Here is a 57,671-nt window from a genome sequence, read left to right on the forward strand (position 1 = left end):
AACGCTAAGCGGTTTGGGTTTCAGAGGAAGCTATGTTATTTATTTTTCGACTAATTTTTGTTGTCATTTATTGCATCGTCGTGTGCATATTTGGCAGTCTTTACTGCTTGTTCAGCCCGCGCAACCCTAAGCACGTCGCGACGTTTGGTCATCTGTTTGGCCGCCTGTCCCCGGTATTTGGCCTGAAAGTCGAACTGCGTAAGCCTGCGGACGCGGAAAGCTACGGCAATGCGATCTACATCGCTAACCACCAGAACAACTATGATATGGTGACAGCATCGAACATCGTGCAGCCGCCGACGGTTACCGTGGGTAAAAAAAGCCTGTTATGGATACCGTTCTTTGGCCAGCTTTACTGGCTGACGGGCAACCTGCTGATTGACCGCAATAACCGAACCAAAGCGCACGGCACTATTGCCGAAGTGGTGAATGCGTTTAAAAAGCGTAAAATTTCGTTCTGGATGTTCCCGGAAGGGACCCGCAGCCGCGGCCGCGGTCTGCTGCCCTTTAAAACCGGCGCGTTCCACGCGGCCATCGCCGCTGGCGTACCGATTATTCCAGTATGCGTGTCGAATACATCGAACAAAATTAAACTCAATCGCTGGAACAATGGTCTGGTGATTGTCGAGATGCTGCCGCCGGTCGATACCAGTCAGTTTGGTAAAGATAACGTGCGCGCGCTGGCGACACACTGCCGCGAGATGATGTCCGCTAAAATCGCCGAGCTGGATAAAGAAGTGGCCGAGCGCGAAGCGGCTGGAAAGAAATAATACAGGAAACGCCGCGAACGCGAGCGTATTGCTGGCGGGAAACGAATTCCCTTTTTGCATTGTCAGTATTTCATGGAGTTAATATGTCACTCAGTCGGCGTCAGTTTATTAAGGCTTCAGGTGTAGCGCTGTGCGCGGGCGCCGCGCCGCTGAAGGCTCATGCCGCCGGCCAGCAGCCGGTGCTCCCCATTCCGCCTCTGCTGGAATCCCGTCGCGGTCAACCGCTGTTTATGACCCTGCAACGTTCTCACTGGTCATTCACCCAGGGAACGCGCGCGCCGGTATGGGGCATCAATGGCCGCTACCTGGGGCCGACCATCCGCGTCTGGAATGGTGATGACGTCAAACTTATCTACAGTAACCGCCTGACCGAAAATGTTGCCATGACGATTCGCGGCCTGCAGGTGCCGGGGCCGCTGATTGGCGGCGCGGCGCGCATGATGTCGCCGAATGCGGATTGGGCACCGGTATTGCCGATTCGCCAGAGTGCGGCCACTTTGTGGTATCAGGCGAATACCCCGAACCGGATGGCGAAACAGGTTTACAACGGCCTGGCGGGAATGTGGCTGGTAGAAGACGAGGTCAGCAAAAACCTGCCGATCCCGAACCACTACGGCGTTGATGACTTCCCGGTGATTATTCAGGATAAGCGGCTGGATAACTTCGGCACTCCGGAATATAGCGAACCGGGCAGCGGTGGTTTCGTTGGTGATACCCTGTTGGTCAACGGCGCGCAGGGGCCCTATGTCGAAGTCTCTCGCGGCTGGGTACGACTGCGTCTGCTGAACGCATCTAACTCGCGCCGCTATCAGTTGCAGATGAGCGATGGTCGTCTGCTGCACGTTATCTCAGGCGATCAGGGCTTCCTGCCGGCGCCGGTCTCACTTAAGCAATTGTCGCTGGCCCCCGGCGAGCGGCGTGAAATTCTGGTCGATATGACCAACGGCGATGAAGTGTCGATTACCTGCGGTGAAGCGGCGAGCATTGTCGACCGTATCCGCGGTTTCTTCGAGCCGTCGAGCATTTTGATCTCCACGCTGGTGCTGACGCTGCGTCCGACCGGGCTGCTGCCGCTGGTTACCGATAGCCTGCCGGTACGCCTGCTGCCGACCGAGCTGCTCTCCGGTACGCCGCTGCGCAGCCGTGATATTACTCTTGGCGACGACCCAGGCATCAATGGCCAACTGTGGGATCCGCAGCGCATTGATATCACCGCTCAGCAGGGAACGTGGGAGCGCTGGACCGTGCGCGCCGACCGCCCGCAGTCGTTCCATATTGAAGGCGTGATGTTCCAGATCCGTAACGTTAATGGAACGATGCCGTTCCCGGAAGACCGAGGCTGGAAAGATACCGTATGGATCGACGGGCAGGTAGAACTGCTGGTGTATTATAACCAGCCTTCCTGGCCGCACTTCCCGTTCCAGTACCTGAGCCAGACGCTGGAGCTCGCCGACCGCGGCTCGATTGGCCAGATCCTGGTGAATCCGGCGCCGTAATATCCGCAACCCTGGCCGCAACCCGGTCAGGGTTTGAGAAAATCCTCCTTCATTTCCACTATCATTCCGGCTTATAATCCACGCCCTTTTGGTTATTTTTTTATCATTTTCCCCGGAAGCAATATGAGCGCAATATCCCTGATCCAACCGGATCGTGACCTATTTTCCTGGCCGCAATACTGGGCTGCCTGTTTTGGCCCTGCGCCATTTTTACCGATGTCGCGTGAAGAGATGGATCAACTTGGCTGGGATAGCTGCGACATTATTCTGGTGACCGGCGACGCCTACGTCGACCATCCAAGTTTCGGCATGGCTATCTGCGGCCGTATGCTGGAAGCGCAGGGATTCCGCGTAGGGATCATCTCCCAGCCGGACTGGAACAGCAAAGAAGACTTCATGCGCCTGGGTAAGCCGAATCTGTTCTTCGGCGTCACTGCGGGCAATATGGACTCAATGATCAACCGTTATACCGCCGACCGTAAGCTGCGTCATGACGACGCCTATACTGCCGGCAACGTCGCGGGTAAGCGCCCGGACCGCGCGACGCTGGTTTATACCCAGCGCTGTAAAGAGGCGTGGAAAGACGTGCCGGTGATCCTCGGCGGTATTGAAGCCAGCCTGCGCCGTACCGCGCACTACGATTATTGGTCCGATACCGTACGCCGCTCGGTGCTGGTGGATTCGAAAGCCGATATGCTGATGTTCGGCAATGGCGAGCGCCCGCTGGTAGAAGTGGCGCATCGTCTGGCGATGGGCGAGGCCATCGGTGATATTCGCGATGTGCGTAATACCGCGATCATGGTAAAAGAAGCGCTGCCGGGCTGGAGCGGCGTTGATTCCACGCGTCTGGATACGCCGGGCAAAATCGACCCGATTCCGCATCCGTACGGTGAAGACCTACCGTGCGCCGATAACAAACCCGTGCCCCCGAAAAAAGCCGAGGCCAAAGCCGTTGTCGTGCAACCGCCGCGGCCAAAACCGTGGGAAAAAACCTACGTGTTGCTGCCATCCTTCGAGAAGGTCAAAGGCGACAAAGTGCTCTATGCCCACGCGTCGCGCATTCTGCACCATGAAACCAACCCCGGCTGCGCCCGCGCGCTGATGCAAAAGCACGGCGAGCGTTATATCTGGGTTAACCCGCCGGCGATCCCGCTGTCGACTGAAGAGATGGACAGCGTCTTTGCGTTACCGTACAAGCGTGTGCCGCATCCTTCTTATGGCGATGCGCGTATTCCGGCCTACGAGATGATTCGCTTCTCCATTAACATTATGCGCGGCTGTTTCGGCGGCTGTTCTTTCTGCTCGATCACCGAACACGAAGGGCGCATCATCCAGAGCCGCTCCGAAGATTCGATCATTAATGAAATCGAAGCGATTCGCGACACGGTCCCCGGCTTTACCGGCATTATTTCCGATCTTGGCGGCCCAACCGCCAATATGTATATGCTGCGCTGCAAATCCCCGCGCGCCGAGCAGACCTGCCGTCGTCTCTCCTGCGTCTACCCGGATATCTGCCCGCACATGGACACCAACCATGAGCCGACGATTAATCTGTACCGCCGCGCTCGTGACCTGAAAGGCATTAAGAAAATCCTTATCGCATCGGGTGTGCGTTACGACATCGCCGTAGAGGATCCACGCTATATCAAAGAACTGGCGACCCACCACGTCGGTGGCTATCTGAAGATCGCTCCGGAGCATACCGAAGAGGGGCCGCTGTCGAAGATGATGAAGCCGGGCATGGGCAGCTATGACCGCTTTAAAGAATTGTTTGATACCTATTCGAAGCAGGCGGGTAAAGAACAGTACCTGATCCCGTACTTTATTTCCGCCCACCCAGGGACGCGCGATGAAGATATGGTGAACCTGGCGCTGTGGCTGAAGCGTCATCGCTTCCGTCTCGACCAGGTACAGAACTTCTATCCGTCGCCGCTGGCGAACTCAACCACCATGTATTACACCGGCAAGAACCCGCTGGGTAAAATCGGCTATAAGAGCGAAGACGTGGTGGTGCCGAAGGGCGACAAACAGCGCCGTCTGCATAAAGCGCTGCTGCGCTATCACGATCCGGCAAACTGGCCGCTGATCCGTCAGGCGCTGGAAGCGATGGGTAAGAAGCATCTGATTGGTTCACGCCGTGACTGCCTGGTACCGGCGCCGACGCTGGACGAGATGCGCGAAGCGCGTCGCCAGAATCGCCATACCCGCCCGGCGCTGACGAAGCATACGCCAGTTGCGCATCAGCGCCAGACGCCAGCCGCCTCGGGGGCGAAAAAGCGTATCAAGCCGAAGACGGCGTCCCGCTAAGCCGCTTCCCCGGCGGTTCCGATCGCCGGGGGAAAGCCTGTCACATAAGGAGAGAGAACGATAATGACGCCGGTAATCCTGTCACGACAGCAGCTGGATAGGTTGTGGGAGATAGACCGCAGCGAAATTATCGACACCCTTTATAAGCTCGATAATGGCCAACTCCAGGCGTACCCGCAGTATTATGATGTGCGAGGTTGGGATCCTCACGATCGCCAGGTTTATACGCCTATTCACGAGGCCTGCTACGATCGCGGCGGTATATTTTTCGCCTTTTCCGAGCAGAATAAAATTATTGCCGCGGCGGCGATGGATACTTTGCCAAGGGGTGAAAAGGGCGATCTGCGCCAACTGTTATTCTTTTATGTGGGCGCGGCGCAGCGCGGCCAGGGATGGGGGCGACGTCTGTTTGACTATGCGCTGCAGCAGCTTCCTGCTCTGGGCGCATCAGGCCTGTATATTTCGTCCATCCCCAACAAAAGCACCGTTGATTTTTATCTCTCACAGGGCTGTCGTTTAATTGATGAGCCCGACCCGGAGCTGTTTGCTCTGGAGCCTGAGGATATTCATTTGATCTATCTGAGCGCTCCGTAGAAAGAATGTCTGGCGGTTGTGCTTTTGGCATAAGGGAGGAAAGGATGCAAAAGCCGTATTTACTCACATTACTGATCTCGCTTTGCTTATTACAAGGCTGCGTGACCCGCTATCAGTCTCAACCTGAAGTTAACGGGCAACTGCTGGATAACGCCGGCAAACCGATCGCCGGGGCGAAAATTACGCTAACCGGCAGCGGCGACAGCGCGGATACGTTGTCTGATAGCGATGGGCGATTCAGTTTTAATAAAGCGCATAAATGGGCGTTCTATCTGCCGATTGGCCCTATCGACTGGATGCATCGCGCGGAATTGCATTTTACAACCCCGCATGGGGAATATGCCTATCTGCTCACCTCGCGAATGGGTAATGCCCACGAGTTAGACGGCGCGCAATATCATGTGCGATGCAAAATTCCGGCCGCAGCAATGACGCCGCCGCCGGAAATATGTTATCGGGTGGGAGATTAACCGCCGAACTGATCCGGGTCGGGGCCGAGACGTTTGCCCTGGTCCAGCTTAGCGATTTCACTGAGTTCGTCTTTGTCGAGACGGAAGTCCCAGACGTCAAAGTTTTCCGCAATACGCGATGGCGTGACGGATTTCGGGATCACCACCAGTCCGCTGTCGAGATGCCAGCGAATGACGATTTGCGCTGGCGTTTTGCCGTATTTATCCGCCAGATGGTGAATAATTTTCTGATCGAAGACCCCTTTGCCGCCCTGCGCTAATGGGCTCCAGGATTCGGTCTGGATTTTGTGGGTGGCGTTCCATGCATGCAGTTGACGCTGCTGCATTAACGGGTGCAGCTCAATCTGGTTAATCACCGGAGCGACGCCGGTTTCATCAATCAGCTTTTGCAGATGTGGCACCTGGAAATTACATACCCCAATGCTTTTTGCCAGCCCTTGCTGCTGCAATTCGATCAGCGCCTGCCAGGCTTCGACGTAATGGCCTATCGCTGGCACCGGCCAGTGAATTAAATAGAGATCCACATAGTCCAGTTTCAGCTTGCTCAGGCTCTCTTTTAGCGCTTCATGCGGCCGTTTTTGATCGTCGTTCCACAGTTTGGTAGTGATGAAGAGCTCATCGCGATTGACGCCCGCGCTGCTTAACGCGTTGCCGACGCCAGCCTCATTTTGGTACGCGGCGGCGGTGTCAAAAGAACGATAACCGACTTCCAGCGCCTTATGAATGGCGGAGACGACTTCCTCGTTGCCTGCTTTCCACACGCCGAGACCCAACTGCGGCATCAGGTTGCCGTCGTGTAGTTTTATAACGGTTGGATGTGTCATGCCTTCCTCCTGTTAATGAACTCAGCGTGAAAAATCCGCCGAGGGGTAGCATTAAGTCTGGACGAAATAGCTAAAAACGGTAGTAAAAACACCTCTCCCCGGCGTTTGTTTAACGTAAGGAGAGGTGAATCAGGTGGGGAGAACTTAGCGGGCAGCCTCGTAAATACGGCGGCTGACGTCCAGAGTGATATCCTGATTTTCGCCAAGCTTAGTCATGCCGTGCTCTTCCAGTTTCGCCAGCAGCGCCGGGATGGAGCTACCGTCGAGACCGTAATCGGAAAGGCGTGTCGGCACGCCCATCTGCTCGAAGAAACTCCGGGTTGCGGCGATAGCTGCATCGATACGTTGCTCTTCGGAACCTTCGGTAATATTCCACACGCGCTCGGCGTACTGCAGCAGCTTAGCGCGCTTGGTATCGCGTTTTTCATTCCACAGCGCCGGCAGCACGATAGCCAGCGTCTGAGCGTGATCCAGGCCGTGCATCGCCGTCAGTTCGTGGCCGAGCATATGCGTCGCCCAGTCCTGAGGGACGCCTGCGCCAATGAGGCCGTTCAATGCCTGCGTCGCCGCCCACATAATGTTGGCGCGCACGTTGTAGTTCTCCGGCTCCTGCAGCGCTTTCGGGCCATCTTCCACCAGCGTTAGCAGAATGCCCTCGGCGAAACGGTCCTGAATTTTACCATCAACCGGGTAGGTCACGTACTGCTCAACGGTATGGACGAAAGCGTCAACGACGCCGTTAGCGACCTGGCGTGGCGGCAGGGTGTAGGTATAAACAGGATCGAGGATCGCAAAGACCGGCTGAACGTGTTCGGACATAAACGCGCGTTTATCGCCGGTGGTTTTACGCGAGATAACCGCGCCTTTATTTGATTCGGAACCGGTCGCCGGCAGGGTCAATACTGAGCCCATCGGAATAGCGCGGGTAATCTTGCTGCCGTAGGTTTCCAGAATTTCCCACGGATCGATATTCGCGTCATAGTGCGCGGCCGCGGCGATAAATTTGGTGCCATCGAGCACCGAACCGCCGCCAACCGCCAGCAGGAAGGTCACGTTCTCTTCGCGGGCGAGTTTTACCGCGTTCATCAGCGTTTCGTAAGACGGGTTTGGCTCAATCCCGCCGAATTCCAGCACGTCAAAGCCAGCCAGCGCGCTCAGTACCTGGTCCAGTACGCCGGTTTTCTTCACGCTACCGCCGCCGTAAGTCACCAGCACGCGAGCGCCGGCTGGGATTTGTTCGCGCAGCTCGGCGATGGCGCCTTTGCCGAACAGAATGCGGGTTGGGGTATGTAAATTGAAGTTATTCATGGCTGGTGCCCTCATAAAGATGAAACTCCCGGCAGAAAGGACGACTCTCTACCCGATGGCGGCTATTGTGTTCCTGCGACCGTTTCCTCTCAATGCACATTCCTGCCATTGTCTTGCCCATTTCTCCATTGGGCTGGAGAAAAAGAAGGAAACTACGCACAATAAGCTTGTAGAAAAGTCGTCGGAGAAGCAGCGAAAATGAACCGTGCCGAGATATGCCAGCTATTAACAGATAAAGTTAACAATCTGAAAGATAAGCAAGAAATGCTAAGTGAACTGCTGCCGGATATCCGTCTGCTGTACGGGACGCAGCCGGGCACCCGTACGCCGGTGATGTACCAGCCGGGGATCGTTTTTCTCTTTTCCGGCCATAAAATTGGCTATATCAATGAACGAACCTTCCGTTATGACACCAACGAATACTTACTGTTAACCGTCCCGCTACCGTTCGAATGCGAAACCTTCGCGACTCCGGAAGTGCCGCTGGCGGGAATGCGGCTGAATGTCGATATTTTGCAGTTGCAGGAGCTGCTGATGGATATCGGCGAAGATGAGCTTTTTCAGCCGTCGGTCGCCTCCAGCGGGATCAACTCGGCGGTGTTATCGGAAGAGATCCTCTGCGCGGCGGAACGCCTGTTAGACGTGATGGAGCGACCGCTGGACGCGCGCATTCTCGGCAAACAGATTATCCGCGAGATCCTTTATCACGTCCTGATTGGCCCCTGCGGCGGCGCGCTGCTGGCGCTGGTCAGCCGACAGACGCACTTTAGCCTGATTAGCCGCGTTTTAAAGCGTATTGAAAGCCAGTACACCGAAAACCTCAGCGTCGACCAGCTGGCGGCGGAAGCGAATATGAGCGTCTCGGCGTTTCACCATAACTTTAAATCGGTCACCAGCACCTCGCCGCTGCAGTATTTGAAGACCTATCGTCTGCATAAGGCCAGAATGCTGATGATCCATGACGGCATGAAAGCCAGTGCGGCGGCGATGCGCGTCGGCTACGAAAGCGCCTCGCAGTTTAGCCGCGAGTTTAAACGCTATTTCGGTATTACGCCGGGTGAAGATGCCGCGCGTATTCGCACGATGCAGGGGATTTGATAAGGATGCGGCGCCTGTAGCCCCGGTAAACGGTAGCGCTACCGGGGATTTTGAGGCCATCCGGGGCGAGTGAATCAGGCGCTGCAGTATTTCTTCTTGATAACGACGATAACCGTACCAACGAGGCCAGTCACCAGCAGGGCGATCGGCAGCACCATCAGGCAGGTCATGACCTGGTCTTCGTGGTTTTTCACGAACGGGATCATGCTCAGCGCATAGCCAAGACCGGTGACGACGCCAACCCACAGCAGGCCGCTTAGCCAGTTAAAGAACTGGAAACGACGATTCGGCAGGCCGGAAATGCCCGCCATGGTTGGCAGCAGAGTGCGGACAAACGCCAAAAAGCGCCCGGCCAGCAGCGCCAGCAGGCCGTGTTTATCAAACATGTTGGTGGCGCGCTGGTGATATTTGTGCGGCAGATGCGACAGCCAGCCTTTCACCATATTGGTATTACCCAGCCAGCGCCCCTGTAAATAGCTCAGCCAGCAGCCGAGGCTGGCGGCGGCGGTTAGGATGGCGAGAGTGGGGACAAAATCCATGACGCCTTTAGCGATTAGCGCGCCGGCGAGCAGCAACAGGCTATCGCCCGGTAAAAACGAAGCCGGCAGCAGCCCGTTTTCCAGAAACAGGGTCGCGAACATGACCAGATATACAAAACCCACAACGTGAGGGTTTGCCAATGCGGCAAAATCATGTTGCCACAGCGCGGCGACAATCTCTTGAATGACAACCATGGACTTTCCTAAGTGGTACCGTTTTTCGACTAGTGTACTCCTGAAGCGGCCCGAGCACCTTGATCTCGGGCGCAACAAAAGCGGCCGCTTTTCTGAAAGCGTCCGCTTTTGTTGCCACTTCCTGTCACTTTACACGATACGCGCGAAGCCTGCCGCTAAATCCGCCAGCAGATCGTCAACATTTTCTAAACCTATGTGCAGTCGAATAAGGGTACCGCTGAAATCCACTTCCGCCTCGGGGCGGATGGCCGCGATATGTTCCGGCTGGTTGGCGAGGATCAGCGATTCGAACCCCCCCCATGAGTAGGCCATGCTGAACAGACTGAAGTTGTCCAGATAGGCTGCCAGCTCGGCGTCGGTGAGGCGCTTATTGAGAACGAAAGAGAACAGACCGCTGCTGCCGCTGAAGTCGCGCTTCCAGAATTCGTGGCCCTTACTGCCCGGCAGCGCCGGATGATTGACCCGCGCCACCTGTGGGTGCTGCGCCAGCCATTCGGCGACGCGCAGACTGCTTTCGTGATGTTGGCGCAGGCGGACGCCAAGCGTGCGTAAACCGCGGCTGGTCATATAGGCGGTGTCGGCATCGACCATCTGGCCCATTAGATAGGCGTTTTCACACAGTTGCTCCCAACAGCGGGCGTTGGCCACTGCGGTGCCGATCATTCCGTCGGAGTGGCCAATTAAATATTTCGTTGCCGCCTGGATAGAGATATCGATACCAAAATCGAGCGCTTTAAACAGCACCCCTGCCGCCCAGGTGTTATCGATCATGATAATAGCTTCCGGCGCGACGCGGCGCACGGCGGCGACGATGGCCGGCACATCATGCACTTCCATGGTGATCGAGCCGGGGGATTCGAGGAACACCACTTTGGTATTGGGTTGAATCAGATTGGCGATATCCGCGCCGATGAGCGGATCGAACCAGCCGGTGGTCACCCCGAGCTTTGCGAGGATCTTAGTGCAGAAGTCCTGGCTGGGTTCATAGGCGGTGTTGGTCATTAACACGTGGTCGCCCTGTTCGACGAAGGCCAGAATCGTGTTGGCGACCGCGGCCGCGCCGCAGGGGAAGAGGGCGCAGCCGGCGCCGCCTTCCAGTTCGCACATGGCTTCCTGCAGCGAAAAGTGGGTCAGCGTGCCGCGGCGGCCATAAAACAGCTCGCCTTTGGCGCGGTTACGGGTGGCGTGTTTTTTAGCCTCGACGGTATCGAACACCAGCGATGAGGCGCGCTGGATGACGCTATTCACCGAACCCTGAGTATATTTTTTGCGGCGCCCGGCGTTGACCAGCGCGGTATCAAGATGTTTATCAGCCATGTTCTGCAAACCTGTTTTTATACGTCTGGACGTCTAAACTACCATGAATCCCGGTTTGTGTACCGGGTCGTAAACGATACAGGCAAAAATTTTCCCGAAACCGGCGTCAGCCGCTTTTTTACTGCGTAAGCGCAAAGAAAATAAACGTGATTTGCTGCACAGTGTAAATACTAATGAGAACCACTATCAATTCGATGCCGTTTTGATATTATTATGCTCAGTTTTTGTGATTGATGTCCTGGAGAAACAGTGTGGGTAATAATTTGATGCAGGCGGATCTCTCCGTTTGGGGTATGTATCATCACGCCGATATTGTCGTTAAGGTTGTGATGATTGGCTTGATTCTGGCTTCGGTAGTCACCTGGGCTATCTTCTTCGGCAAGGGCGCCGAAATGTTGTCCAGCAAGCGTCGCCTCAAGCGTGAGCAGCAGCAGCTCAGCGAAGCGCGTTCTCTCGATCAGGCTAACACTATCGCGAATGGATTCCATGCTAAAAGCCTGACCACTCAGTTGATTAACGAAGCCAATAATGAGCTGGAACTGTCGGCAGGCGTGGATGATAACGAAGGTATTAAAGAACGTACCGGTTTCCGCCTTGAGCGTCGTGTGGCGCAGGTTGGCCGCTATATGGGCCGCGGTAACGGTTATCTGGCGACTATCGGCGCTATTTCCCCGTTCGTCGGTCTGTTCGGTACCGTCTGGGGCATCATGAACAGCTTTATCGGTATCGCGCAAACGCAGACGACTAACCTCGCGGTTGTCGCGCCGGGTATCGCAGAAGCGCTGCTGGCAACGGCGATTGGCCTGTTTGCCGCGATTCCGGCGGTGGTTATCTATAACGTCTTCGCCCGCATGATTGCCAGTTACAAAGCGTCTCTTGGCGACGTGGCCGCGCAGATTATGCTGCTGCAAAGTCGCGATCTCGACCTGAACGCCAGTGGTTCTCAGCCGCTGCGTCCGGCGCAGAAATTACGGGTAGGTTGATCCGCTATGGCGATGCATTTTAACGAAAACCTCGATGATAACGGCGAAATGCACGACATTAACGTGACGCCATTTATCGACGTCATGTTGGTGCTGTTGATTATCTTCATGGTGGCGGCGCCGCTGGCCACCGTGGACGTCAAAGTCAATCTGCCTGCTTCATCCAGCCAGCCGCAGCCGCGTCCGGAAAAACCGATTTATCTGTCGGTGAAAGCCGACAAATCGATGTTCCTCGGCAACGATCCGGTGACTGAAGAGAGCGTGATTGCCTCGCTGGATGCGCTGACTCAGGGCAAGAAAGACACCACCGTCTTCTTCCGCGCTGACAAAACCGTCGACTACGAGACGATGATGAAAGTGATGGATACGCTGCATCAGGCCGGATATCTGAAGATTGGTCTGGTGGGCGAAGAGACCGTCAAAGCGAAGTAATTTTTCCCAGGATATCTCCCGAAAGGCCAACACTGCGTTGGCCTTTTTTATTTCCCCGCCGCCTGCGCATCGTTTTGATATGGGCCAGCTGCGATATAATGGCGGCCATTTTTACAAACTGACAGGACCTTATGGAACGCTTTCTGGAAAACGCTATTTATGCTTCGCGCTGGCTGCTGGCGCCGGTTTATTTCGGCCTCTCGCTGGGGCTTATCGCGCTATCGATAAAATTTTTTCAGGAGATATTCCACATCCTGCCGCATATCTTCAGCGTCAGCGAGTCGGATCTGATTCTGACGCTGCTTTCGCTGGTCGATATGACGCTGGTGGGCGGGCTGCTGGTGATGGTGATGTTTTCCGGTTATGAAAACTTCGTTTCGACGCTGGATATTAACGAAGGCAAAGAGAAGCTCAACTGGCTTGGCAAAATGGATGCGACATCGCTGAAAAACAAGGTGGCGGCGTCGATTGTGGCTATCTCTTCCATTCACCTGCTGCGGGTGTTTATGGATGCGAAGAACGTGCCGGATAATAAGCTGATGTGGTACGTCATTATCCATCTCACCTTTGTGCTTTCAGCCTTTGTGATGGGCTATCTCGATCGCCTGACCAAGGTAAAGCACTGATGTGACAACTTACCCGGCAGCTTTGCGCCGCCGGGTAAAGGCATTACGCCTGACGTTTGTCTTCGGTCTGCGTGTCGAAATCGCGGGCGTCATGGCGCTCGTGCAACTGCTCGTCGAGCGGGCCATTGGTGCGGTTAACCATCCGTCCGCGCTTCACCGCCGGGCGATTGCCCACGTCCTGCGCCCAGCGCAGCACGTTAACGTAGCTGCCGGCATCGAGGAATTCCGCGGCGTTATAGACGTTGCCCAGCACCACGTTGCCGTACCACGGCCAGATCGCCATATCGGCGATAGTGTACTCTTCCCCCGCCACAAAGCGGCCACGCGCCAGCTGCTTATCCAGCACGTCGAGCTGACGTTTCGCTTCCATGGTAAAGCGGTCGATGGCGTACTCGATTTTTACCGGCGCATAGTTATAGAAGTGGCCAAAGCCGCCGCCGAGGAACGGCGCTGCGCCCTGTAGCCAGAACAACCAGTTTAGCGTTTCGGTGCGTCCGGCTGGGTCTTTCGGCAGGAAGAAACCAAATTTTTCCGCCAGATAGAGCAGGATGCTGCCGGATTCAAATACCCGGGTCGGCGGAGTAGTGGAGTGGTCGCTCAGCGCCGGGATCTTCGAGTTCGGGTTAACTTCCACAAAGCCGCTGGAAAACTGATCGCCTTCGCCGATACGAATCAGCCAGGCGTCATACTCAGCGCCTGCGACGCCCAGCGCCAGCAGCTCTTCCAGCATGATCGTCACTTTCTGCCCGTTCGGCGTGCCCAGCGAATAGAGCTGCAGCGGATGATTGCCAACGGGCAGCACTTTCTCGTGCGTCGCGCCGGAAACCGGACGGTTGATATTGGCGAATGCGCCGCCGTTATTCTGTTTCCATTCCCATACTTTCGGTGGTTGGTAGTGATTGTCGGACATACTGACCTGCCTCTTTGGTAAGGTGTACAAAAAGTCTAGCAGCTAATCTCAGGCCATAATCCGCGCGGCCCACACGCTGACGTCATCGCCGCTGCCGAGATCGGGCTGCACCAGGCCATTGACCATAAACGTCGGCGACACATGAATGCCGTTCTGGCGGGCGTATTTACTGTGCCATTTGATCTCGTTTTGCAGCTCCGGACGGGCAAACGCCGCCGCCAGCGACACGTGGCTGTAGCGTTCAAGGCGTTCGATAATTTGCTGCGGGGTGGTATTCATGTTCGGCCCGCTGCAGTGGTCGGTGAATTCAAACTCTTCACGATGATCGGCGACCGCCTGCAGGACTTTGTGCGCCTGCTCTCTGCCGTGCGGCAGGGTGGAGGCGGCCAGCACGCAGCGCACTATCACCCCGGAAAACAGATGCCACGGCTGGGACTGCAGGCGAATCTTAATCGTGACGTTCTCGGCGCCCACTTCATCCAGCAATTCATCGAGTTTATTGAAGGCGCGAACGGAAAACGGACAGGTTGGTTCGAGGAATACTTCAAAAGTCCGCGGTCCGTGTCCCCAGACCAGCGGCTGGGCATTGAGATGCGAAGGTGAGCTCATTGTCGACTCCTGATGTAGTGATGTTTTTTTGTTATGTGTTGGCTAACAATATCACTTCTGCCAATGGACGCCGGGTTATTTTCTATAAGGGCACGTTTAGCGAATCGAATGAGTGGTATCATCATTTCACCTCTGTCTGGTAAGTGCCTGCGGCAGGATAAGAAGAGGGAGTTTTGTTCCGCCAACTGCCCGGGCTGCATTAATTTGAGGTCAGGCTAAATGAGTAAAGGATCGACCAGTATTGACGCCCCTTTCGGCACGCTTTTAGGCTACGCGCCGGGCGGCGTGGCAATTTATTCTTCGAATTACAGTAGCTTAAATCCACAAGATTATCCGGATGACGCCGCTTTCCGCAGCTATATCGGCAACGAGTATATGGGGCATAAATGGCAGTGCGTAGAGTTCGCGCGACGCTTTTTATTCCTCACCTACGGCTTTGTTTTTACCGATGTCGGTATGGCTTATGAAATCTTCTCGCTGCGCTTTCTGCGCGAAGTGGTGAATGACAACATTCTTTCCCTGCAGGCCTTCGCCAACGGCTCGCGTCGTCCGCCGATCGCCGGTTCGCTGCTAATCTGGCAGAAGGGCGGCGAGTTTAAACATACCGGCCACGTGGCGGTGATTACGCAACTGGTGGGGAATAAGGTCCGTATCGCCGAGCAGAACGTCATCCACGCGCCGCTGCCGCAGGGCCAGCAGTGGACCCGCGAGCTGACGCTGGAAGTGAAAGACGGCGTCTACACCATCAAAGATACCTTTGCCGATACCGAAATTTTAGGCTGGATGATCCAGACCGCCGATACCGAGCACAGCCTGCCGCAGCCGGTGCTGCCCGGCGAGGAGATGAAAATCAGCGGCGCGCGGCTGCCGAATAAAGGCCAGTTCCGTGGTAACTGGCTCAATGAGAAAGACGCGCTGCAAAAGGCCTATGTTGAAGCCAACGGTCATTTCATCAATCAGGATCCTTACCAGTACTTCACCATCAGCGAGAGCGCCGAACAGGAGCTGATTAAAGCGACCAACGAACTGCACCTGATGTATCTGCACGCCACTGATAAGGTGATGAAGGATGACAACCTGCTGGCGCTGTTCGATATTCCGAAAATTCTCTGGCCTCGTCTGCGCCTCTCGTGGCAACGCCGCCGTCATCATATGATTACCGGGCGCATGGATTTCTGCATGGATGAGCGCGGGCTGAAGGTGTACGAATACAACGCCGACTCTGCCTCTTGCCATACGGAAGGCGGATTGATCCTCGAACAGTGGCTGAAACAGGGCTATCGCGGTACCGGCCATAATCCGGCGGAAAATCTGCTTGAGGAGCTGGCGGGGGCGTGGAAGCACAGCCGCGCGCGGCCGTTCGTGCACATCATGCAGGATAAGGATCTTGAAGAGAACTACCATGCCCAGTTTATTCAGCGTTCGCTAACCGAGGCGGGCTTTGAGAGCAAAATTCTCTTTGGCCTTGATGAGCTGCGCTGGGATGCCGCCGGACAGCTTATCGATGGCGATGGCCGCCTGGTTAACTGCGTGTGGAAGACCTGGGCGTGGGAAACCGCCATCGAGCAGGTGCGGGAAGTCAGCGCCGATGAGTATGCGGCGGTGCCGATTCGTACCGGTCATCCGCAAAATGAGGTGCGCCTGATTGACGTCCTGCTGCGCCCTGAAGTATTGGTATTCGAACCGCTGTGGACGGTTATCCCCGGCAACAAGGCGATTCTGCCGGTGCTGTGGTCGCTGTTCCCGCATCATCGCTATCTGCTGGATACCGATTTTGTGGTCAATGACGAGCTGGCGAAAACCGGTTATGCGGTCAAACCGATCTCCGGGCGCTGCGGTAATAACATCGATCTGATAAGCCCGCACGATGAGGTATTGGATCAGACCAGCGGGCAATTTGTCGATCGCAAAAATATTTACCAGCAGTTGTGGTGTCTGCCGAAGGTTGACGGCAAGTACATCCAGGTGTGCACTTTTACGGTGGGCGGTAACTATGGCGGAACCTGCCTGCGCGGCGATGATTCGCTGGTGGTGAAGAAAGAGAGCGATATTGAGCCGTTAGTCGTGCTAAAAGACGACGAGTAGCGGCCGCAAACCGGGCAGCGGCTAGCATCGCAGCCCGGCACCTGCAAAGCTTCAACGTACAACTAACACAACAACAAGACAGAAAAGGAAAAGCATATGCACGATCGGCGCCTCGCCGCCCGCGCGGGTGAACTTAAGCCCTCCGCCGTCCGCGAACTTCTCAAACACAGTAAACTGCCCGGCGTTATTTCGCTTGGCGGTGGTATTCCGGCTCCGGAACTGTTTGATACCGAAGGTCTCAACCTCGCGGTGCAAAAGGTGATGAGCGAACGTTTTAATGATGCGTTCCAGTACGGCCTTACCGAAGGTTATCCGCCGCTGCGTCAGGCGGTGAGCGAAATCTGCCAGTCGCGCGGCGTGGCCTGCTCGGCAAGCCAGGTGTACATCACCTCCGGCTCGCAGCAATCGCTGGATATTGTCGCCCGCACGCTGCTCGATCCGGGCGATGCGGTCGTCGTTGAACGCCCGACCTACCTTGCCGCGCTGCAGGTATTCCAGCTGGCGCAGGCGAACATCCTGAGCGTCGATACCGACGATAACGGCATGCTGGTTGAACAACTGGCCGATCTGCTGGAGACCACTAAGGTTAAAGCGGTCTATCTGGTGCCGACGTTTGGTAACCCTGGCGGTAAAACCCTCAGCGACGATCGTCGCCAGCGGCTGGTAGCCTTAGCGAAGCAACATGATTTTGTGATCATCGAAGACGATCCCTACGGCGAAATCAGCTTCACCGATAAAGTGCGTCGTCCGCTGTATCAACATGCGATCGAACAAGGCTGTGAAGATCGGGTGGTGTACACCTCCACGTTCTCCAAGATCCTCGCGCCGGGAATGCGTATTGGCTGGATCGTGATGCCGGAATGGCTGGCGCACCAGGCGGTGATCGTGAAGCAGGCGGCGGATCTGCATACCAATATGCTCTCTCAGGTTATCACCGCTGAGTATCTGGGAATGAATCGCCTGAACGATCAGATCGCCCTGATCCGCGAAGACTACCGTAAGAAGTGCGTGGCGCTGGCTGATGCGCTGGAAAGCCGTCTTGGCGAGCATCTTGAGTTTAGCCGCCCGGAAGGGGGAATGTTCCTGTGGGCCCGTTTCCGCTATCCGTTCGATACCATGGCGTGGCTGAAAAAGACGCTGGAAAACGGCGTGGTTTACGTACCTGGTGAAGCGTTCTACAACGATAATCCGGATACCCGCACCCTGCGTCTTTCCTATTCGACCGTTTCTGAAGCCGGTCTGCTGACCGCCGTCGAACGTCTGGCGAAATCGCTGTAATCTTTTGTCTCCGCACCGATGACCGGTGCGGAGAGCTTTTAATCGGGGGAGGGGTTACTCCTACTCGGCGATGCGATCGTCAAGCCAGATAAGCATCAGGGAAGAGAGAAAAGCGACAGCAATAGTGCCAATAAACAACAACATAAAAATTTCCTCAGGGGTTTTATTATTTTTCTAATGTAACCGGTGAGTGGCTATTTTTGTTTGCAATGGTGATTTTAGTGTCACGCTGAGCCGTTGCAAGGGTAAAAAAATCATCAGCGTCAACATCGAAATTCAGGACGATTTCCCGGTATTTTCTGGCGTTAACGAGTTCTTTAGCTTCTTTCATACTACTGGCGATAATAGTAGGCATCAGTTTCATCTCAGTTTGAAAACTAGCAGGCAAAATAAAAGCTTGTTCGTATCAGATCAACATTTTTTTGCTACTTTACACATCACCAGAAAGTCTGTCTTCGCGCAATCGTAACCAGAGTGGGAGCGTATGCAGAAGCGGAGGCCAGATGACCCCGCTCACCGTCTTAAATCTGATACTGCCAGGAGAACAGGAAGCGCTTTTCGGCTTCATCGAGATAGGTGTTGTTATCCTGCACGTAGGTCATAAATTTCACCGAGTTATGCTCGGTCAGGTTATATCCCACGCCGACCCCGGCGAAATAACCTTTATAGTTATCGCCATCGTCGTTTTTCGAGCCATACGATCCACCGGCGAAACCTAACAGGCGTAGATCGGCGCTCAAAGGTTTCAGAACAAAGGCGCCGAGATAACCGCTGCTGCCGGAGATATTCGTCGATTCAAAACCGTTTTCCGGCGACGGCATGCCGTTAAAACCCGACTGCGAACAGGCGCTAAGTTGATCCTTATTACAGGCCATATGGTCGCCGGTATTATAGGTATAACCGGCCATCGGGAATATTTGGAAGCCTGCTGGTTCAAAGCCAAAATAACTCAGCGGCAGGAACGTACCGATAGAATAGTTGGTTTGTGAGGAGTCATCGGGATAAACATTTTTCCCAAAGTTAAAGTTAAAAATACCAATGGGAAATAGCCATGAACCGCCGACGCGCCATTCCGTGGCGTCGCTATTAATACGCACATTGAGTTTCCGCGCTTCGTCAAAGGCCAGCGAGCCGGAAAATGCGAGATTGCTGTCGTCCAGATCGTAGTTATCTGACCACGTCACGCCGACTTTGGTGGTCACTTTAGTCGGGTCATCCGCCGATTTCTCGGCGTTGGTTTTAACTTCCCCCGTCTGGGCAAAGAGCGCGCCTGGCAGCAGACCGATACACAGCGCACATACCGGGAGATATTTAATAAGCATAAAAAATTCACAATTAAAAAATAAAATACAACCAACTACTGTACACGACGATATTCATCGCTAATATCACCGATATATTTAATTTTGCATTTGCCTGTAAGGCGTTTTAATTATTTACGCTATACCCGTCATACTTCAAGTTGCATGTGCGTTGGCAATAACTCGGCCCATCCTTGGGCCTCGCCCTTACGGGCGCTGTAAACAGCGTTCAAATTCGTTCCTGACGAATTTGTCCTCGCGCACCCCAGTCACTTACTGGAGTAAGCTCCTGGGGATTCCCTGCGTCGCCGCCTTCCTGCAACTCGAATTATTTAGGGTATATAAAAAATTAACCCGCGCGCGGCGGGTTAATAATGTAAACGATATTAAATAGTATTTATAGCAGGCCAATCTCTTTCGCGGTGCGGTCCACGGCGCGTTTGGTTTTTTCAACCAGTTCATCGAGTTCGCTATGTCCAGCTATCAGCGCCGGCGCCATGATCATGCGCCCCAGCGTCGAGCGGATAATCACGCCTTCCTCAAAGCCGATGGTGCGACAGCGCCAGGCCAGTTCGTTCTCGTTGGCAAAGCGTTTGCGAGTGGCTTTATCTTCAGCAAACTGCAGGGCGGCCACCAGCCCGGCTCCCTGCACCTCGCCAATAAGCGGATGATTTTCAAACACTTCACGCAGCGTTTTTTGCAGATAGGGGCCGCTATCGGTGCGAACTCGGGTGACGTGGTTTTCATCGCGCAAGGCTTTCAGGTTGGCAATCGCCACCGCGGCCGCCACCGGGTGGCCGGAATAGGTCAGGCCGTGTGGGAAAACGCCGCCTTTTTCCACCAGCACGTCGGCCATGCGCTTGCTCAGCACCAGGCCGCCCATCGGTACGTAACCGGAGGTTAGCCCCTTGGCAATCGACAGCGTATCCGGTTCAAAGCCAAAGTACTGATGCGCAAACCATTCACCGGTACGGCCAAAGCCGCCAATCACCTCATCGGCGCACAGCAGCACGTCATATTGCCGGCAGATACGTTGGATCTCCGGCCAGTAGCTTTCCGGCGGGAAGATCATACCGCCCGCGCCCTGGAACGGCTCGGCGATAAAGCCGGCGACGTTTTCCGCGCCCAGCTCAAGGATTTTCTCTTCCAGTTGGCGGGCGCAGCGCAGGCCGAACTCCTGCGGCGTCAGGTCGCCGCCGTGCATAAACCAGTAGGGTTCATCGATATGGGCCACGTCCGGGATCACCCCGCCCATTTCATGCATGAACTTCATGCCGCCGAGCCCGCTTGCCGCCAGCGTGGAGCCGTGATAGCCGTTCCAGCGGCCAATCATCACCTTTTTCTCCGGCTTACCGAGGATCTGCCAGTAACGGCGAACGGTGCGAATCAGCACTTCATTCGATTCCGAACCGGAGTTGGTGTAGATAGCGTGGCTGTAGTGCGGCGGCAGTAGGCTGAACAGTAGCTCGGAAAGCTCAATCACCGCCGGGTGGGTCGTGTGGAAGAACATATTGTAATAGGGCAGTTTGGCAAACTGCGCCGCGGCGGCGTCCGCCAGATCCTGGCGGCTGTAGCCCAACTGGGTACACCACAGGCCGGACATTCCATCGAGGTATTTATTCCCGTCGTTGTCCCACAGGTAAAGTCCTTCGCCGCGTACCATGACGCGCGCCCCTTCGGCGTTCAGCGCTTTTTGATCCAGGAAGGCATGAATATGGTGAGCCGCATCTGAATGTTGGTAATCGGACGTCGAACGGTTCTGATTGCTTGGATTAGTCATTTCGTCTCTCCTGTCTGCTGAAACTGAAACCAGGTGGTTTTGAGGCTGGTGAATTTATCAAAGGCGTGCAGCGACAGATCGCGGCCAAAGCCCGACTGTTTGTTGCCGCCAAAGGGAACGGTGACGTCCAGCGCATCGACGGTATTTACCGAGATCGTTCCGGCGGTCAGCTGCGCGGCGACGCGATGGGCGCGGTGCAGATTGTCGGTCCACAGCGAGGCGGCCAGCGCATAGATATGGTTATTCGCCAGATGGACCGCCTCCTGCTCGCTATCGAAGGCGCAAACCGCCAGCACCGGGCCAAAAATTTCCTCTTTCCACAGCGCCATCTCTTCGTTCACGTCGGTCAGTAGCGTCGGCTGAACGTAGTTGGCGACGCCGTCTATTTCCACCGTACGGCCGCCGGTAAGCAGCGTTGCTCCCTCGTCTTGCGCGCGGCGGATAGCCGCCATCACTTTTTCGGCATGGGCGGCGCTGACCATAGCCCCCATGCGGCTTTGCGGTTCGAGCGGATGCGCCGGAGCCCAGGCCTGCATTTTTTCCTGTAGTTTGGCAATGAAGGCCGCGTAAATCGGGCGCTCAACCAACAGGCGGGAGTTTGCCGAGCAGACTTCGCCCTGATTAAAACAGATACCAAAAGCTGCTTTTTCAGCGGCCAGGTCGAGATCCTGGCAGTCGGCGAAGATGATATTGGCGCTCTTGCCGCCGCACTCCAGCCATACCTGTTTCAGGTTGGACTGGGCCGAATAGGCCATAAAGGCTTTGCCGACGGCGGTTGAGCCGGTGAAGGCGATGACATCGATATCGTGATGCAGTCCCAGCGCGCTTCCGGTTTCGGTTCCCAGTCCGGTCACCACGTTAAGCACGCCTGGCGGAATACCGGCCTCCAGCGCCAGTTCGCCCAGACGCAGGGCGCTAAACGGCGAGTTTTCCGAGGGCTTGAGGATTACGCTATTGCCGGCGGCCAGCGCCGGACCCAACTTCCAGGAGGCGAGGTCGAGCGGGAAATTCCACGGCACGATGGCGGCAACCACGCCGATGGGCTGGCGGGTAATGGTCGCCAGCGCGCCGGGCCTGGCGGGAGCCACTTCATCGTAGAGTTTATCTACGCTTTCGGCATACCAGCTGAGGATGTGCGCGGCGCCGGGGACATCAATGTTCAGCGCATCGTTGACCGGTTTCCCCATGCTGACGCTCTCCAGCAGCGCCAGCTCTTCGCGATGCTGAAGGATCAGCGCCGAGAGACGCAGCAGCGCGCGTTTACGCTCCTGCGGCGCCAGCCCAGACCAGACGCCGGAAGTAAACGCGCGGCGCGCGGAGGCGACGGCAATATCGATATCTTCTGTCTGCAGCGAGGTGACTTCCGCCAGCAGCGTATTGCTGGCTGGGTTAATGGCGGGACAGGTTTTACGGCTTTTCGCGACGTACGGTTGACCATCGATAATGGCGTGGCTGATAAAGCGCTGCTCCTGCAGCTTGCGCTGCCAAAAGTTTCTATCAGACATGAACCCTCTCCTTCGCATGTTGCGTAATTGTTATTTATTTGTTTCTTTGAGTTCATGATGCAGGAGGCCAATGCGGCGAGAAAGGACTAAAAATCTAGGCAACCTCTATAAAAATCGTTGTTAGCCAGGATTGGCTATTTTCTGTGATCCAGGGCGGGAGGTCGGGCGTTGTGATGGCGTTCAAAAATCGGGGAGGTGCAATTTTTCAATAGGCTGTAATGCAAAGAGTTTTTATTTGCGGTCAGTTTTCTACAACCCCGGAGCCTGCGTGCTTTTGGCGATATTAAATATTCTCAAATTAAGGCATTGAGAATATAAATACTACTTAAGGGGAAATGAATAACGGTGAAACGATCGAGTTCATCAGCCTGTTTTCATGAGCGGCAGCACGATTAATACGTTGTAATATAAGGTAGTTATATGCCTTGTTTTTTCTCATCCTGCTTATACTGGCCGAAGTACTATCCTCCGGCGCTCGCAATTTTTTCGCCAGATATCTGTTAATTTTCTGTAAAAATCTGATCGCTGTCGGATTGTTGATCTTTTTCACGGCAGAGGGTTGCAGGTCAGGGTATTCATCGTTTAAAGCTAATCAGCCTGCCTCCTTGATGATAAAAAAATAAGGTATCACATGCCCCATTTCACCCTGAAACAGCTCAAATACTTTGTTGCCGTCGTCGAGGCGGAAAGTATTGCTGAAGCCTCACGCCAGCTGCATATCGCGCAGCCGTCAATTTCCATCGCCGTGAAGACGCTGGAAGATATGTTTGAGCAGCAGTTTTTTATTCGCCACCATGCCCAGGGGGTATCAATGACCCCGAGCGGGCAGCGTTTTTATGAAAAAGCCAAAGAACTGCTGCGGCTCTCTTATCAATTTGAACAAAACTCGAAGGCCGATAATGAGCTGGTCTCCGGAATTATTTCCATCGGTTGTTTTGAGACCGCCGCGCCGCTGTATATGCCGTCATTGATGGCCGGGTTTAAGAAAATTTATCCCGAAATCACCATTAAAATTTACGACGGCGAGCAGCACGAGATTGCTCACGGTCTGCACCGCGGGCGTTTTGACCTGGCTTTTCTCTACGACCTCGAACTGGATACCTCGATTTATACCGAGAGCCTCAACGCGCCGCAGAAACCCTATGCGTTGTTACCGGCGGACCATCCACTGGCCCAGCGGCACGCCGTACGGCTGTCCGAGCTGAGCAATCTGCCAATGATCCTGTTGGATGTGGTGCCAAGCAAAAACTACTTCATCAGCATTTTCAAAGATAAGGGCTACAACCCGCAGGTGGCCTACAGTTCACCGTCGATTGAGATGGTGCGCTGCATGGTCGGCCAGGGGCTGGGCTTCTCGGTGCTGGTGACGCGCCCGGTGAACGACATGACCTATGACGGCCAGCAGGTACGCTGTGTGGAGATTCAGGATGAAATGGCGAATTCCGCGCTGGTGATGGCGCACCTGCGCAGTAGTGAACCGACTAAACCCACCAAACTGTTTATGGAGTATTGCCGCAACGCGGTATTAAGCCCGCCGCAGCAAGAAGTGAAAGTCGCCTGAATGAGCAAATTTACCCGCGATTAGCGCGGGTAAATATATTCATGTAATATTTTCTGCGTTTTATTGCCTATAAAAAAACGAAGCTCTGACAATATTTTTATGAGCCTCGAAGTCATGGTTATTTTTCCTTTCAAAATCTCGTGCCTGAAAAATAAATACCGCGTATTCGCGTGGCGGAAATGGCCTGAAGGCAGGTAGAGACCGCTGCATCATTATTTTATTCTCAGGTACTAAATTTATAATAATTTACCTGTGTATAACGGTTTATTAACCTCGGTGATGAGCAGAACATCATCCGAAGGACACATATATGACCGTAGAAAAAATACAAATTGAGACGCTGGTTGTTGGCGGGGGGCAGGCCGGTATCGCCATGAGCGAGCACCTGAGTAAACAGGGTATTTCGCATCTGGTCGTGGAAAAGAATCGCATTGCCGAAGCCTGGCGTACCGGCCGCTGGGATTCGCTGGTGGCGAACGGCCCGGCGTGGCATGACCGTTTTCCGGGCATGGAGTTTAAAGGCGGCGACCCCGATGCCTTTATTGCCAAGGATGATGTTGCGCAATACTTTGTTGATTATGTGCGCGAATTTAATCTCCCGGTGCGTACCGGCGTGGAAGTCAAAAGCGCGGTGCGTAACCACGGGCGTCCGGGGTTTACCATTGAAACTACCGACGGCGTGATTGAAGCGCTGAATATTGTCGCGGCGACCGGGCCGTTCCAGAAGCCGGTTATTCCGCCGATCGCCCCGCGCGACAGCGCCATCCATCAAATTCATTCGGCGAAATATTACAACCCGCAACAACTGCCGGAAGGCGCGGTGCTGGTGGTGGGCGCGGGCTCGTCCGGCGTGCAAATCGCCGATGAACTGCAGCGCGCGGGCCGTAAGGTTTATCTGTCGGTCGGCGCCCATGACCGCCCGCCGCGCGCCTATCGTAACCGGGACTTCTGCTGGTGGCTGGGGGTATTAGGCCTGTGGGATGCCCCGGCCAGCGAACCCGGTAAAGAGCACGTTACCATCGCGGTTAGCGGCGCGCACGGCGGCCACACGGTTGATTTCCGCGAGCTGGCGCATCGCGGTATCACGCTGGTTGGTCTCACCGAATCCTTCGCCGGGGGAACCGTCTCCTTTAAAAATAATCTCGTCGAAAATATTCGCCTCGGCGATGAAAACTACCTGGCGCTGCTGGATGCCGCCGATGCTTACATCGCCGCCAATGGCCTGGATTTACCGGAAGAGCCCGCCGCACGGCAATTCTTAGCGGACCCGGACTGCATGACGTCGCCGATCCTGTCGCTCGATCTGGCGCAGGCGGGGATTAACACCATTATCTGGGCCACCGGCTATGCGGTGGACTACAGCTGGCTCAACGTCAACGCTTTCAACGAACAGGGCCGTCCTCAGCATCAGCGCGGCGTCTCCAGCGAACCGGGTGTCTACTTCCTCGGCCTGCCGTGGTTATCGCGCCGGGGATCAACCTTTATCTGGGGCGTCTGGCACGACGCGAAGCATATCGCCGACCATATCGCCACCCGCCGTAAATATAGCCAGTACAAAGACGCCAGCCAGCGTTAATCATGACTTACTGAACAGGATAACCATTATGCCGACCCATACTCGTATTCGGATGTTCAATACCAAAGAGACTTACCCTAATCAGACGCTGGACAATGATTTATGTCAGGCGGTGCGCGCCGGTAATACCGTCTATGTTCGCGGCCAGGTAGGGACGGATTTTGCCGGCAATCTGGTGGGCCTTGGCGACCCTAGAGCGCAGGCGGAACAGGCGATGAAAAACGTCAAACAGCTTCTGGAAGAGGCGGGGAGCGATCTGTCACATATCGTCAAAACCACCACCTATATTATCGATCCGCGCTATCGCGAACCGGTCTATCAGGAGGTAGGCAAGTGGCTAAAAGGCGTGTTCCCGATCTCCACCGGGCTGGTAATTTCCGCGCTGGCGCAACCGCAGTGGCTAATGGAAATTGATGTAATCGCCGTCATCCCTGATGACGCGGCGAAATAAGGAGGCAGAATGACATTTTCGATTGCCGCACGCTGCCCGGAAAGCGGGCAGTTTGGTATCGCGATCAGCTCTTCAAGCATTGCCGTCGGCGCCCGCTGCCCGTGGCTGCAGGCGGGGGTAGGAGCGGTATCGAGTCAGAACATTACCTTACCGGCGCTGGGGCAACTCACTCTGGTGCAGATGGAGCAGGGGCTGACGGCGGAGAAAGCGATGCGTCGGGCGCTGGCGGAAGACGACTTTAGCCGCTATCGGCAGATTATCGCCATCGACGCCAGCGGCCAGACCGCGTGGTTCAGCGGCGATAAAACGCTGGGGACCTGGCATGTTGTGCAGGGCGATAACTGTATCGCCGGCGGTAATATGCTGGCATCTGAGGCTGTTATTGCCGCGATGGCGGCAACGTTTTCGCAAACCGAAGGCGAGCTGGCGACGCGGCTGGTTGCCGCGCTGCAGGCCGGTGTAGCAGAAGGCGGCGAGGCCGGGCCGGTCCATTCGGCGGCGGTGAAAGTGGTAGATGATTACTCCTGGCCGCTGGTGGATCTGCGCGTCGACTGGAGTGAAACGGACCCGATTGGCGAGCTGGCGGCGCTGTGGCAGGCCTATGAACCGCAAATGCAGGCTTACGTGACGCGCGCGCTCGACCCGCGGGAGGCTCCCAGTTACGGAGTACCCGGCGATGAATAGTCGATTACAAGATATTCTGGCGCGGCTGCTGGCGTTTGACACCACCAGCCGCGAATCGAACCTGGCGATGATCGACGATATTGCCGATTATCTCCACGGCTTCGCAATCGAAACGCAGCTTTTTTATGATGCGGAAGGGCGAAAAGCTAATCTCTATGCACGACTGGGCCCTGCGGGGCCCGGCGGCGTTATGCTCTCCGGCCATACCGACGTGGTGCCGGTTGACGGCCAGCCATGGACGGTTCCCCCTTTTGCCCTCACGCAACGCGATGGCCGCTGCTACGGCCGCGGTAGCGCCGATATGAAAGGCTTCCTCGCCTGCGTACTGGCCGCCATTCCTGATTTTCTCGCCCAACCGCTACGCATGCCGCTGCACCTGGCTTTTTCCTACGATGAAGAGGTGGGATGTCTTGGCGTACGCAGCCTGGTCGCCCATCTGCAGGCGTCGGCAGAGAAACCGGCGATGTGCATCATCGGCGAGCCGACGGAGATGCGCCCGGTCTATGGTCACAAGGGGAAGCTGGCGATGCGCTGCGATGTTCACGGCCACGCTTGCCACTCCGCTTACGCGCCTGATGGCGTGAATGCGATTGCCTGGGCGGCAAAGCTGATTGGCCGCCTGGACGAGCTGGGCGAGCAGCTGGCGCTTCGCCAGGATTCGCGTTTTGATCCGCCTTTCAGCACCCTGCAAGTGGGGGTGATTAAGGGGGGCGCGGCGTTGAATATTGTACCTCAGCACTGTCAGTTCGATTTTGAAATTCGTCATTTACCGGATGTTTCGCTCGATGACACCCTGGCCTCGCTGCAGGCGTATGCCGAAGGCGAACTGCTGCCAAAAATGCGCGCGACGGCGGCGGAAGCGGCTATTACCTTTCAACCGCTCAGCCAGTATCCCGGCCTGCTGAGCGACCCGCAGTCGGCGTTCGCCGGCTGGCTGGCGCAGTGGGCAGAATGCGAGGATTTTTCAACGGTCGCTTTTGGCTCCGAAGGCGGATTGTTTGATGAGGCCGGCGTGGCCACGCTTGTTTGTGGTCCGGGGAGCATGGAGCAGGGGCATAAGGCGGATGAATTTGTTAGCGAGGCGCAGTTGGAAAAGTGCGCGCAGATGTTGAAAAACCTCTGCCGCTGGATGTCAGCTTAAACGCCGGCGCGCCGCAAAGGCGGCGCGCTTTCTTGTAGTCCTTAAACCTTCTCTTTTGCAAAAGCCATGCTTTTAACACTCTTCGCTTTCGAGAAATAATAATAGACCGGTGAGACCACCAATAAACCTATAATCCAGGAGAGATCCGCACCGCCGAAGGTGAGGGCGATTGGCCCGGTATAAATTGAGGTCGACATAAACGGCACTTCGACCAGAATACCGAGGATATAGCAGGATATTGCCGTTGCATTAAAGTATCCGTAAATACCGCCATCGCGTTTAAAGAAAGACTCAACGTGATATTCGCCGTGGGCCACTAAATAATAATCGACCAGATTAATCGCCGTCCACGGCACCAGCACATACAGCAGCACGGTAATAAAGTTGGTGTAGATTAGCAGGAAATTTTCCTGGCCATAGATGGCGAGGAATATCTCCAGCAGCATGGTCAAAATAGCGGTGATAATGCGTGCCCGCGCCATCGGCGACCAGCCGTCGATAAAGGTCTGGCCGAGCGTCAGGGTACAGAGTACGCCGCAGTACAGCATCATCGAATTGGTGGCGGCGATCCCCAGCGCCAGCACGATAATCACTATCGCCCCCATGCTGCCGGTCAGATCCATAATCCCTTGAATGATATCGTCATTACCGATACAAATCGCCACCAGCACCCCGAGCACCATCGGCAAATAGGAGCCGAGAATGCAGCCAAAATAGCTGGCGTAAAAGACGCTTTTATCGTTGGTGCTGTAGGGCATATAGCGTGAATAATCAGAGACATAGGGCGCATAGGCCAGTTGCCAGAGCGCGGCGATAGACACGGCGCCGAGAAAACCGACGATGTTGAAGCCGCCGCGGTCGGCAAAATCGCCCGGCAGGCCATGGATGAAGACTATCCACACGAAGGTTGCCGCCAGTACGATACCGGAAATCCACGACATGATCCGCGCGTAGGAGTGGATGATCTTATAGCCAAAGATGGTGGCGAACAGGCTTAGTGCGCCAACCACGATAATCCCAATGTCCGAGTTCATCGGCTGATAAATCGCGTGCATCGACTGCCCGCCGAGCACCAGACTGGAGGCGGTAAAGCCGATATACATCAGTACGACAATCGAGACCACCAGCACGGAGCCATAGGATCCGAACTGGCCCTTGGTCTGGACCATTTGCGGCACCCCGAGTTTTGGCCCCTGCGCCGAATGCAGCGCCATAAAGAGCCCGCCGACCAGGCTGCCGATAAATAGCGCAATCACTGACCATAAAAAGGAAAGATGAAAAATCGTCACCGACATCGCGCCGGTGATGACCGTTAACAACATAATGTTGGAGCCAAACCAAATGGTAAAGAGATCGCCTGGTTTGCCGTGACGCATATTTAAGGGGATAGGTCTGATGGTATTACTTTCAAGATTCTCGACATTAACAGATTGATGTTTTGTCATGGTGCTCTCTCATTATTTTGGTCTTCATCAGCGTAAGAGTGATATTTCAATGAGGAGTACAGCTAATCTACTCATCACAACATTTCATTCACCATTTTTACAACTCTGTATCATTTGCGAAATGACAAAAAATATCGGTGCTGGATATAAAAAAACTGCTTTACCTGGCGCTGGAAAAACGCCGCACTTGTGCGTTGCGCGTTTTTTAGAGCTTTATGCTTCGCGCTTAATTTTTTACTGGCAAACCCGCTGATGGTTTTTTATCGGGCAGATAAAACTCTGCCATATTGCGAGGGGATTAGAATGATGAACCATAGAGAGAAATAACAATTCCCTGTTTTTATTGCGGTCTAATGAGATAGATGTTTGACCCCATAAAATAATGGGGAAATAAAATAATTAGCTGATACATCATGACATTAGAATTGTCGTATTGAGTAACCTAAAGTCACACAGATAATGTGGATAAGGGCGTTATGCGAGGCGCTTCACAATAACCAACAGATAATCAATATAAGGGCAGGAATGCGACATCCTGCCCGAAAATAATTAATAACCGACTTTATAAACCCGTCCGCTTTGGATCCCTTCGACGCTGCGGCGGTAGGCCTGCGCCACCGCTGCGGCCGGTACGCTGGAGAAACCGGGGAAAAAGCCGTCATAGGCTTCGACGGATTCACTGAGCACGGTGGGGCTTATCAGGTTAATGCGGATCCCGCGCGGTAATTCACAGGCGGCGGCGCGAACGAAGCCGGCCAGTCCGGCGTTAACGGTGGTGGCATTCACCCCTTGAGCGATGGGTTCATCGGCGACGATGCCGCTGATAAGGGTGATGGAACCGCCATCGTTAAGATAATGCTGGCCGGTGAGGGCGAGGCGAATCTGCCCCAGCAGTTTATCCTGCAGTCCCTGGTCAAAATCGCGGTCGGTCATTGTGCTTAGCGGGCCAAAGTATAAGCTGCCGGCTGCTGAGACAATGGCATCGACTGGACCAATTTTCTCGAACAGCGCCTGCACGCTGTGCTGCGAGGTGATATCAACCTGCTCGTCGCCGTGGGTCCGGCCAACGCGGATAACCTCATGCTGGCGGCTCAGTTCTTCCGCAACCGCGCGGCCAACGGTACCACTGGCGCCAATAATGATAATTTTCATCGCAAACTCCTCAGTGAAGTGAGCCTCTATTCTTTAATTAATCGATTGTCGGATAAACTGGCTAAAAGTTAGATGATTGCTAACCAGAGGTTTGTAATATGGACAAGCTGCGTGGAATGGAGACGTTTGTCGCGGTGGTGGAGTGCGGCAGCTTCACCGGCGCGGCGGCGCGTCTTGAGATGTCGGCGGTGATGGTCGGCAAATATATCGCCTTACTTGAAGGCCAGCTCGGCACCCGCCTGCTGGAGCGAAATACCCGCCGGCAAAGCCTGACCGATGCCGGGCGAGTCTATTTTGACGAGGCGCGGCGTGTGCTCGAGCAGGTGGCGAATGCCGAGCGTTCGGTTGAGCGATTACGGCTGGCCCCTGCCGGTACGCTACGGGTGAGCGCGCCGGTTTCTTTCGGCGCCAGCATTATCGCGCCGCTGACCGCCTCCTTTCTGCAGGCCTGGCCAGAGGTACGCGTCGAGCTTGATTTGACGAACCGCATGGTGGACCTGGTGGATGAGGGAATCGATCTGGCGATTCGCATCGGCGATATCCAGCGTACCGACCTGGTGGCGAAGTATCTCGCCCCTTATCGCATGGCGATCTGCGCGGCGCCGGATTATCTGGCGCGCCACGGCACGCCGCAGACGCCCGCTGATTTAGCCGGGCATCAGTGTCTTTCGCATACGGTGTGGACCGCGCGCAACGAGTGGCGGCTGCCGGGCGCTGCGGAAGAGGTACGCTGGAAGCGCGACGCGGTGCTGCGCTGCAACGATGGCTACGCGCTGCGTATGGCGGCGGTGGCCGGCGCCGGGCTGTTATTGCAGCCGGAAGTGCTGCTGGCGGAAGATTTAGCCAATGGCCGACTGGTGCGTATTTTACAAAATTACACTCCGGAACCGAGGCCGATACACCTGCTGTGGCGCCAGGATCTGCGCCCGTTACCGAAACTTACCCGCTTCGTCGAACATTTGTTAAAGGAAGTGAACGGTATTTATAAGCTATGATTATCGTGTCTGATGAAAGCATTCATCGTGAAACAGTAATGGAGGTATGGATAGATGGGATTATTAAGTTTTGTGAAAGAAGCGGGCGAGAAGATCTGGGATGCCGTCTCCGGCTCCAGCAAGGAAGATCAGGCTGACAAGCTGAAAAAACATATTGATAGTCTTAACCTGCCTGGTGCCGAAAAGGTCAATATTGCCGTAGCGGACGATGGTACCGCGACGGTAACGGGCGACGTCGGTTCACAGGAAGATAAGGAAAAAATTCTGGTCGCGGTAGGTAACGTAACCGGGATTGGCCAGGTCAACGATAGCGTTACTGTGACGCAGAGCGGAGCGGAAAGTCGTTACTATACGGTTAAATCCGGTGATACCCTCAGCGCCATCTCGAAAGCGATGTATGGCTCCGCCAATGACTATCAGCGTATTTTTGAAGCCAATAAACCGATGCTGAAACATCCCGATAAGATCTATCCGGGGCAGGTACTGATTATCCCGGCGAAGTAAGCCGTGAATCAGGGATCAATAGCAACGTTTTGATGGAGACTGTAATGGGATTATTAGATCAAATCGGCGGCGTGCTTGGCGGGCAGGCTGGCAAAGCTGAACAACTTCAGGCGATCATGACCTGGATTGAACAGCAGGGCGGTATTCAGGGAATCCTGGAAAAATTCCGCAACGGCGGCTTAGGTGAAATCGTCGAGTCGTGGCTTAGTCAGCAGAGTAATATGTCGGTGAACAGCGATCAGATTACCTCGGTGTTCGGCTCGCCTGCGCTGCAGGATCTCGGCGCCAAACTGGGCGTTGATTCGCAAACCGCCTCATCGCTGATTGCGGAATACCTGCCAAAAATCGTCGATGGCCTGTCGCCGCAGGGCGAAGCGCCGGCCCAGGGCGACCTGGTCTCCGCAGGGCTTAATCTACTGAAAGGTAAGTTATTTAGTTAAACGCTTGCCGTTTGAGTTTTAACTTATCACATAATACGGGCCTGAATAACGGCCCGTATTTTATTATCCGCCATAAATTCACCGCGTCGCGATTATTTATTCTGTATTAATAATTGACAACTTACCGCCGCGTTGAAAATATCATTATTTAATCTTACCGGAACGGTTATGATAAATTTTTATGATATTTATCAGGTGTTCTGATGGGCTAATTAGTTTTTTTATTTCCTGTAGCCATAAACAAAGTAATTTACCCTTTTGCTAAATAATGCGCATTATCTCCAAAACATAAAAACACCTGCACATCACAACCATTATTAATGGTTCCTGACTTTGGAGAATGCTATGCCGACCAAAGAATCATCGCCGCCGCTTATTGAGAAGCACACCATTGGCTATATTCCGCCAGAAGATCGCCACGGTAAAACCCGCGATCTCTTTACCCTGTGGTTTGGCGGCAATATCGCACCGCTGCCGATCGTCACAGGCGCCCTGGGGGTACAGATCTTTCATCTGAATCTGCTGTGGGGGATCGTTGCGATTTTAGTCGGCCATCTGGTTGGCGGGGCGCTGATGGCGCTGCACTCGGCGCAGGGGCCGCAGATGGGGATCCCGCAGATGATCCAGAGCCGCGCGCAGTTTGGATCTTTTGGTTCGCTGCTGGTGGTGGCGATCGCCGGGGTGATGTACGTCGGTTTCTTTGCCTCGAACATCGTGCTGGCCGGGCAGTCGCTGCACGGCATCGCCCCTGCCGTCCCACTGCCGGTGGGGATCGTGATCGGCGCGGTGGGATCCTGCGTGATTGGCATTATCGGCTACCGATGTATTCACATTCTCAACCGAATCGGCACCTGGGTGCTGGGCATCGGCATTATGGTCGGCTTTGGCTACATCTTCACGCATCTGCATACCGCCGATTTCTTAACCCGCGGCGGCTTTTCCTTCTCGGGCTGGCTGGCTACCGTGTCGCTGGCGGCGTTGTGGCAGATCGCCTTCGCCCCGTATGTTTCTGATTATTCGCGCTACCTGCCGGCGGATGTGCCCGTCGCCGCGACGTTCTGGACCACCTATCTTGGCTCGACGCTCGGTTCCAGTCTGTCGTTTATTTTCGGCGCGGTAGCGGTGCTGGCGACGCCGGTGGGGCTGGAAACCATGGATGCGGTAAAGCTGGCGACCGGCGCGATCGGCCCGTTGATGCTGGTACTCTTCCTGCTGAGCGTCATCAGCCATAACGCGCTTAATCTGTATGGCGCGGTGATGTCGGTGATAACCCTGGTGCAAACCTTCCTGTGGCGCTGGATCCCCGGCAGCCGCAGCCGCGCGCTGCTGTCGGTCATCGTGCTTATTTGCTGCGTGGTGGCGGCGATCTTCGCCTCGGCGGACTTTATCAGCCACTTTATCGATCTGGTTCTGGCCCTGCTGGTGGTGCTGGTGCCGTGGACCGCGATTAACCTGATCGATTTCTACGCCATTCACAAGGGCAACTACGATATTAACTCGATATTTCAGGTGGATGGCGGCATCTATGGCCGTTACAACCCGCACGCGCTGCTGGCCTACGCCATCGGCATCCTGGTGCAGATCCCGTTTATGAATACCCCGCTATACGTTGGCCCGGTCTCGGCGTGGTTTAACGGCGCCGATCTCTCCTGGCTGGTCGGCCTGCTGGTGACCTCGCCGCTGTACTATTGGCTGGCAAGCCGCGATAGCGCCTGGCGTCGCCGTCAGGTTAGCCTCAAGCAGGCGATGGATTAAGTTATAAAGCGGAGCGCCGCTGGCTGGCCTTACGGTACTGCAGCGGCGTCTGGCGCATCATCTTTTTAAAACAGGTAATGAAGTAGGTCACCTCGCCAAATCCCACCGCCAGCGCGATGGCATCAATGCTCTCATCGCTATTACGTAGCAGATCGCAACTGCGTTTTATTCGCCGGGTGAGCAAATATTCATGGATATTGCCGCCGGTCTGCTGACGAAAAACCCGCGAGGTATAGCTGCGTGAAAGTCCTAGGTCGCAAGCCAGCTGATCGAGAGAAAACTTGCTGGCATAGTGGGCTTCGATCCAGTTCATAATCCGCGAGGCGACGGTCTGCTGGCGCGGCGGGTAGCGTTGCGGCTGCTCGGGTAGAAACGTCATTAGTTGCATCATCAAAAACGCCACCTCGCAGGCGGTGGTCTGCTCGTTATCCTCCAGACGCTGAAACTGTTCAAGGATCCTTTCGATAAATGCCGCGTGCTCGCTGAGGTCGTAAATTTGCGCCGGCAGATTGCTGGCGGCCAGCGCCGCGAACTGGGCCTGATGGCGCGGGAAAGCGCTGAGCGCGCTCTCGACGACCGACTGCTCAATGTGCATGGTGGTGCGGTGATAAGGATTTTTATCGCTATGATCGACCTGCACTTTGTGCAAACGGAAGGGCGGAAAGATAAATAATCGCCCCGGACGGGCGGTGTAGTGCTGGTTATCCACCACCACGATGCCGTAGCCGCTGGATATATAAAGCAATTCGACGCATTGATGCCAGTGGTAGTAAAGCACGCTGGTGGTATACATGCGATTAAACGAAATGGCCTGCCGATCGAGCGTAATACGTTCCAGCAGTTGCGCTTCGCCCATTTTGCCTCCAGGACAACAGATTTAAATTTTTACGCCATCATTTGCAATTTATCCTCCGCGCGGCCGACAAAATCCAGCAAAAATGAAATGGCGGTTTAATTTTGTGAGTCCGCTCACTCAGCGCCGGGAATAAAAGCGGTTACTCTTCATCCAGACGTCGCACACGTGGCTTGATAAAAGCCTAATAACAATAACTTACCTCTATCCTCGTGTTATGCGGGAGGACCCTGTGCAACCTGAAAACATTCATCTGGATAACCCACTGACAAGCCGGGAAGAGGTGCTACGGCTGGTCAATGAAATGTTGAACGCGGTGGCGCCTTATTTTAAAAACGACGCCAGCCGCATTGATTTAGCGAACTTCACCGCTCACTACGGCCAGCAGGTCGCGAGCATGGAAACCTTTTCCCGGCTACTGTGGGGCGTGACGCCGCTGTTGGCTGGCGGCAGCGAGCCGCAGCATTTCTCCTTCTATTTACAGGCGATAAAAAACGGCACCAATCCGCAGCATGCCGATTACTGGGGCGAAGTCGCGCCTTACGATCAACGCATTGTCGAGATGGCGGCTTACGGATTATTGCTGGCGCTGGCGGGCGAAACCGTACTGGCGCACTTCACTGCTGCGGAAAAAGAGAATTTATGGCGCTGGTTAAAGCAGTGCGAGACCCAGGATATCCCGGATAATAACTGGCACTTCTTTCCGATTCTGGTGCAGGTTGGCTTTCATTATTGCGGTATGCCGACCAATCCGCAGGCGCGGGAAGATCATTTCGCCGCCATGGAACGTTACTACCTCGGCGATGGCTGGTACTCGGACGGTCCGGGCCGCCCGCGCGACTATTACATTTCGATGGGCTTCCATTTCTATGGCCTGATTTACGCGAAGCTGATGGCTGATGTCGATCCGCAGCGCTGTGCGGAACTGCGTCAGCGGGCCGCGCATTTCTCCTCTGACTTCATCCATTTCTTTGCCGATGACGGCGCGGCGATCCCGTTCGGCCGTAGTCTGACCTATCGCTTTGCCGAAGCGGCGTTCTGGAGCGCGGCGGCCTTCGCCGGGCTGGAAGTCTTTTCGCCGGGCGTGATGAAAGGCATCGTGTTGCGCCACCTGCGCTGGTGGCTGAAGCAGCCGATGTTCGACCGCGACGGCGTACTGAGCGTTGGCTACAGCTACCCGAACCTGGCGATGGCGGAAGATTACAACGCGCCGGGTTCACCGTACTGGGGGCTGAAAACCATGCTGGTGCTGGCGTTAGGCGAGGGCGACGCCTTCTGGCAGGCGGCTGAGTTGCCGCTGCCGCCGCTGCCCGCGCAGCACACAATAGCCCATGCGGATCAGGTGCTGGTACATCAGGCCGATCACCTGTGGATGCTAACTTCCGGCCAGCTGGAGCTGAACAACTTCGTTAATACCGAAGCGAAATACTGCAAATTTGCCTACTCCACCCGTTTTGGTTTCACCATTGAGCGGGGGCGCTACGGGTTGAACCATGCCGCCCCCGATTCGATGCTGCTGCTGGCCGAAAAGGATAATTACTGGCGCGGCCGCCGCGAATGCCAGCAGGTGGTCACCGCTGATGGCGTCATTTACAGCCGCTGGCTGCCATGGCGCGACGTGGTGATTGATAGCTGGCTACTGGCGCTGGGCGACTGGCAGCTGCGCGTCCATCGTATAACTACCCACCGCGCGCTGGATTGCGCGGAAGGCGGCTTTAGCCTGGCGAACCGTCCGCTGCCGCAGGCGCAGGAGCGTGACGGCGCCAGCTGCTTACGCAACGCCCGCGATATCTCGGCAATTTTCTGTTTACATCCGCACACCCGCCGTGGCGAGACGGTACTGACGCCGCCGAACAGCAATCTGTTGTTCGCCGAACGCGCGGCGGTGCCGGTGCTGCGCGGCGAGCTTGATGCGGGGACGCATTGCCTGGTAAGCGCGGTATGGGCGGGGAATGCCGCCGACTTCGAACCGCAACACTGCCCACAGGCCTTCATTAGCGATGACGCGGTACGCTTCGTGACGGCACGACAAGAAACGACGCTCGTTCTGGCCCCGGAGGCATCGCTATGAGCACATCATCGTCCGTACGCGCCGCGCAGTACAAAATGAGTACCTTTATTTTTCTCTATTTTTTCACCTGGTCATCCAGCTTTGGCCTGTACGCGCTGTGGCTGAGCCAGAAGGTAGGTCTCGATAGCATTACCATCGGCAGCGTGTTCGCCATTAATGGCGTTTTCGCGGTGGTCCTGAAACCGGTGTACGGCTACATCATGGACAAAATCGGCATGAGCAAGTGGCTGCTCTATTTTGTCTGCGCCATTTCCGCGCTGATGGCGCCGTTCTTCGCGCTGGTGTACCAGCCGCTGCTGCAAAGCCACGCGACGCTGGGGATTATCATCGGCGCGCTGTATTTGAGCCTTGGCTGGTACGCCGGGGTGGCGGCTTCCGAATCTTATGCCGACCGCTTTAGCCGTCTGTACGGGCTGGAGTTTGGCCGTATCAGAATGTGGGGTTCGCTGGGCTGGGCGATGGCGGCTTCGGTCTCCGGACTGCTGTTTAACTTCACGCCGCTGGCTAACTTTTTGCTCAGTAGCGGCACCTCGGTACTGATGCTGCTGGTGCTGATTAGCCTTAAAATCGGTGATGAACAGCTGCGCAATAACAACGTCATTTCCGCGAATAAGATCGTCTTTGCCGATGTGTTGATGCTGCTGAAAAATCGCAAATTCTGGATGTTCAGCCTCTACGTCGCCGGAGTCGCGTGGATGATGTTCATCGCCGAGCAGCAGTTCCCGCGCTATTTCGTCTCGTTCTTTGCCACCAAAGAGCAGGGCAACGCCTGGTACGGCTATCTGAGTACCGTCCAGTCGGGGATGGAGTTCGTGATGATGATGTTTATCCCGTGGCTGGTGAACCATTATGGCGCCAAGCGCGGCCTGCTGTTCTGCGGCTGCGTGGTGGGGGCGCGGCTGATTGCCTCCGGCCTGACCAACGACCCGATTGTCATCTCCATCATCAAACCGTTTTACGGCGTTGAGATCGCGCTGCTGCTGATTTCAGTTTTCAAATACATCGCCGAACACTTCCATCGTCGGGTTAACGCCACGATGTACCTGCTGGGTTACCAGGCAATGATTTACGTCGGATCGATTGTGGTCGCGCCGCCGGCGGGTTACCTGTACGACAAAATCGGCTTTGAGCATACCTATCTGCTGATGGGCTGCTGCGCCCTGACGTTTACGCTGATTTCCGCTTTTACGCTATCGCGCTGCCAGTCGAAGCGCGATGCCTCACGACCCTTTACTCCGGCTTTAGATACCGCCTCGGTTGAACCGGCCAAACATTAATTCAGGAGTTGTTATGACCAAATCTGTTATCACCGAAGCGCTGCGGCCGATAGAACTGCATCAGGTCGACCGCCTGGCGTTGAGCCAGAAGCTGGAAGACGCGCTGGCTCGCGTGACGCGCAAGCTGGACAAAAATATCGTTGCCTTCGGCGATAAGTTCCCCGGCGAAGCCTGTGAAAACGGCATCTGGCCGCGTACCGATAACGTAGAGTGGACCACCAGTTTTTGGCCGGGCCAGCTGTGGCTGGCGTGGGAGATGACCGGCAAAGCGCACTACCGCGAAGCCGCTGAGCGCTATTTATCGTCGTTCGCCCGGCGTATTGAGCAGCGTATCGACACCGCGACCCACGACCTCGGCTTCCTTTATTCGCTCTCCTGCATCAGCGCCTGGCGGCTCACCGGCAATGAAGCCGCTCGCCAGTCGGCGCTGCTGGCTGCAGAGCGCCTGATGGAGCGTTTTAACCCGACGGCCAAAATTATCCAGGCGTGGGGCGACTTAAACGATCCGGAGCAGCAGGGGCGAATGATCATCGACTGCAATATGAACCTGCCGCTGCTGTACTGGGCCAGCGAGCAGACCGGCGACCCGCGCTACGCGCAGGCGGCAACGGCGCACGCCGGGCAGGCGGCAAACTATATCGTGCGTGAAGACGCTTCGACTTATCACACCTACTATATGGATGTGCAGACCGGCGAGCCGCGCTTTGGTAACACTCATCAGGGCTACAGCGATACTTCATGCTGGTCGCGCGGCCAGGCGTGGGGCATTTACGGTTTCCTGCTGAGCTATCAGCACACCGGCGATAAGCAGATGGTTGAACTGTCGCGCAGCCTGGCGCACTACTTCCTCAACCGCCTGCCGGAAGATGATGTTTGCCATTGGGATCTGGCGCTGCTCGGCACCGATGCCGTGCGCGACAGTTCGGCGGCGGCGATTGCCGCCTGCGGCCTGCTGGAGCTGGTCAAGGCGCTGCCTACGCTCGACGCCAACCGCGCGTATTACGAAGAGATGGCGCTACGCATTGCGCTATCGCTGACCGACAACTACCTGGCTCACGACGATGACCCTACCGAAGGGTTGCTGCAGCACTCGGTTTATCATATGGGCAGCGGAAAGGGCGTCGATCAGTGCTGTAGCTGGGGTGACTATTTCTATCTTGAGCTGCTGGCGCGGCTGCGACAGATTTGGTACCCGTACTGGTAATCCTCAAGGAATGGAGAACGAGATGAAAAACGTAGCCGTGTTATTAGCCCCCGGGTTTGAAGAGGGGGAAGCGATAGTCACTATCGATATCCTGCGCCGTCTGAATATTGCGGTGCAGACAATTGCCTGCGGCGAGAGTCGCGAAGTGGTGAGCTACCACGCTATCCCGATGATAGCGGATAGCACCCTGAAGGCCAGCTTTGATCAAACCTTTGATGCCGTGGTGTTGCCGGGAGGCCCGGAAGGCAGTGTTAATCTGGCGAAAAGCGCGGAGGTCATTGCCTTCGTTCGCCGCCACGATGAAGCGGGTAAATATATCTGCCCGATTTGCTCCGCCGCCGCCCGCGTGCTGGGCGGCAATGGGCTGCTGAAGGGGCGTCGCTATGTCTGTTCCGGCGATCTTTGGCAGCAGGTGAGCGATGGCGTGTACGTGGATGCCGACGTCGTGGAAGACGGCAATCTGCTCAGCGGCCGGGGGCTGGGCAAGGTATTTGATTTCGCTTTCACCCTGGCGGCGCGGTTACAGGGCGATGAAGCGCCGGCGCGCGAACAGGCGGAACATATTTATTATCCGTGGTAGAGGAAAATAGCCAGTGACTGCTAAAGGCGCCTTAGTGGCGCCTTTTACTTTTGTAGCGCCCTCTCATGTCGCCTGGTTATTAGCGCGTCAAGGATTGCCTTAATCTCACTTAAATGATATTAATTATCATTCTCATAATAAAAACATAATAACAATATTAATACCTGGCAAGGATGTGAGCTTAACGAACAACCACTTTAAGTTAGGCATGAATTAGGGAATAGGTATGAGAATTAACAAGATCCTCTGGCCGCTCACCGCGCTTGTGGTAGGGCTGAATAGCCCGCTATCCGCCGCCAAATCTTCCGACGATAGCGATGAAACGCTGGTCGTTGAAGCCACCGCAGAACAAGTACTTAAGCAGCAGCCGGGCGTTTCAATTATTACCAGCGAAGATATTAAAAAGGACCCTCCGGTCAACGACCTCTCCGATATTATTCGCAAAATGCCGGGGGTGAACCTCACCGGCAACAGCGCGTCAGGCACCCGCGGTAATAACCGCCAAATCGATATTCGCGGTATGGGGCCGGAAAACACCTTAATCCTCATTGATGGCGTCCCGGTGACCTCGCGTAACTCCGTACGCTATAGCTGGCGCGGCGAGCGTGATACCCGCGGCGATACTAACTGGGTACCGCCGGAACAGGTTGAACGTATCGAAGTCATTCGCGGCCCGGCGGCGGCGCGCTATGGCTCCGGCGCGGCGGGCGGGGTGGTGAATATCATTACTAAACGCCCAACCAATGACTGGCATGGCTCGCTCTCGTTATACACCAACCAACCGGAAAGCAGCGATGAAGGGGCCACCCGACGCGCCAACTTTAGCCTGAGCGGGCCGCTGGCCGGCGATGCGTTGACGATGCGTTTGTACGGCAACCTGAATAAAACCGATGCCGACAGCTGGGATATTAACTCTTCCGCGGGGACGAAAAACGCCGCCGGCCACGAAGGGGTACGCAACAAAGATATTAACGGCGTCGTCTCCTGGAAGGTGAATCCGCAGCAAATTCTCGATTTTGAAGCCGGATATAGCCGTCAGGGTAATATCTACGCCGGCGATACGCAAAATAGCTCTTCCAGCGCGGTGACCGAAAGCCTGGCGAAATCTGGCGCAGAGACTAACCGCCTGTATCGACAGAATTACGGTATTACCCATAATGGAGTCTGGGATTGGGGGCAAAGCCGCTTTGGAGTCTATTACGAAAAAACCAATAACACCCGTATGGATGAAGGTTTATCCGGCGGCGGCGAAGGGCGTATTTCGGCGGATGAGAAATTCACCACTAACCGCCTGACCTCCTGGCGCACCAGCGGCGAACTCAATATTCCGCTGGATCTATGGGTCGATCAGACTCTGACCGTTGGCGCGGAGTGGAACCGCGATGAGCTTGACGATCCCTCTTCTACTGGTTTATCGGTGAATGATAATAACATTGGCGGTATTCCCGGTTCAGCGGCGGATCGCAGCAGTAAAAATCATTCACAAATTAGCGCCATCTATTTTGAAGATAATATTGAACCGACGCCCGGAACCAATATTATTCCCGGCCTGCGTTTTGATTATCTTAATGAGTCCGGCGGCAACTTTAGCCCCAGCCTGAACCTGTCGCAGGAATTAGGTGATTACTTCAAAATTAAAGCCGGGATTGCCAGAACCTTTAAAGCGCCAAACCTCTATCAATCCAGCGAAGGCTATCTGCTCTATTCGAAAGGCAACGGTTGCCCTAAAGATATTACTTCAGGCGGCTGCTACCTGATTGGTAATAAAGATCTCGATCCGGAAATCAGCGTGAATAAAGAGATCGGCCTGGAGTTCGCCCTCGACGATTATCATGCCAGCGTGACTTATTTCCGTAACGATTATCAGAATAAGATTGTGGCCGGCGATGATATTATCGGGCAAACCGCTTCCGGCGCTTATATCCTCCAGTGGCAGAACGGCGGTAAAGCGTTAGTGGACGGCATTGAAGCCAGTATGGCGTTCCCGCTGGTGAAGGATCGTCTGAAATGGAATACCAACGCCACTTACATGATTACCTCGGAACAAAAAGATACCGGCAACCCGCTCTCGGTTATTCCGAAATACACCATCAACAACTCCCTGGACTGGACGATTACCCAGGCATTTTCCGCCAGCGTCAACTGGACGCTGTATGGTAGACAAAAACCGCGTACCCATGCGGAGTCGCGCAGCGAAGATACCGGCGGCCTGTCGGGTAAAGAGCTGGGGGCTTATTCGCTGGTTGGTACCAACTTTAATTACGATATTAATAAAAATCTGCGTCTGAACGTGGGGGTCAGCAATATCTTCGATAAACAGATCTATCGTTCATCCGAAGGGGCGAATACCTATAACGAACCCGGTCGGGCCTATTATGCCGGAGTGACGGCGACATTCTGATCGCATCGTCATCAGTATACTGCCCGCAACCGCGCGGGCAGTATCAACGCTGGGTTAAGGACAGCTATGCTGGTTGGACGCTTTTTCGCGACTCATATCCAGCAGCGCGCTGTGGAATGAGGCGTTAAACATCGGCCCGTGCCCCAGGCCAGGGAAATCCCAAAAGGCGGCATTAACCCCTTTCTCTTTCAGCGTGGCGAGGGTGGCATGTACTTTAGTTAGCGCTTCAGCGGCGTGCGTTGCCCGGTTATCACCCGGCGTCGCCGAACCCTCCATAATGGCCAGGCTTTTGGCGCAATATGATGCGGGCTCGACCGCCGTGATTCGGTTCAGCAGGGCAAAGTTATCCCGGCCAAGCGAAGGGCTGGCGCTGTAATATGAATGGAAGAACGAGGACGAAAGCCAGGAGTCGAGCGCGAACAGGCCGCCGTATGAGTGGCCCCACAGGCCGCGGCGCTGTGGGTTGATTTTCAGCCCTTGCTCCGCCTTAGCGGCTATACGCGTTTCCAGTAATTGACGGAAGTCTTCACTGCCGCCGCTTTTGCGGCCAACATATGTTTCATTATTCTTTCTGACTGCCGGCGTATAGTCGTAGGCCCGGCCGTTAAGATCGAATGGCAGGTTGGTCTGATAACCGACCGCGACGATCACCGGCGGCGATTGCGCCGCCAGCTGCTTGAGTAGTTCGTCAGACAGGCGATCCATTACCGCATTACCATCAAGCATATATAGCACGGGATAGCCCGTTGGTGGCGCGGCTTTATTCGGTATGGCCGTCCATACCCGATAGTGGCGAGCGCCGTCGGCGGAATCGAACTGATTGACGCTGAAGTGGTAAAACGCTGAACCCTTATCGGCGATATTGGGCCCCAACGGCTGCATATCCGGTTTTGCTAAGCCTGAAGCGCTATAGCTGAGGGTGAGGCAAGAAAGAACGGCAAAAAGCGCCTTGCGCGGGCGCGTAGAGCGAGACTCGCGGGCATACATCTGATGATTATTCCTTTTCCGCAGGTGAAATTTTCGTTATTCAGAAAGCACATACAGTTGCCTGAAAGCGCTTGCTGGTCAAGTCAACCCTGCAGTAAGCCGAGCCCATCAAGCAAGGCGCCGCGCCACCAGGCGTAGTCGTGCCCGCCGGTGTAAATGGCGCAATGACTATCAACGCCGGACGCCTGTAGCTGCTGATGAAGCTGCTGGACGTGAGGCACCGTCGAACCTTCCAGTGAGCCCACACACAGGCGGATACGGACAGTACGCGGCGGCGCAGACAACACATGTTCGCTGACCCATGAAGTATCGGTTGCGCTAAATAAATGGGGGCGACTGCCGCCATCTGGCGTCCACCACATAGAAGGCGAATGGCTGAGCACCAGACCGAAAGTTTCCGGCGCATGGCGGGCGGCCATCAGCGCGCTGACGCCGCCGAGGCTCTGCCCGGCCAGGACGGTGCGTGAGCGATCCGCCCATTTTTGTCGCGGCTGTTCGCGGCGAATGGTCGGCAGGAGATGTTCCGCGACGTCCCGTATCAGTTCGCTGCGCCCGCCGAGTATCGTGGTGCGCTCGCGCTCATCGATATTGTCGATGCCCAGCAGCGCCACGGGAACAATGCGGCGGCTATCGATCGCGGCGTCGATGGCTGCGCACACCCCAAGATGATCGAACCAGGTTTCGCCATCGGGTAGCACCACCAGCCCCAACGGCTGCGACTTATCAACCGCGGGCAGGTACAGACGCACCTGCCGTGATTGCCCGGCAACGATCCGTTCTGAGGTCAGCAAGGTGCCGGCGTGGCGGCCTCCGCGCCATTCGGATTGAGCGGGGGCGTTATCAAGCGCCAGCACCGACTCCCGCACGCCGTCGCGAATAGCGATCCCCGGCGTCTTATTGAGCGGATCGGCCTGTCCGGCGAGAGCGGCAAAGCGGCTCCCAAGCTGGTTAACAACCTCTTCCGGCGTGCCTGGCGGGATCTCCACCAGTGAATAAGAGCCGCAATAGTTGGCCGGCAGGCGCAGCGTCAGGGTCCAGATATCCGTTGCGGGAATCTGGGTCATCAGCCCTTTTGCCACCTGTTCTTTGTCGGTTACCCGGTTTAATCGCAGATAAACGCCTCTGAGCGGATGGCGGGCGCGCCACAAAAAAGTGACTTCACGTTCATCGGCTGCGCCGTCCACCGTTGTTACTAGCGGTACCGGCAGCGATGCGGCCTGCTGCCAGAAATGAGAAAGATAGGTAATGTTGCCGGTCGCCAACTGGCGGCGCAGGCCGGCGATAGCCGCTGAAACCGGCGGATGTGGATTGATATTGAACATTCTATCTCTTTGAAAAATCATGCTACCAGTAAAAATAGCTAAAGCGGCTGTTCAGCGAACAGCCGCTTTAGGCGTGTTGATTAAGGTCTAACGCTTACCATCACTATCCCACGATTTCTCCCGTTATGTCGTGTTGGTTGCGTGCATCTGCCGGGCCGACGCTATCGCGCCATAAGCGGGCGTAGAGGCCGTTCGCCGCAAGTAATTGCTCGTGTGTACCGTATTCTGCGAGCCGCCCTTTATCGACAACGGCGATCAGATCGCAGCGCTGGGCAGTGGTCAGGCGGTGCGCCACGATTAGCGCCAGGCGTTTTCTGGCACGGGCGACTTCGGTTAACGAAGACATGAGGCGCTCTTCCGCGCGGCGATCCAGGCGCGATGTGGCTTCATCGAGCAGCAGGACGTGGGCATTCGCCAACTGGGCGCGAGCCAGCGCAATCAACTGACGTTGTCCGGCGGATAAATCCGCGCCGCCGTTATTGACTGGCGTGCGGAAACCTTGCGGGAGCTGACGTACCAGCTCAAACAGGCCTGCCTGCCGTGAAGCGATCTCAACTTCGGCATTGCTGCTGGATGGCCGCGAATAACGTATATTCTCCGCAATATCGCCGCTAAAGAGCGCAACATCTTGATCGACCAGCCCGATCTGACGGCGGTAATCGGCAAGGGTTGTCGCCGTCATCTGTCGTTCCCCAATGCCGATGGTCCCGCTGGTGGGCGAATAGAGTCCGGCGATAAGTTTAATCAATGTCGACTTCCCGGCGCCGCTGCGGCCAACGACCGCCACGACATTGCCCGCGGGGATGGTCAGGGTGAGCTTGTCCAGCGCTGGCTCAGCGCTGCCGGGATAACGGTACGTAACTTCATCAAGCTGTAATGCCCCCGTGGCCGGCTGGGTGGAGGAAGGGGTGACGTTTTCCGTCTCTTCGGTCGCCAACAGTTCATCAATATGTTTACCGCTGGCCGTCGCCTGCTGGAAGGAATCCACAATCCCGGATAATTGCTGTACCGGGCCGTAAAACTGCCCCAGCAACAGGAAGAATGCCGCCAGCACCCCGGCGGTCATTTCGCCTTCGGCCACCCTCGATGCGCCAACCAGAAGCACGGCGGCATAGGAGGCCTCGGTACAGAAGGTCAGGAAGGGGAAGTAGACCGCAAGATATTTCTGCGCGCGTACGCGGGTGGCGCGGAAGCGATCCGATAATGCGCGCAGCCGGGCGGCCTCTTGCTCCTGTTGACCATGGGATTGCACGACGCGCAGGCCGGAGACTTTCTCCTGCAGAGTGCTATTCACCTTGCCGATTTCAAGGCGCGCCTGGGCATAGGCTGGAGAGCTCAGGCGACGATAAACCCAGGTCGCCAGCGCGACTACCGGCACTGCGCTTAAGGCCGTCAACGCCAGAATGGGGTCGAGCCAGAACATGGCCGCGGCGATGGCGAACATCGTGACCAGGCTGGTGGCCGCGCCGGCAAGGCCGTTTTGCAGAAAGCGGGCGAGGGAGTCGACATCGACGGTCATCCGGGTCAGGCGTGAATCAACGTGCTTTTCATGCCAGGGGAGGGCAAGACGCAGCATATGGCCGAAGCTGCGCAAGCGTACCGTATGTTGAACCGACTCCGCCGCTCTGGCGGCGAAGATGGTTTGTAGTGAATAACAACACCAGCTTATGACCACCAGGCACAGGGCGAGCAGGGCGCAGACGCCGATAGTCGCCATATCGCCTGCGGCAACCCCCGAGTCAATACCGCGCTGCAGCAGTATTAACACGCCGACGCCAGCGGCAGAATCCAGCGCGATCAGCAGGGCGGCGATGATGAACATCCACGCCACCGGCCGCAGCAGCGAGGTCAATCTACGTCCCTCTCCGGCCAGCGCCTGTTGAACCGCCTGTTCCGGCACGCGGGTCATGCGGGCGACAAAACCGTTGCCGTCAACTTCCGGCAACGCTTGCGGCTCCTCGTTCTGCATCGCTGGCGTTGTTGGCCAAAGATCGCGGCAGCCGCCGGCGCCAGGTTCGAGGAAATCCCCGTCGCCGGTCATCAGCGCGCGGAACGCCGGGCAGCGAGACTCAAGCTCAGCCTGGCTGCCGATGTCCACCACTTGCCCTTTATCCAACACCACAATTCGACTGGCCAACCGCAGCGTTGCCCGGCGGCGGGCAATCACCAGCAGCATGTGCTGGTCATCGGCGTAACGACCCAGCGCGGCATTGATCTCCGCTTCGGTACCGGCATCTACCGCCGATGTGGTGTCATCGAGAATCAACAGTTCCGGTGCGGTAATCAGCGCCCGCGCCAGCGCGATGCGTTGCCGCTGTCCACCGGAGAGGTTAGTACCGCGCTCGGTTAGGCGGGTATCGAAGCCTTTCGGTAAGGCATTGATAAACTCGCTGGCGCCTGCCGCCGCCGCCGCGCGGCGAATATCTTCCATCGTCGCCTGCGGGTGGCCGTAGGCGATATTTTCCGCGACCGTTCCGGCAAACAGAAAGGCGTCTTCAAATACCATCCCCACCTGACGGCGTAACGCCTCAAGCTTGAGATCGCGAAGGTTCTGCCGACCGGTGCTGGTGTCTAGCCAAATATCGCCAGCGCTGGGATCGTAAAAGCGCGCCAGCAGCATTAGCAGCGTCGATTTACCGGAGCCCGACGCGCCGACTACCGCCAGCGTTTCACCCGCCTGTAGGGAGAAGGAAACATCGCTCAGGATACGGCTGCCGCCGCCATAACCGAAGTTCACTTTTTCTAACTGCAGGCCAATAACACGACCATTGAGCGCTTCGCTACCGTCAACCATTTGCGAACGGGTGTCGATCAGAGCGAATACCCGTTCTACGGATGCCTGGGTACGTTGGGCGATCACCAGGAACGACGCCAGCACACGGGTAGGTCCGGTCAACATGGCGAGGAAACTGGCAAAGGCCACGAAGGTCCCGAGGTCAATTCGCCCGTGCATCACTGACCAGCCGCCGTAGCACAGTAGAACGATTTGCCCGAGTACCGGTAGCGCCAGCATGGTAGCGCCAGGCATCGCCTGCGAAATGGCCGCGCCGATGCGCACGCGCACCATCTGTCGCGACTGACGATCCAGCCAGCGCGTTTCGCGCAGTTCCGCCACGCAGGATTTCACCACCGAGATCTGCGCCAGAACTTCGCGCATGTGCTCGGTCAGATTCGCCAGCCGGTCTGAAGCCAGCCCCGTCTGAGCGAATACCCGACGACGGGCGCGCAGCGCGGTAATGGCAAGACACGCCAGCACGCAGACCACGATTAGCGTCATGGCCGGCGACATCCACAGCATCACGGCAATACCGGCGATGTAGTAGGTAAATACCGCCAGCGGTACCGGAGCCATCTGCAATAGGGTATGCATTTGCTGCAGATCGCTATTGGTCCGTGAAATCACCTGTCCGGTACGCAGCGCATCCTGGCCTGCGCCATCGAGCTTTTGAATACTGTCGAACGCTCGTCCTCGCAGGGTGTGCTGCACCCACAGCGATAGCTCGCCAGCATAGCCGCGTCGTACATAGTTACCGATGAAATCAAAAAAGGCGATCAGTAGCAGTCCGCAGGCCAGCCACGGCAGGCGGGTAGGATTTCCCGCCAGCGCATCATTTACCGCCTGCCGCGTCAGTAGCGGCGTCAGCGCGGCCAGCAGAATGGTCGACACCGACGCCACCACCACGATGGCGCTAAGTTTCTTACGTTCCCAGCACACGCGCGCAAGGCGGATTATCCAGGACCGCGCGGGTGTGGGAGAGTGAGTCGCAGGCATTAAGCCTCCTCCGTCAATTTAAAGATGAAATCCGCCACGGCGGCCATTACCCTTTTTGCGCCATGGCGGCCAGTTCTTTCGCCACCTCGGTTGGGCAGGCCTGCGCCGCCATTTCCGCCGCCACCTCTTCAGAGGCCGTACGTAATGCGCAATCGTCGAGGAAAGCATTGATCATGCTGCTCGACAGACCTCCGTCGCCGGGGATGATCCCGCAGCCGCGATCGACTACCGCGCGGGCGTTTACTGGGCGATCGGCCCCCTGGCCGAAAACGATCTGTGGAATACCCGCGTGCAGCGCCGTCAGGGTGTTGCCAGCGCCGCCGTGATGGATAAAACCATCGGCGCCGTTGAGGAAGGCGCCCATCGGGATCCAGTCAACCAGGCGAACGTTTGACGGCAACGCGCGTAGATCGGAGCGCGCATTGGCTGAGAGATGCAGAATGATCTCGGCATCGACTTCACTGGCGGAATCCATCACCCAGGAGATCAGATCGAGGCCATCGACCATCGGTTTGACGGTGCCCAGGCTGACCAGGAGCCGTTTGCGATCGGGCGTGCGTTCCCACCATTCTTCCCAAACCGCACCGCCGTTATACGGCACGTATTGCATGGGAATGATCGGTTCGCCATCGTTTTGCAGGATGCTCATACTCGGCGGCGTCACGTCGATCCACGCCATATCCTGCGGCGGAGCTTCGACGCCGTGGCGGCGGTAGGCGTCAGTGAGCGAGCGCGTCACACCTTTGATATGCCAGGGGGTGTGGCCGAAGCCGACAGTTTGCATGACCACCGGGATATCGTATTTGGCGGCGATCAGCGGCCCGACGACGCCGAGGGGAGGATAGACGATAAGGTCGGGCCGCCAGTGTCCGGCAAACTCCACCAGTTGGTCGGCCATCTCTTCGCTGAAGAACGAGAAGTTGCCCATTTTGGTGCCGATGTTACTTTCCTTCCGCTGCGCCTCGCGGCGGCGATAATCGGCCTCCGAATCGAAGCCGGGCGCGGCATCAAACACCACCAGCCCTGCCTCGGCCGCCTTTTGGGCGAATTTACCGCTACTGGCGATCAGCACTTCGTGACCGTTAACGCGAAATGCCTGCGCCAAAGACAGCACCGGGTATAGCAGCCCATAGAGTGGTGGGCCAACAAACAGAATGCGCATGAGAAAATCCCTCTCCGCTTGACGAACTAATTCAGGAAGTCGACGCAGTCAATATGCCGGCCAGCGCGACGTTAACTATCGTTAACCCGGCTGTGCCTGGCGCTGCGCCATTTTTTAGTTTCGCCAGCGCGACGCACGGCAACGCCGGCGACCCTATCGCAGGCGGTGAATCCGTAGCGCACGCTGACGAATCGGGAATTCCCTGTCCCGACTTCCATTAACGCTTGCGCGTCATTGTCCTGATGAACGGCCTGACGCGCCGCCGCACTGCCACGGCGGCTTGTGAGACCGCATTTGCCGGGTGAGAGGCTGGTCAACGCGCTGGGCGATGTCCGTAATTCCTGAAGACACCGTGTCGCATCATCCTGATAGCGTCGCCTTCGCGGGTCGGTAAGGGACAAAGCGCCGTTGTTCAGGCGATGCTCGTTCCCATACGGCCTCGGTATACCTTGCCAAAGAAATCACCAATGCAAATGCTAATGAGAATAATTACCAATATCATTTGCAAATTGCAATGATAAGTAAAAACTTAATGGAACGGGTAAACGTTTATAGGACAAATCGCAGGTGAGCTTTTCAGGAGGGGCGATGGGTTCCGGTAAGTGATGTTGTTCTGCTGGGACAAAGGCCAATCGGTTATTTTTTTATTGCGGAAAGCGGCTGCTTACCGCTGTTCATTACCCGCGTATGATTTGTGATATGATGAAAAAGCGAAACTTTTTCTCTTTTTTCCAGGTTAAACGATACTTATGAGCGCGTTCGATCACTCGTCAGATGACACCCAGGAAACTATCGGCAACAGCCTGCGCCGACGCCCACTGGCGCGCAAAAAGTTGTCTGAAATGGTGGAAGAAGAGTTGGAGCAGATGATTCGTCGCGGCGAGTTTGGCGAAGGTGGACAGCTTCCCTCCGAACGTGAGCTGATGGCGTTTTTTAACGTCGGGCGCCCGTCGGTACGTGAAGCGCTGGCTGCGCTCAAGCGTAAGGGCCTGGTGCAAATCAACAATGGCGAACGTGCGCGAGTCTCGAGACCGTCGGCGGACACCATCATTTCCGAGCTTTCCGGGCTGGCGAAGGATTTTCTCTCCGCGCCTGGCGGTATCGCGCATTTCGAGCAGTTACGTCTTTTTTTCGAATCAAGCCTGGTGCGCTATGCGGCTGAGAACGCCACGGATGAGCAGATTTCCCTGTTAAGCAAGGCGTTGGAGATTAACGGCCAGTCGCTGGATGATAACGCGCAATTTATTCGCTCAGACGTCGATTTCCACCGCGTGCTGGCGGAGATCCCCGGCAACCCTATCTTTATGGCGACGCATGTTGCTTTGCTTGACTGGCTAATCGCTGCGCGGCCGAAAGTGTCGGAGCAAGAGCTTCATCATCATAATAACGTCAGTTTTCAAGAGCATATCGCCATATTTAACGCCATACGCGATCGCGATCCGGACGAAGCCGATCGTGCGTTGCAAACCCACCTCAAAAGTGTTTCCGCCACCTGGCGTGCCTTAGGTAAAACCAAAAAATCCGCTAAATGATCCCTGCTTCGCGATCGGTTTAGTGAACTCGATCGCACAATAAGCTTTCCCTATTGTACTGCTTTAAAAATGATCTGGTATAACAGGTATAAAGGTACATAGTTAATCCAGTCAACATCATTACGAGGTATATATGGTTAGCCATTTACGTGGCGTGATGCCCGCGCTTCTGACCCCATTCGACGCACAGCAGAACATCGATCGGGCGAGCCTGCGTCGGTTAGTGCGTTTCAATATTGAGCAGGGCGTTGATGGGGTTTACGTCGGCGGATCGACCGGGGAGGCCTTCGTTCAGAGCCTGTCCGAGCGCGAAGAAGTCCTTGAAATCGTAGCGGAAGAGGCGAAAGGGAAAATTACCTTAATTGCGCATGTTGGTTGCGTCAGTACGGCGGAAAGCCAGCAGCTGGCGGTGGCGGCTAAGCGCTATGGTTTTGATGCGGTTTCCGCGGTAACGCCGTTCTACTACCCGTTCAGCTTTGAAGAGCACTGCGATCATTATCGCGCAATTATTGATTCTGCTGATGGGATACCGATGGTGGTCTACAACATTCCGGCGCTGAGTGGGGTAAAACTGACCTTAGAGCAGATTAACCAACTGGTGACATTACCGGGGGTGGGCGCGTTAAAACAAACGTCTGGCGATCTCTATCAAATGGAGCAAATCCGTCGCGCGCATCCGGAACTGGTGCTCTACAACGGCTATGACGAAATTTTCGCTTCCGGCTTGCTGGCGGGCGCTGACGGCGGGATCGGTAGTACCTATAACATTATGGCCTGGCGCTATCTGGGGATCGTGCAGGCGCTGAAAGAGGGCGACACCGCGAAGGCGCAGCAGCTGCAGCATGAGTGTAATAAGGTCATCGATCTGTTAGTCAAAGTGGGCGTATTCCGTGGACTGAAAACGGTGCTGCACTATATGGATGTGCTCTCCGTACCACTCTGCCGTAAACCGTTTGCGCCGGTAGAGGATAAATTCCAGGCCGAATTGAAAGCGCTGGCGCAGCAGTTAATGCAGGAGCGCGGCTGATTTCTCGCCGGAGACGCTCATAAACTGCGCTTTCGATAAGAGATTTAATCAGACATCTGAAGCGGGCGTCATCCGGCAACAACGATATTCAATTCATACCAAAGCGAGTGGGCGCAGCCCATCGCGGGAGACTCACCATGAGTACAACAACCCAGAATATCCCGTGGTATCGTCATCTTAACCGGGCGCAGTGGCGGGCATTTTCCGCTGCCTGGTTAGGGTATTTGCTTGATGGTTTTGATTTTGTCTTAATCGCCCTGGTGCTCACTGAGGTTCAGGGGGAATTTGGTTTGACGACGGTACAGGCGGCAAGCCTGATTTCCGCCGCTTTTATCTCTCGCTGGTTTGGCGGTTTGATGCTCGGGGCAATGGGGGATCGCTACGGTCGCCGCCTGGCGATGGTGACCAGCATTGTTCTTTTTTCGTTGGGTACGCTGGCCTGCGGTTTTGCCCCTGGCTACACCTCTCTCTTTATTGCCCGGCTGGTTATTGGGATGGGCATGGCGGGAGAATATGGCTCCAGCGCTACCTATGTTATTGAAAGTTGGCCGAAACACTTGCGGAATAAGGCGAGTGGATTTCTGATCTCTGGCTTCTCGGTTGGCGCCGTCGTCGCCGCGCAGGTTTATAGTCTGGTGGTGCCCGTTTGGGGCTGGCGTGCGCTCTTTTTCATCGGCATTGTCCCCATCGTTTTTGCCCTCTGGTTGCGTAAAAACATTCCGGAAGCGGAAGACTGGAAAGAGAAGCACGAAGGTAAAGCGCCGGTACGTACGATGGTCGATATTCTCTATCGCGGCCAGCATCGGGTGCTAAACATCATCATGACCTTTGTGGCAGGCGCGTCGTTATGGTACTGCTTTGCCGGCGAGGCGCGTATTGCCGGGTTGGTTGCGCTGCTGGGCCTGGTATGCGCCATTATCTTCATCAGTTTCATGGTGCAAAGCAGCGGTAAACGCTGGCCGACCGGCGTGATGTTGATGGTGGTGGTGCTCTTCGCTTTCCTCTACTCCTGGCCGATTCAGGCGCTGCTACCTACTTATCTGAAAACTGAACTGGCCTATGATCCACATACTGTTGCTAACGTATTGTTCTTTAGCGGTTTTGGTGCAGCTGTCGGCTGCTGCGTCGGCGGTTTCCTCGGCGACTGGCTGGGGACCCGTAAAGCTTACGTTTGCAGTTTACTGGCTTCGCAACTGCTGATCGTTCCGGTATTTGCGATAGGCGGCACCAATGTCTGGGTACTCGGTTTGTTACTGTTCTTCCAGCAAATGCTGGGTCAAGGAATTTCAGGGATCTTACCGAAGCTGATCGGCGGTTATTTCGAAACCGATCAGCGTGCTGCGGGTCTGGGATTTACTTACAACGTCGGTGCTTTGGGCGGCGCGTTAGCGCCGATTCTCGGGGCGTTAATTGCTCAACGCCTGGATTTAGGCACCGCGCTGGGTTCGCTCTCCTTTAGCCTGACGTTCGTGGTGATCTTACTCATCGGGCTTGATATGCCAACTCGCGTCCAGCGGTGGATCCGCCCGGAAGCCATGCGTACCCATGATGCGATCGATGGCAAACCGTTCAGCGGCGCAGGGCCGTTTGGTCGCGGTAAAAGCACATTAGCGAAAAGTAAAAATTAACCATGGCGCCCGGCCAATCACGAATGTTTGCCTAAGGATATGATGATGTCTTTACTTGAACAGCTTAATCAAAACATTGCGCAATCTGGTGGTTTGATAGTTTCCTGCCAGCCTGTACCAAATAGCCCGCTGGATAAGCCTGAAATTGTCGCTGCGATGGCCCTGGCGGCGGAGCAGGCAGGGGCGGTCGCGCTGCGTATTGAGGGCATTGAGAATTTACGCGCCACCCGCGCCGTCGTTTCTATTCCTATCATCGGGATTATGAAACGCGATCTCGACGATTCGCCAGTCCGGATCACCCCGTTCCTTGAAGATGTTGATGCGCTGGCGCAAGGCGGGGCGGATATTATCGCCGTGGATGGTACCGATCGCCTGCGTCCGGTTACCGTTGCGGCACTGCTGGCGCGAATTCATCAGCATGCTTTGCTGGCGATGGCCGACTGTTCAACTTTTGAAGATGGGATGGCTTGCCAGCAGCAGGGGGCCGACATTATCGGGACGACGCTTTCTGGCTACACGACGGTGAAAACGCCGGAAGAACCCGATTTCGCTCTGGTGAAAACACTCAGCGAGGCCGGATGCCGGGTGATTGCGGAGGGGCGCTACAATACCCCGGCGCAGGCGGCAACTGCGATGCGCCAGGGGGCATGGGCCGTGACCGTTGGCTCTGCCATCACTCGTCTTGAGCATATCTGCCAGTGGTATAACTCGGCGTTAAAAAAGGCGGTGTCATGACTACGCTTGCTATTGATATCGGCGGAACCAAACTCGCCGCCGCGCTGGTGGATGATGACCTGAACCTCCTTAAACGCCGTGAGTTGCCGACACCCGCCAGCAAAATGCCGGAAGCGCTATGTTCGACGCTGCAAGAGCTGATCGTGCCGTTGTTTGCTCGCGCCCAGCGAGTGGCAATTGCCTCTACCGGAATAATTAGCGGCGGCGTGCTGTCGGCCATCAATCCCCATAATCTGGGCGGTTTGCAGCATTTTCCGCTGACGCAGACGCTGGAAAAAATCACCGGCCTACCCACACTGGCGGTTAACGATGCGCAAGCTGCGGCATGGGCGGAATACCATGCTCTGGGGGATGAATGTCGCGACATGGTTTTCATCACGGTATCCACAGGTGTAGGGGGCGGCGTAGTGAGTAATGGTCGGCTAATCACCGGGAATGGCGGTCTCGCCGGCCATCTGGGCCATACGTTAGCGGACCCGAATGGACCGCTATGCGGTTGTGGTCGGCGCGGCTGCGTAGAGGCTGTTGCTTCCGGACGTGGAATGGCGGCCGCCGCTCAGGGAGAACTCAGCGGATGTGATGCGAAAACGATTTTCATGCGTGCCGGGCAGGATGATGAGCAGGCTATTGGGCTTATTCACCGTTCGGCACAGACCTTAGCGAGATTGATCGCTGATGTAAAAGCGACAACGGATTGCCAGCGCGTGGTGGTCGGTGGCAGCATCGGCCTGGCGGAAGGTTATCTGGAGATGGTGAGAGCTTACCTTGCGCAGGAACCGTCGGTATATCACGTAATGTTACAACCCGCGCATTACCGACATGACGCGGGATTGCTGGGAGCGGTGTTACTGGCTCGGGAGAATAACTCATGATAGCAGGTGATATTGGAACGCTAACCGCCTCCGGGATACATCCCATTTTAGCCGAAGCGTTGATGCTGGCGGTAGCCGCTTGTCCACAGGAGAAATCTCCTGGACGTTTCAATCTACGCGGTGACGATATTTTTATGAACGTCATGGTATTTACTACCCAGCTAGCGGAAAGTAAAAAATCGGAACAGCATGCGCAATATATCGATATTCAACTGTTGCTAAGCGGTGAAGAACGTATTCTGTGGGGAATGGTAAATTGTGCACAGCAGTGCGAAGCGATACACGTTGAAGAGGATTATCAGTTGTGTAATGCGATTGAAAATCAGCAGGCCATTACGCTACGGCCTGGTAATTTCGTGATATTTATGCCTGGTGAGCCGCATAAACCTGGATGTATTACGACATTGCCGCAGGAGATTAAAAAGGTAGTCGTTAAGGTTAATGTTAGCCTTTTGCAAAACGAATACTGATGCTGAGATTATTCCTGGTTTTGTTTGTGTAATGTGTTCTTCATTTAAATCTGCAAAATTTAAACTAGCTTATTAGGGGGCTCCTTTTCTTAAAACATGCAATATAGGGACTGTTATGGCTATTGATATGTATCTGAAGGTTGATGGGGTAACCGGTGAATCTAACGACTCAAATCATAAAAATTGGATAGATGTTTTGTCATTTAGCTGGGCGGCTGAGCAGCCTGGGAATATGAGCGTTGGCGGCGGTGGCGGAGCGGGTAAAGTTAATTTTCAGGACCTTTCGGTACAAGCATTGATAGATAAAGCAACGCCGGCAGTTCTCAAGTTTTGCGCTAGCGGTAAACATGTCGCTAAAGTCGAACTATCAATTTGCAAAGCCGGCGGTTCGCAAATTGAGTATTCGCGTGTTGTCCTTGAAGATGTTCTGGTGACGAAAACCAGTTTTAGCGGTGTGGGTCATACCGACACTATTATGGTGAATTACCTGTTTCAGGCATCTAAAGTTAATCTGCATTATTGGGAGCAGTCTTCTCAAGGGACCAAAGGCGCAGAAACTAAATCGGGTTGGGATATCAAACAGAATAAAGAAATTTAATCGACGCTGGAGCGCCTGCAATGCCAGATATTACCTCCGAGATAAATGCGGTTCTCTCCGATCATTCCCGGTTTGACGCAGAGCAGCTGGATATTATTATTTCATTCGTCAATGAACTGGATAAAGGAACTTTGAGTCAGTTTGAGAACGCTCCGGATCGCACGATTATGGATACCTATGAGCGCTTGCTTGCTGCCAGTAAAGAGCCTGCGAGAAGACAACGCGACGAAGAATACGAACTGGAATCTTTGACGGGGGCCAGTCGTCGTACTACCACCATGAGCAATCATGCCGCGTTTTTTGATCGCTTCAGAACAACGCCCGCGCATATGTATGGTTACGGCGGCAACGTCTACCGGGATCAGACAAAAAGCTATTACGATGTGGCCGGTAAAATACTGGCAGGCATTGGCGGTCTCGCTTCTTTTGGCGCAGGTACCGCCGCCATTGCCGCCTCGCAGGCGGGTTCGTCGCTTTCGGGTATAGCGGCGCGTTATGCGTTATCTTCTGTCGGCGCGACCGGCCTGGCCGCTGGCGCGATGGCGTTGCTCCGTAATAATTTTTCCGATGTTCAGGTGGCGACGAATAAAGATTTTCTCGAAACCATCAAGTCTATCGCCAAGCTAAGAAACAAACTGAATGATTTCTTCCAGGGCCTCAACAACAAGGTCTATTCGGATAAGACAAAAGCAGAAACGGCGCTCAACAATGAAATGAAGTCACATCCGTTACGTTTTGGCGTCGGTTCAGGAAGTCAGGTAGTACATGCAAACCTGGCCCCGATTCAACGTTTGGTCACTCAGGACTTTGTTACCGTAAACCACGAGATCAGAGCCAAAATTTTGCCGAAGGGTACAAATTCAGCCTGGAGTGTTGCGGTTTCGAGCTCAGAAATGGGTTGGGATGAACGGGTATTGGACCAGGCTAACATGGGTATTCTGCAGCAGGTCGTTCATCAGCTTTAACGAGGTTGTGTTGGCGGCGAATAATCGAACGCAGTTCGATGGAGAGTCCGGCTGCAGAAAAGTAAAAACCCACCTTTTGGGCGG

General features: G+C 55.5%; 51 protein-coding genes and 1 pseudogene. 34 read left to right on the forward strand and 18 right to left on the reverse strand.

Annotated features, from left to right (window positions below; genetic code table 11):
- Window positions 1-32 precede the first annotated feature (32 nt).
- From plsC to ABLU86_RS08735, 5 genes and pseudogenes are all read left to right on the forward strand, one after another.
- Window positions 33-770: a 1-acylglycerol-3-phosphate O-acyltransferase gene (plsC, locus tag ABLU86_RS08715; RefSeq protein ID WP_015369660.1), complete on the forward strand. Its 738-nt coding sequence runs from the start codon at window positions 33-35 to the stop codon at window positions 768-770.
- Between the two features lie 83 nt (window positions 771-853).
- Complete coding sequence (gene ftsP, locus ABLU86_RS08720; protein ID WP_015369661.1) at window positions 854-2,266, forward strand: cell division protein FtsP; 1,413 nt, start codon at window positions 854-856, stop codon at window positions 2,264-2,266.
- Between the two features lie 33 nt (window positions 2,267-2,299).
- A pseudogene (locus ABLU86_RS08725) lies at window positions 2,300-4,637 on the forward strand (YgiQ family radical SAM protein).
- Complete coding sequence (locus tag ABLU86_RS08730) at window positions 4,637-5,167, forward strand: GNAT family N-acetyltransferase (protein WP_108684035.1); 531 nt, start codon at window positions 4,637-4,639, stop codon at window positions 5,165-5,167. Before ABLU86_RS08725 ends, ABLU86_RS08730 begins: the two are co-directional and overlap by 1 nt.
- 44 nt (window positions 5,168-5,211) lie before the next feature.
- The gene (locus ABLU86_RS08735; protein ID WP_052673297.1) at window positions 5,212-5,637 is read left to right on the forward strand and encodes a carboxypeptidase-like regulatory domain-containing protein; all 426 of its coding nucleotides are present in this window, start codon (window positions 5,212-5,214) and stop codon (window positions 5,635-5,637) included.
- Here ABLU86_RS08735 and dkgA read toward each other — a convergent pair.
- Window positions 5,634-6,461: a 2,5-didehydrogluconate reductase DkgA gene (dkgA, locus tag ABLU86_RS08740; protein WP_015369664.1), complete on the reverse strand. Its 828-nt coding sequence runs from the start codon at window positions 6,459-6,461 to the stop codon at window positions 5,634-5,636. The genes ABLU86_RS08735 and dkgA overlap by 4 nt on opposite strands.
- Window positions 6,462-6,605: 144 nt before the next feature.
- Window positions 6,606-7,769 carry an alcohol dehydrogenase gene (gene yqhD / locus ABLU86_RS08745; RefSeq protein WP_015369665.1) on the reverse strand — a complete coding sequence of 388 codons (1,164 nt, stop codon included), beginning with the start codon at window positions 7,767-7,769 and terminating at the stop codon, window positions 6,606-6,608.
- Between the two features lie 198 nt (window positions 7,770-7,967).
- Between yqhD and ABLU86_RS08750 the strand changes: the two genes are divergently transcribed.
- Entirely contained in the window at window positions 7,968-8,867 is a 900-nt protein-coding gene (locus ABLU86_RS08750) for an AraC family transcriptional regulator (protein WP_015369666.1), read from the forward strand.
- A gap of 74 nt (window positions 8,868-8,941) precedes the next feature.
- Here the strand turns inward: ABLU86_RS08750 and yghB are convergent, their stop codons facing one another.
- Entirely contained in the window at window positions 8,942-9,601 is a 660-nt protein-coding gene (yghB, locus tag ABLU86_RS08755; protein WP_015369667.1) for a DedA family general envelope maintenance protein YghB, read from the reverse strand.
- 129 nt (window positions 9,602-9,730) lie between these two features.
- Window positions 9,731-10,918: a cystathionine beta-lyase gene (gene metC, locus ABLU86_RS08760; protein ID WP_015369668.1), complete on the reverse strand. Its 1,188-nt coding sequence runs from the start codon at window positions 10,916-10,918 to the stop codon at window positions 9,731-9,733.
- Window positions 10,919-11,169: 251 nt separating this feature from the next.
- Between metC and exbB the strand changes: the two genes are divergently transcribed.
- From exbB to ABLU86_RS08775, 3 genes are all read left to right on the forward strand, one after another.
- Window positions 11,170-11,901, forward strand: a complete 732-nt coding sequence (gene exbB, locus ABLU86_RS08765) for a tol-pal system-associated acyl-CoA thioesterase (RefSeq protein ID WP_015369670.1) — start codon at window positions 11,170-11,172, stop codon at window positions 11,899-11,901.
- 6 nt (window positions 11,902-11,907) lie between these two features.
- Entirely contained in the window at window positions 11,908-12,333 is a 426-nt protein-coding gene (gene exbD, locus ABLU86_RS08770; protein WP_015369671.1) for a TonB system transport protein ExbD, read from the forward strand.
- Between the two features lie 131 nt (window positions 12,334-12,464).
- On the forward strand, window positions 12,465-12,959 hold the full coding sequence (locus ABLU86_RS08775; protein ID WP_015369672.1) for a TIGR00645 family protein: 495 nt from the start codon (window positions 12,465-12,467) through the stop codon (window positions 12,957-12,959).
- A 43-nt stretch (window positions 12,960-13,002) separates the two neighbouring features.
- Here ABLU86_RS08775 and yghU read toward each other — a convergent pair whose 3' ends face one another.
- Together yghU and ABLU86_RS08785 are read right to left on the reverse strand one after the other, a co-directional pair.
- On the reverse strand, window positions 13,003-13,869 hold the full coding sequence (gene yghU, locus ABLU86_RS08780) for a glutathione-dependent disulfide-bond oxidoreductase (protein ID WP_020077919.1): 867 nt from the start codon (window positions 13,867-13,869) through the stop codon (window positions 13,003-13,005).
- A 48-nt stretch (window positions 13,870-13,917) separates the two neighbouring features.
- Complete coding sequence (locus ABLU86_RS08785; protein WP_015369674.1) at window positions 13,918-14,478, reverse strand: thioredoxin domain-containing protein; 561 nt, start codon at window positions 14,476-14,478, stop codon at window positions 13,918-13,920.
- 20 nt (window positions 14,479-14,498) lie between these two features.
- Here ABLU86_RS08785 and ABLU86_RS08790 point away from each other — a divergent pair, with 20 nt between their 5' ends.
- From ABLU86_RS08790 to ABLU86_RS08800, 3 genes are all read left to right on the forward strand, one after another.
- Window positions 14,499-14,621 carry a hypothetical protein gene (locus ABLU86_RS08790; RefSeq protein WP_015369675.1) on the forward strand — a complete coding sequence of 41 codons (123 nt, stop codon included), beginning with the start codon at window positions 14,499-14,501 and terminating at the stop codon, window positions 14,619-14,621.
- A 76-nt stretch (window positions 14,622-14,697) separates the two neighbouring features.
- Window positions 14,698-16,563, forward strand: coding sequence for a bifunctional glutathionylspermidine amidase/synthase (gene gss / locus ABLU86_RS08795; RefSeq protein WP_348796161.1), 1,866 nt, complete (start codon window positions 14,698-14,700; stop codon window positions 16,561-16,563).
- Between the two features lie 96 nt (window positions 16,564-16,659).
- Window positions 16,660-17,841: a PLP-dependent aminotransferase family protein gene (locus tag ABLU86_RS08800; RefSeq protein WP_015369677.1), complete on the forward strand. Its 1,182-nt coding sequence runs from the start codon at window positions 16,660-16,662 to the stop codon at window positions 17,839-17,841.
- Between the two features lie 166 nt (window positions 17,842-18,007).
- Here ABLU86_RS08800 and ABLU86_RS08805 read toward each other — a convergent pair whose 3' ends face one another.
- The 4 genes from ABLU86_RS08805 to ABLU86_RS08820 form a co-directional block, all read right to left on the reverse strand.
- Entirely contained in the window at window positions 18,008-18,196 is a 189-nt protein-coding gene (locus ABLU86_RS08805) for a hypothetical protein (protein ID WP_015369678.1), read from the reverse strand.
- Between the two features lie 166 nt (window positions 18,197-18,362).
- The gene (locus tag ABLU86_RS08810) at window positions 18,363-19,163 is read right to left on the reverse strand and encodes a hypothetical protein (protein WP_348796162.1); all 801 of its coding nucleotides are present in this window, start codon (window positions 19,161-19,163) and stop codon (window positions 18,363-18,365) included.
- 376 nt (window positions 19,164-19,539) lie between these two features.
- The gene (locus tag ABLU86_RS08815; RefSeq protein ID WP_015369680.1) at window positions 19,540-20,922 is read right to left on the reverse strand and encodes an aspartate aminotransferase family protein; all 1,383 of its coding nucleotides are present in this window, start codon (window positions 20,920-20,922) and stop codon (window positions 19,540-19,542) included.
- Window positions 20,919-22,427 (reverse strand): aldehyde dehydrogenase, encoded by a 1,509-nt coding sequence (locus tag ABLU86_RS08820; RefSeq protein WP_015369681.1) that lies wholly within the window; start codon window positions 22,425-22,427, stop codon window positions 20,919-20,921. The genes ABLU86_RS08815 and ABLU86_RS08820 overlap by 4 nt, the downstream gene beginning before the upstream one ends.
- A gap of 631 nt (window positions 22,428-23,058) precedes the next feature.
- Here ABLU86_RS08820 and ABLU86_RS08825 point away from each other — a divergent pair.
- The 5 genes from ABLU86_RS08825 to argE all read left to right on the forward strand — a co-directional run bounded on the left by ABLU86_RS08825 (window position 23,059) and on the right by argE (window position 27,840).
- Window positions 23,059-23,988, forward strand: a complete 930-nt coding sequence (locus ABLU86_RS08825; protein ID WP_015703484.1) for a LysR substrate-binding domain-containing protein — start codon at window positions 23,059-23,061, stop codon at window positions 23,986-23,988.
- 310 nt (window positions 23,989-24,298) lie between these two features.
- Entirely contained in the window at window positions 24,299-25,564 is a 1,266-nt protein-coding gene (locus ABLU86_RS08830; RefSeq protein WP_015703482.1) for an NAD(P)/FAD-dependent oxidoreductase, read from the forward strand.
- Window positions 25,565-25,592: 28 nt separating this feature from the next.
- Window positions 25,593-26,015, forward strand: coding sequence for a RidA family protein (locus ABLU86_RS08835; RefSeq protein WP_015369686.1), 423 nt, complete (start codon window positions 25,593-25,595; stop codon window positions 26,013-26,015).
- A 9-nt stretch (window positions 26,016-26,024) separates the two neighbouring features.
- A complete protein-coding gene (locus ABLU86_RS08840) occupies window positions 26,025-26,699 on the forward strand; it encodes a DUF1028 domain-containing protein (RefSeq protein WP_046883105.1) in 675 nt (224 codons plus the stop codon).
- Window positions 26,692-27,840 (forward strand): acetylornithine deacetylase, encoded by a 1,149-nt coding sequence (gene argE / locus ABLU86_RS08845; RefSeq protein WP_348796163.1) that lies wholly within the window; start codon window positions 26,692-26,694, stop codon window positions 27,838-27,840. The genes ABLU86_RS08840 and argE overlap by 8 nt, the downstream gene beginning before the upstream one ends.
- Window positions 27,841-27,881: 41 nt before the next feature.
- Here the strand turns inward: argE and ABLU86_RS08850 are convergent, their stop codons facing one another.
- Together ABLU86_RS08850 and ABLU86_RS08855 are read right to left on the reverse strand one after the other, a co-directional pair.
- On the reverse strand, window positions 27,882-29,285 hold the full coding sequence (locus ABLU86_RS08850; RefSeq protein ID WP_015703479.1) for a cytosine permease: 1,404 nt from the start codon (window positions 29,283-29,285) through the stop codon (window positions 27,882-27,884).
- 549 nt (window positions 29,286-29,834) lie between these two features.
- Entirely contained in the window at window positions 29,835-30,437 is a 603-nt protein-coding gene (locus ABLU86_RS08855) for a short chain dehydrogenase (RefSeq protein ID WP_348796164.1), read from the reverse strand.
- 98 nt (window positions 30,438-30,535) lie between these two features.
- Between ABLU86_RS08855 and ABLU86_RS08860 the strand changes: the two genes are divergently transcribed.
- From ABLU86_RS08860 to ABLU86_RS08875, 4 genes are all read left to right on the forward strand, one after another.
- Window positions 30,536-31,432, forward strand: a complete 897-nt coding sequence (locus ABLU86_RS08860; RefSeq protein ID WP_015369691.1) for a LysR family transcriptional regulator — start codon at window positions 30,536-30,538, stop codon at window positions 31,430-31,432.
- A gap of 54 nt (window positions 31,433-31,486) precedes the next feature.
- A complete protein-coding gene (lysM, locus tag ABLU86_RS08865) occupies window positions 31,487-31,936 on the forward strand; it encodes a peptidoglycan-binding protein LysM (protein WP_015369692.1) in 450 nt (149 codons plus the stop codon).
- Window positions 31,937-31,980: 44 nt separating this feature from the next.
- On the forward strand, window positions 31,981-32,376 hold the full coding sequence (locus ABLU86_RS08870) for a YidB family protein (protein WP_015369693.1): 396 nt from the start codon (window positions 31,981-31,983) through the stop codon (window positions 32,374-32,376).
- A 345-nt stretch (window positions 32,377-32,721) separates the two neighbouring features.
- Window positions 32,722-34,131 carry a cytosine permease gene (locus ABLU86_RS08875; protein ID WP_045364202.1) on the forward strand — a complete coding sequence of 470 codons (1,410 nt, stop codon included), beginning with the start codon at window positions 32,722-32,724 and terminating at the stop codon, window positions 34,129-34,131.
- A 1-nt stretch (window position 34,132) separates the two neighbouring features.
- On the opposite strand, the gene ABLU86_RS08880 is transcribed toward ABLU86_RS08875, so the two are convergent.
- Window positions 34,133-34,987 (reverse strand): AraC family transcriptional regulator, encoded by an 855-nt coding sequence (locus ABLU86_RS08880; protein WP_015369696.1) that lies wholly within the window; start codon window positions 34,985-34,987, stop codon window positions 34,133-34,135.
- Between the two features lie 229 nt (window positions 34,988-35,216).
- On the opposite strand from ABLU86_RS08880, the gene ABLU86_RS08885 reads away from it, so the two are divergent.
- The 5 genes from ABLU86_RS08885 to iroN all read left to right on the forward strand — a co-directional run bounded on the left by ABLU86_RS08885 (window position 35,217) and on the right by iroN (window position 42,517).
- Window positions 35,217-37,055 carry a DUF2264 domain-containing protein gene (locus tag ABLU86_RS08885; RefSeq protein ID WP_015703475.1) on the forward strand — a complete coding sequence of 613 codons (1,839 nt, stop codon included), beginning with the start codon at window positions 35,217-35,219 and terminating at the stop codon, window positions 37,053-37,055.
- Window positions 37,052-38,332: an oligosaccharide MFS transporter gene (locus ABLU86_RS08890; RefSeq protein ID WP_015369698.1), complete on the forward strand. Its 1,281-nt coding sequence runs from the start codon at window positions 37,052-37,054 to the stop codon at window positions 38,330-38,332. Before ABLU86_RS08885 ends, ABLU86_RS08890 begins: the two co-directional genes overlap by 4 nt.
- Window positions 38,333-38,345: 13 nt before the next feature.
- Entirely contained in the window at window positions 38,346-39,536 is a 1,191-nt protein-coding gene (locus tag ABLU86_RS08895) for a glycoside hydrolase family 88 protein (RefSeq protein ID WP_047076542.1), read from the forward strand.
- A 22-nt stretch (window positions 39,537-39,558) separates the two neighbouring features.
- Window positions 39,559-40,116: a DJ-1/PfpI family protein gene (locus ABLU86_RS08900; protein WP_103825663.1), complete on the forward strand. Its 558-nt coding sequence runs from the start codon at window positions 39,559-39,561 to the stop codon at window positions 40,114-40,116.
- 226 nt (window positions 40,117-40,342) lie between these two features.
- Window positions 40,343-42,517: a siderophore salmochelin receptor IroN gene (gene iroN, locus ABLU86_RS08905; protein WP_015703473.1), complete on the forward strand. Its 2,175-nt coding sequence runs from the start codon at window positions 40,343-40,345 to the stop codon at window positions 42,515-42,517.
- Between the two features lie 54 nt (window positions 42,518-42,571).
- On the opposite strand, the gene ABLU86_RS08910 is transcribed toward iroN, so the two are convergent.
- The 5 genes from ABLU86_RS08910 to ABLU86_RS08930 all read right to left on the reverse strand — a co-directional run bounded on the left by ABLU86_RS08910 (window position 42,572) and on the right by ABLU86_RS08930 (window position 50,077).
- Entirely contained in the window at window positions 42,572-43,504 is a 933-nt protein-coding gene (locus tag ABLU86_RS08910; RefSeq protein ID WP_334642309.1) for an alpha/beta hydrolase, read from the reverse strand.
- 83 nt (window positions 43,505-43,587) lie between these two features.
- Entirely contained in the window at window positions 43,588-44,826 is a 1,239-nt protein-coding gene (locus ABLU86_RS08915) for an alpha/beta hydrolase-fold protein (RefSeq protein ID WP_020077936.1), read from the reverse strand.
- Between the two features lie 103 nt (window positions 44,827-44,929).
- Window positions 44,930-48,598 (reverse strand): salmochelin/enterobactin export ABC transporter IroC, encoded by a 3,669-nt coding sequence (iroC, locus tag ABLU86_RS08920; protein ID WP_348796165.1) that lies wholly within the window; start codon window positions 48,596-48,598, stop codon window positions 44,930-44,932.
- Between the two features lie 46 nt (window positions 48,599-48,644).
- Window positions 48,645-49,760, reverse strand: coding sequence for a salmochelin biosynthesis C-glycosyltransferase IroB (gene iroB, locus ABLU86_RS08925; protein ID WP_015369705.1), 1,116 nt, complete (start codon window positions 49,758-49,760; stop codon window positions 48,645-48,647).
- Between the two features lie 71 nt (window positions 49,761-49,831).
- Entirely contained in the window at window positions 49,832-50,077 is a 246-nt protein-coding gene (locus ABLU86_RS08930) for a hypothetical protein (protein ID WP_162378674.1), read from the reverse strand.
- Window positions 50,078-50,509: 432 nt separating this feature from the next.
- Here ABLU86_RS08930 and nanR point away from each other — a divergent pair, with 432 nt between their 5' ends.
- The 8 genes from nanR to ABLU86_RS08970 all read left to right on the forward strand — a co-directional run bounded on the left by nanR (window position 50,510) and on the right by ABLU86_RS08970 (window position 57,587).
- Complete coding sequence (nanR, locus tag ABLU86_RS08935) at window positions 50,510-51,292, forward strand: transcriptional regulator NanR (RefSeq protein WP_042897796.1); 783 nt, start codon at window positions 50,510-50,512, stop codon at window positions 51,290-51,292.
- 133 nt (window positions 51,293-51,425) lie between these two features.
- Window positions 51,426-52,319: an N-acetylneuraminate lyase gene (nanA, locus tag ABLU86_RS08940; protein WP_015703468.1), complete on the forward strand. Its 894-nt coding sequence runs from the start codon at window positions 51,426-51,428 to the stop codon at window positions 52,317-52,319.
- A 137-nt stretch (window positions 52,320-52,456) separates the two neighbouring features.
- Window positions 52,457-53,947: an MFS transporter gene (locus ABLU86_RS08945; RefSeq protein WP_020077939.1), complete on the forward strand. Its 1,491-nt coding sequence runs from the start codon at window positions 52,457-52,459 to the stop codon at window positions 53,945-53,947.
- Window positions 53,948-53,992: 45 nt separating this feature from the next.
- Window positions 53,993-54,682, forward strand: a complete 690-nt coding sequence (locus tag ABLU86_RS08950) for an N-acetylmannosamine-6-phosphate 2-epimerase (protein ID WP_032712518.1) — start codon at window positions 53,993-53,995, stop codon at window positions 54,680-54,682.
- A complete protein-coding gene (locus ABLU86_RS08955) occupies window positions 54,679-55,554 on the forward strand; it encodes an N-acetylmannosamine kinase (RefSeq protein ID WP_348796166.1) in 876 nt (291 codons plus the stop codon). The genes ABLU86_RS08950 and ABLU86_RS08955 overlap by 4 nt, the downstream gene beginning before the upstream one ends.
- On the forward strand, window positions 55,551-56,024 hold the full coding sequence (nanQ, locus tag ABLU86_RS08960) for an N-acetylneuraminate anomerase (protein WP_260575994.1): 474 nt from the start codon (window positions 55,551-55,553) through the stop codon (window positions 56,022-56,024). The genes ABLU86_RS08955 and nanQ overlap by 4 nt, the downstream gene beginning before the upstream one ends.
- 115 nt (window positions 56,025-56,139) lie before the next feature.
- Window positions 56,140-56,622 (forward strand): type VI secretion system tube protein Hcp, encoded by a 483-nt coding sequence (locus ABLU86_RS08965; protein WP_015369713.1) that lies wholly within the window; start codon window positions 56,140-56,142, stop codon window positions 56,620-56,622.
- Between the two features lie 20 nt (window positions 56,623-56,642).
- Window positions 56,643-57,587, forward strand: a complete 945-nt coding sequence (locus tag ABLU86_RS08970; RefSeq protein WP_063446948.1) for a hypothetical protein — start codon at window positions 56,643-56,645, stop codon at window positions 57,585-57,587.
- Window positions 57,588-57,671 lie beyond the last annotated feature (84 nt).

This window comes from Klebsiella sp. JN_Kp121 (genome assembly GCF_040062145.1).
GTDB lineage: Bacteria > Pseudomonadota > Gammaproteobacteria > Enterobacterales > Enterobacteriaceae > Klebsiella > Klebsiella aerogenes.

Coding starts and splice junctions, on each gene's coding strand:
- iroB (WP_015369705.1), bottom strand. CDS start 49,760: ATGCGCATTCTGTTTGTTGGCCCACCACTCTATGGGCTGCTATACCCG.
- ABLU86_RS08835 (WP_015369686.1), top strand. CDS start 25,593: ATGCCGACCCATACTCGTATTCGGATGTTCAATACCAAAGAGACTTAC.
- yghB (WP_015369667.1), bottom strand. CDS start 9,601: ATGGTTGTCATTCAAGAGATTGTCGCCGCGCTGTGGCAACATGATTTT.
- ABLU86_RS08895 (WP_047076542.1), top strand. CDS start 38,346: ATGACCAAATCTGTTATCACCGAAGCGCTGCGGCCGATAGAACTGCAT.
- ABLU86_RS08870 (WP_015369693.1), top strand. CDS start 31,981: ATGGGATTATTAGATCAAATCGGCGGCGTGCTTGGCGGGCAGGCTGGC.
- ABLU86_RS08955 (WP_348796166.1), top strand. CDS start 54,679: ATGACTACGCTTGCTATTGATATCGGCGGAACCAAACTCGCCGCCGCG.
- nanQ (WP_260575994.1), top strand. CDS start 55,551: ATGATAGCAGGTGATATTGGAACGCTAACCGCCTCCGGGATACATCCC.
- dkgA (WP_015369664.1), bottom strand. CDS start 6,461: ATGACACATCCAACCGTTATAAAACTACACGACGGCAACCTGATGCCG.
- ABLU86_RS08890 (WP_015369698.1), top strand. CDS start 37,052: ATGAGCACATCATCGTCCGTACGCGCCGCGCAGTACAAAATGAGTACC.
- ABLU86_RS08840 (WP_046883105.1), top strand. CDS start 26,025: ATGACATTTTCGATTGCCGCACGCTGCCCGGAAAGCGGGCAGTTTGGT.
- ABLU86_RS08950 (WP_032712518.1), top strand. CDS start 53,993: ATGTCTTTACTTGAACAGCTTAATCAAAACATTGCGCAATCTGGTGGT.
- ABLU86_RS08735 (WP_052673297.1), top strand. CDS start 5,212: ATGCAAAAGCCGTATTTACTCACATTACTGATCTCGCTTTGCTTATTA.
- exbD (WP_015369671.1), top strand. CDS start 11,908: ATGGCGATGCATTTTAACGAAAACCTCGATGATAACGGCGAAATGCAC.
- ABLU86_RS08880 (WP_015369696.1), bottom strand. CDS start 34,987: ATGGGCGAAGCGCAACTGCTGGAACGTATTACGCTCGATCGGCAGGCC.
- ABLU86_RS08830 (WP_015703482.1), top strand. CDS start 24,299: ATGACCGTAGAAAAAATACAAATTGAGACGCTGGTTGTTGGCGGGGGG.
- ABLU86_RS08810 (WP_348796162.1), bottom strand. CDS start 19,163: ATGCTTATTAAATATCTCCCGGTATGTGCGCTGTGTATCGGTCTGCTG.
- lysM (WP_015369692.1), top strand. CDS start 31,487: ATGGGATTATTAAGTTTTGTGAAAGAAGCGGGCGAGAAGATCTGGGAT.
- ABLU86_RS08900 (WP_103825663.1), top strand. CDS start 39,559: ATGAAAAACGTAGCCGTGTTATTAGCCCCCGGGTTTGAAGAGGGGGAA.
- ABLU86_RS08815 (WP_015369680.1), bottom strand. CDS start 20,922: ATGACTAATCCAAGCAATCAGAACCGTTCGACGTCCGATTACCAACAT.
- yqhD (WP_015369665.1), bottom strand. CDS start 7,769: ATGAATAACTTCAATTTACATACCCCAACCCGCATTCTGTTCGGCAAA.
- ABLU86_RS08875 (WP_045364202.1), top strand. CDS start 32,722: ATGCCGACCAAAGAATCATCGCCGCCGCTTATTGAGAAGCACACCATT.
- metC (WP_015369668.1), bottom strand. CDS start 10,918: ATGGCTGATAAACATCTTGATACCGCGCTGGTCAACGCCGGGCGCCGC.
- ABLU86_RS08730 (WP_108684035.1), top strand. CDS start 4,637: ATGACGCCGGTAATCCTGTCACGACAGCAGCTGGATAGGTTGTGGGAG.
- yghU (WP_020077919.1), bottom strand. CDS start 13,869: ATGTCCGACAATCACTACCAACCACCGAAAGTATGGGAATGGAAACAG.
- ABLU86_RS08970 (WP_063446948.1), top strand. CDS start 56,643: ATGCCAGATATTACCTCCGAGATAAATGCGGTTCTCTCCGATCATTCC.
- ABLU86_RS08805 (WP_015369678.1), bottom strand. CDS start 18,196: ATGCCTACTATTATCGCCAGTAGTATGAAAGAAGCTAAAGAACTCGTT.
- ABLU86_RS08785 (WP_015369674.1), bottom strand. CDS start 14,478: ATGAGCTCACCTTCGCATCTCAATGCCCAGCCGCTGGTCTGGGGACAC.
- ABLU86_RS08945 (WP_020077939.1), top strand. CDS start 52,457: ATGAGTACAACAACCCAGAATATCCCGTGGTATCGTCATCTTAACCGG.
- ABLU86_RS08820 (WP_015369681.1), bottom strand. CDS start 22,427: ATGTCTGATAGAAACTTTTGGCAGCGCAAGCTGCAGGAGCAGCGCTTT.
- ftsP (WP_015369661.1), top strand. CDS start 854: ATGTCACTCAGTCGGCGTCAGTTTATTAAGGCTTCAGGTGTAGCGCTG.
- ABLU86_RS08850 (WP_015703479.1), bottom strand. CDS start 29,285: ATGACAAAACATCAATCTGTTAATGTCGAGAATCTTGAAAGTAATACC.
- ABLU86_RS08790 (WP_015369675.1), top strand. CDS start 14,499: ATGTTTTTTTGTTATGTGTTGGCTAACAATATCACTTCTGCCAATGGA.
- ABLU86_RS08860 (WP_015369691.1), top strand. CDS start 30,536: ATGGACAAGCTGCGTGGAATGGAGACGTTTGTCGCGGTGGTGGAGTGC.
- iroN (WP_015703473.1), top strand. CDS start 40,343: ATGAGAATTAACAAGATCCTCTGGCCGCTCACCGCGCTTGTGGTAGGG.
- ABLU86_RS08800 (WP_015369677.1), top strand. CDS start 16,660: ATGCACGATCGGCGCCTCGCCGCCCGCGCGGGTGAACTTAAGCCCTCC.
- ABLU86_RS08915 (WP_020077936.1), bottom strand. CDS start 44,826: ATGTTCAATATCAATCCACATCCGCCGGTTTCAGCGGCTATCGCCGGC.
- iroC (WP_348796165.1), bottom strand. CDS start 48,598: ATGCCTGCGACTCACTCTCCCACACCCGCGCGGTCCTGGATAATCCGC.
- ABLU86_RS08855 (WP_348796164.1), bottom strand. CDS start 30,437: ATGAAAATTATCATTATTGGCGCCAGTGGTACCGTTGGCCGCGCGGTT.
- plsC (WP_015369660.1), top strand. CDS start 33: ATGTTATTTATTTTTCGACTAATTTTTGTTGTCATTTATTGCATCGTC.
- ABLU86_RS08910 (WP_334642309.1), bottom strand. CDS start 43,504: ATGTATGCCCGCGAGTCTCGCTCTACGCGCCCGCGCAAGGCGCTTTTT.
- nanR (WP_042897796.1), top strand. CDS start 50,510: ATGAGCGCGTTCGATCACTCGTCAGATGACACCCAGGAAACTATCGGC.
- gss (WP_348796161.1), top strand. CDS start 14,698: ATGAGTAAAGGATCGACCAGTATTGACGCCCCTTTCGGCACGCTTTTA.
- ABLU86_RS08825 (WP_015703484.1), top strand. CDS start 23,059: ATGCCCCATTTCACCCTGAAACAGCTCAAATACTTTGTTGCCGTCGTC.
- argE (WP_348796163.1), top strand. CDS start 26,692: ATGAATAGTCGATTACAAGATATTCTGGCGCGGCTGCTGGCGTTTGAC.
- ABLU86_RS08775 (WP_015369672.1), top strand. CDS start 12,465: ATGGAACGCTTTCTGGAAAACGCTATTTATGCTTCGCGCTGGCTGCTG.
- nanA (WP_015703468.1), top strand. CDS start 51,426: ATGGTTAGCCATTTACGTGGCGTGATGCCCGCGCTTCTGACCCCATTC.
- ABLU86_RS08750 (WP_015369666.1), top strand. CDS start 7,968: ATGAACCGTGCCGAGATATGCCAGCTATTAACAGATAAAGTTAACAAT.
- ABLU86_RS08965 (WP_015369713.1), top strand. CDS start 56,140: ATGGCTATTGATATGTATCTGAAGGTTGATGGGGTAACCGGTGAATCT.